Below are 57,671 nucleotides of genomic sequence, written 5' to 3' on the forward strand. Positions count from 1 at the left end.
CATCACTGCATTGCCGCACCTTTCGCGCACCTTCCGCGCACCGTTCGCGGGCCTTCCGCGGCGCCGATATTGGGTACGCCGTTCGGGCATCCACCACTACGGTGTCGGCCCATGAGAACCCCCGGTGCGGATCCGTCACTCTGGCGCGACCGCCGGTTCGTGCTGCTGTTCTCGGCCCGTACGGTCTCGGTGCTGGGGAACGCCTTCGCGCGGGTGGCGCTGGCGTTCGCGGTCCTGGCGCTGCCGGGGGCCGGTCCCGGCCGGCTGTCGCTGGTGCTGGCCTGTCAGGCGCTGCCGCAGCTGGTGTTCATCCTGGTCGGGGGTGTGATCGCGGACCGGGTGTCGCGTTCGCGGCTCATGGTGGTGTCCGACCTCCTCGGGGCCGCCTCCTACGCGGGCCTGGCCGTGATGGTGCTGACCGGGCACGCGCCGCTGACGGCGATGTGCCTCCTTGCCGTCGTGGCGGGGACGGCGACCGCCCTGTTCGCACCGGCGATGACGGGTGTGGTGCCGCTGATCGTGCCCGCGTCGCGGCTCCAACAGGCCAACGGCGTACTGCAGATGGGGACCAACACCTCCATGCTGCTGGGCCTCGCGCTGTCGGGCGTGACCGTCGCGTTCGCCGGCGCAGGCTGGGCACTGGCCCTCAACGCGGCCTCCTTCGCCCTCAGCGCGCTCCTCATCAGGGGGCTGAGGGTGACGGCCCGCCCGAGGAAGGCGTCCTCCGGCTGGGCCGATCTGCGGGACGGCTGGCGGGAGTTCGCCTCCCGGCAGTGGCTGTGGGCCGTGGTCGTCCAGTACGCGTTCGTAGTGGCGGCCCTCAACGCCAACGTCGGCGTGCTCGGTCCCCTGGTGGCCGAGGAGCACTTCGGCGGGGCGCGCGCCTGGTCACTGATCGTCGCCGCGCAGGCGCTGGGCACGATCGCGGGGGCGGGCCTGGCCGCCCGGGTCCGCGTCTCCCGGCCCGTACTCGTGGCGGTCCTGGCCACGTTCCCGGCCGCCGCACCGATCGCCCTGCTCGCGCTGCGTGCGCCTCTCTGGACGGTGGCCCTGGCGATGTTCTGCGCGGGCGTCTCCTCGGACGTCTTCAGCGTCCTGTGGACCACGACCCTCCACCGCGAGATCCCCGAACAGATCATCTCCCGCGTCAGCTCGTACGAATGGCTCGGCTCCCTCGCCTTCGCCCCGCTTGGCCTCCTGGCCGCGGGGCCGCTTGCTTCGGCGGTGGGCACGGGGGTGGCTCTGGCGGGGTGTTCGGCGATTGTGGTGGGGGCTACGGCGCTGGCGCTGCTGTCACCTCAGGTCCGGTCGCTGCGTGCGCCGGAGAGCCACGGGGGTACGGAGGCGGGGGCATCGGCCTCGCCTCGGGAGGCGCCCAGCGCGGCGTCGGAGGGATGAGTTCCCTCGGGAGGGGCCAGGCATTCTGAACACCTCGGCGGGCGCAGGAATCACTTCAGGGACACGCTCAGGGCGTACAGCCTGGTGACCTGTTTCGGGTTGCTGTTGTTGTCGCTGATCAGATAGAGCAGGCGGCGGCCACGGTGTTCCCCCTCGGTGAGGCGGCCGCCGAGGGCCATGCCCTCCACGTTGTCGAGGAGCGGGTTCGGCTGGGTCTGCCCCTCGGGTGCCTTCAGGTCTCCGGAGGGGCAGTCGGCCAGGTCGAGTACGAGCCGCTTGTTCTCGGTGGCGAAGGTGTCGGGGAGTTCGTCGGTCAGGTACTTGACCTTCGTGACGTCCTTCATGCCGGTGAGTGTGACGTCGTAGACGCGGATCGTGTTGCCCATTCCCGCGGCGTACGTGCGCTCCAGTGCGAGCAGCCGGTCGGTGTCGACCGCGACGAGTTCCGCCAGATAGGCGCCCGCGTCGGCCTCGTACGCGTACTGGCCGTCGAGGGCGTACGAGCGGCCCGGTGAGCCTGCGTAGCGCTGGATGCGCAACAGGTTGCGGCCCGCCGAGTCGCCGTCGCCGGCGAGCGGCCCTTCGAGGCCCGTGTAGAGGTGGCGGCCGTCCGACGTGGCGGTCAGGGACTCGACGTTGCGGTTTCCGTCGGCCCGCCCTCCGGACGGGATGCTCCGCCAGGGGCCGGGGACGGGCAGGGTGCCCAGTTCCTTGCCGTCCGCGATCCGGAACCGATGGATCGCCGAGTCCCGCTCCGCGCTGATCAGCACGGTGTCGGTGCCCTTCTCGACGACCAGGCCCTCACCGTCGAAGCCTCGCTTGTACGGGGTGCCGTCCTTGCGTTTGAGGGTCCGGATCCCCTTGCCGCTCTCGGGATCGGGATCAAGGTGGTCGGGTGTGCCGAGCGCGACGTGGAACATCCGGCCCGGGTCGTTGTCGGCCAGCACCCACGCGTGGGCCGGTCCGTCGAGCGTGATCGCGGACAGGCCGTCCAGGCGGGCACGCTGGTACTTCGGGTCGCCGAACTTGCCCAGGGCGTCGGAGACGCTCAGCAGCGACGCGGTCTCCGAGCAGGGCCCGACCGCCTTGTCGGCCGGCCACCAGATCAGGGCCCCCGCCGTCGTGAGAGCCGCGACCACCGCCACCGCGGCGGCCACGAGGTAGCCGCGCCGCCTGCGCCTGGGTGCGGTCGGTGCCCCTTCGGACGGCGGCGGGACGGCCTGCGCGACGTGCTGCCGGTTCTTGACGAAGAGCAGCGAGCCGATCCCGTTGCGGTCCTGCAGTTCGGGCTGCGGCCGCCTCTTGCGCTGCAGACTGGTGCGGACATGGTGGAAGACCCTGCCCAGGGGCAGCACCTCCGGATCGCCCGGGATGCCGTGCCCCAGGATGTTCACGAGTTCACCCGTGAAGGCCGTGCACTCCTCGCCCCGGGGGGACAGCGCCAGTCGGTTCGCGGCGGAGGCCGCCACCACGTACGACCCCTCGACGTCGTTCATGAGGGCCGTGACCTGCAGGGTCCCCACGGCGGACATTCCGTCGAGCGCCCTGCCGCTGTAGCAGCAGTCCAGCACCACGATGCGACGCTTGGCTGAGCCGTTGTCGCGAATGGCGCGGCGCAGCCATTCGTAGGGCACCGCCCCGTCGATCTCCCCGGGTTCCGTTCCGGGAAGCGTCAGATAGAGACCACCGTCCGAGTGGTCGATGAAGCCGTGGCCCGCGTAGTAGACGATCAGTGTGTCCTGCGCGGCTGCGGCTGCCTTGCGGACCGGGCCGATCAGCTCCTGCTGCGTCGCCGGATTGGACACGACCTGGCACGACTCCCGGGGTACGCCCCAGATGCCCGGGTCCGTCAACGCCTCTTCGAGCCGTGTGAGGTTGTTCCGTACGGCCCGCAGCGGATCCAGGGCGGTGTACGCGTCGACCCCGATCAGCACGCAGGCCGAACGCGCTGGATCGATCCGGGAGTTGGTCTCTCCGGTCATCGGTCCCCGTCCCGGTCCTCCAAGGCACGCAGGAGTGCCTCGGCGTCGTCGAGACGGCCGTCGGGGAGAGTGATCTTTACTCCATCGCGCTCGATGACCATCGTCGAACGGGGTGCGTGGCCATGCCGCCATGCCGCGATCGCCACTGCAAGACTGCCGAGCTGCAGCGCGGTGTCCAGGACGACCGCGATGGCCTCGAAGCCGGCCCCCATCGTGTCGGTGTCCGGCTCCTCGGGTCCCGAGCCGACCATCGCGACCTCGACGACCCCCCTCAACTCCCGCTCGTCGCACAGCCACTTGTAGAGGGAACGCCGCTCGGTGTCGTGCCGAGTCCCGCCCATCGTGATCCGGATCTCCATGACGCCCAAGCATCACGTCAGAGGCGGTACGACGGGCCGGAAACATGGCGCGGATACCTCGTCCGGATGGCAGATCGGGCGAGTTGGGGTCCGGCCCGGGGCCACGACCTAGAGTGCGCCCGAACCGCTCACGACTCGGTGATGAGGGCGAGGAAGGCGGACCATGTCATGGGGGTGACCGCGAGGGTGGAGGCGGTGGGGGTTTTGGAGTCGCGGATGTGGATGGTGGTGGGGGTGGCGGGGGCGGTCTGGGCTATGGCTATCTCGACGCATTCGCCCTGGTTACCGCTGTAGCTGCTCTTGGTCCACTGCACAGCGAGCTCTACGCATTCGCCCTCGCTGCCGCTGTAGCTGCTCTTGAACCAGTCGAGGTCTGTGCTCATAGCTCCCGCGCCACCTCTTCGATCAGCTTCGCGGACTCCTCGGGAGTGAGGGCCTGCGCCCGCAGAATGCCATATTTGCCGAACAGGTCTCCCAGGTCGGGCTGTTCGCTCACGAAGTAGCCGCCCCGGTGCCCTTCGAGGTAGGCGAGCTGGAGACGCTCGGTTGTCTCCAGCAGGATCATGGGGCCGTTCAGTCCGGCGTGCGTCTGCCGGTCGTGCGGCATGACCTGAACTTCGACGTGGCGGAGTCGGCCGATGGCGAGGACGTGGTGCAGTTGCTCCTTCAGCGTCGCCGGGCCGCCCAACGGCCGTGTGAGCGTGTTCTGTTCGAGTACGTAGCTGACGCTCGGCGAGGGCTTGCGCTCGAAGAGCTGCTGCCGCTCCAACCGGGATGCGACCCGCTTCTCGATTTCGTCGTCGTCCAGGGTCGGGTAGCGATTGCAGGTGTAGACAGCCCGTGCGTACGCCTCGGTCTGGAGCGAACCCGGGATCAGATGGGTCTGGTACACGTGCAGCGCGGAGGCTTTCCTCTCCTCCGCCAGGTAGTCCTCGGTCCAGGGCCGGAGTCCGCTGTCTCCGAACTCCTTCTCCGCCAACACCAGTAGTGCACCTTGTGCACCCAACACCTGGTCCGCGGTCTCGACCAGCTTGCCCTTGGGCGGTCGCTCGCCACGCTCCACCATGGCCACTTGTGACTTGGAATACCCGACGTGACCGCCGAGCCCTTCCTGCGTCATCCCGGCCCGTTCGCGGTGGAACCGCAGCAGCACACCGAAGGACTCCGACCCGCGTTCACTGGAGTGCACAACGACCTCCCCAAGTGCACAGAGGTGCACGGACCTTGCGTAACCCTGGTCACAGTATGTGACGGCCCGTAAGCATTTGCTCCATGAACCCGAAAACTTCCCCCGGTACCGTCCACGCCTGGATCCCCGCCTCCGGTCACGGACTCCGTCACGCCGGTATCCACTTCGACGCCGTACGCATCGCGGGCGTACTCGCAGAGCAAGTGGCGTACGAGCTGATGCAGTTCACGGACTTTCAGGCGGGCCCGATCGTCCGGGAGGCGACGGGGCACCGGTACATGTACTTCCTGTTGCCCCCGCAAAGTGTCACCGGCTACCGCTGGCCCGCCGGGGCGCGCGCCCTGGGCCGGGACGCGCGGGGATGGGCGTACGTGGGGGTGCCCGCGTTGGGTGGGCTGACCTGGCCGTTGGAGTGGCGGTCGGAGCCGACGGCCGAAGTGCCGTTCGTGGAGGCGGGGTTGCTGCATGAAGTGGTGGGTCGCTTGATCGGTGTTGTACGGTGACCGCGACATCACACTCCGTACGCGTCCGTGTACGGAGCGGTCCCCGGAGGTGCTACCAACACCGACCGAGGACCTTCACTCCTAGTGGATGGACGTCCACCAGAGATGCTTCGGCATGCTATCGCGCCGGTTCGGCGTTACACGAAGGCCTCGCACGACGTCGTACGGCACTCGCGGCTCAACAGTGACGCGAAGGTACTGCTGCTGTACGTACAGGGGCTCCCCGAGTCCGAGGCCGCCGCCCCCAAGCCGCTCAGCGAACACGCGGCCAGGCTGGGGCTGAAGGGCCGGGCCTATCAGAAGGCCAAGCAACTCCTCGCCGACTGCGGTTACTTGCACGAGTGGCGTGAGCAGGGAGCGCGGGGCCGCTGGGTCACGGAACAACTCCTCGCCAATGTCACCCTCACGCGTGACGAGGCGTCCCGGGCCAGAGAGGGAGGGGCGGGCGCGGACGGCGACGACTGCGTACCGAGTGGGCGTCCGCCGACGGTCGGTCGGCCGGGGGAGCGGACGGTCGGTGACTCTCCCCAGACAGAAGACTCGGGAGAGAAAGACCTTCCCCACCCACCACCCCAAGACCGCCGGGCTCCGGATGCCGACGAAGCCGCTGTCGCTATCGGCGAGGAACCCGAACCCGAGGCGGAATCCAGGTCCGAGGCGGGACCCGGGTCCGCCCCCGCTTCTGCCCCCGAACTCGCGGAGGCAGAAGGGGTGTTGCTGTCACTGCGCCACGCGCACCGTGACCTGCTCCTCGGCGTTCGCGAAGCCCGTCTCCTCGCCGACGCGGCAGCGGAGTGGCTGCGACGGGGCGTCTCGGCACCGGACCTCCGCCGCGCCCTGACGACCGGCCTCCCGGCGGACGGCATCCGCTCGGCGGTCGGCTTCCTGCGCCACCGCCTGATCCAGAAGCTCCCGGCGGCGAGGCGTCAGGTGACTCCCACCCCACCGCCCGAGCGGACGGCGATCCCGGCCCGGCGGAGCCTGGTGACCTGCCCCGGCCCCGGCGCCGAACACGTCTTCCGCCCCCGCAACGACGAAACCCACTGCCTCCGTTGCCGCACGGCCGCCGCGTTCGAGGCGACACTCCGACTTCAGCCGCTCTCGGAGCCGTGGCGGACGCGCGTACAGGAGTGTGCGGCCGGTGCGTAGCGCGTCATACGCTGCTGCCGCAGCCCGGAAGGCGGCCTCGGAGAGGAGCAGGGACATGGCGGCATGGAGCGAGATCCTTCAGGAGGCCCGCGAGGCCGTCGGTTTCACCGGGCCCGTGGTTCCGCGCAACCTTGAGGGGATCCGCGCGGCCCTCCGCTCCGACCGGCTGCCGGACCTCGACACCGAGCTGGCGACCCTCTCGGAAGGATCCGCCTTCGAGGCGTTCCTCGACCACTGGTGGACGCAGTCTCTCGCCGACAGGGCCACCGACGCGGACGCCAAGGCCCTTGCCATCGACTTCGCCGACCTGGCGATCGCGCTGCGAGCCAAAGCCGCAGGGGGCAGCGGTACATACACACAGGCCGAAGTCGAGGACATGCTGAAGGGCAAGGCCTCATGAGGCTCACCATCATCTGGGAACCCGCCGCGGCGGCCGGCCTGCGACGCCTCAAGTCGCGCGACGGAGATGCCGTCAAGCCGCTGGTCCAGGCGATCAACTCCCTCGCTCTCCAACCCGAGCCGCCCGAGAGCAGCAAGCTGGGCGGCACCATCTGCGGCGGCTACGGGTGGGTGCGTACCGAGTCACGTACGAGATCGATGGCGCACGAGTGGCGATCAAGGTGCTGATGGTGGGGCGGACGCAGGTGTGACGGTTGCGGGAGCGGCACGTCAGGCCGCCGGACCTACTCCGGCAGGTCGCTGTCCCCGCCCAGGTTCGCTATCACCCGGCGCAGAACGTCGAGCGTGGCCACGTACTCGTCCTCGGTGATCCCGGCATGTGTCTGCTCGTGGGCCCGGAGGTTGCGCTCCTTGGCGCGGATGCGGCCGGCCTCTCCCGCCTCGGTGAGGGTGAGGGCGCCTGCGGTGTCCTCCGTCGTCCAGCCGCGGTCCGCCAGGTCGGCGAAGACCTCGGTGAAGTCGATGCCCTGCTCGTCGTAGCGGGTGAGCTTGGCGGTGAGTTCGGCGCGGGTCCAGTGGGCTGGGGACGCGGCGACGTGGTTGAGGATCCACCAGTGGGGCTGGGTGAGCGACTCCGTCGCCAGCTCCTTGCGGATCCGGCCCACCACCTCACGATGGGCGGCGCCCGTCCAGTAACCGATGGGCTGGGCGGCGAGCTGCTGACGGGGGTACGGGGTGAGCTGCTGTGTGGTCATGGGCCGACCGTAGGAGCTCAAGTTTGGTTGAGGTCAAGAGTGCGCCGAGGTGTCAGCCCCGGGGGAACTCGTCCGTCTTGAGGGTGAGGTCGAGGACCGTGCCTGTCATGTCGACGTCCGCGCCGTAGGCGAGGGAGAGCTTGCTGATGTACTCCCCGTCCCTGGGCTGCGTGAAGAGGTGGCACTTGCCCTGGTACGGATCGGCGATGAGGTAGGCGGGGATCTCGGCGAGGGCGTACGCGGTCCTCTTGGGGCCGTAGTCGTTCTTGGCCCTGTGGGGATCGACGACTTCCGCGATGAACTCGACGTCCTGGTGGTGCCAACGGCCCTCGGCATCCGCTTCGGACCCATCGCGCAGCTTTGCCACGTCCGGGGCGAAGCCGTTCAGATGGCCGGGGAAGTCGATGCGTACGTCCGAGAAGAGCTGGACGCCGTCGCCGAACCTGGCTGTGAGTGTCCTGAGAATGGCGAGAGTGGTTTCCCAGTGGATGTCGAGATGTGGCGCGATATAGATCGCTCCCTCGACGATCTCGCCCTTGTACCCCTCGGGGACGGGCACCTGGTCGAACAGCTTGTCCAGGGTCCGGGCGTTGGCGTCCGACATCGTGGGGCTCCTCCCCGGCCGCCCTCGGGCGAGTTCGGCCATGCAGCCAACGACACGCACGGTGACCAGGCCACGCCCCGATTCGGTCAGTCGCTTTCGGTCTCGTACGACGCGCCCACGTCCCACGCCTGATGCATCGCCTCGGCGAAGGAGGCCGCCAGTTTGTGTTCGCCGGAGGCGTTGGGGTGGGTGCCGTCGTATGTGTCGTGCGTGATGTCGTACGAGGGCGGGACCGAGGCCAGGAGGAGGGGGGACGCGGGCTCGTCCAGGTCCGCGACCGTCTTGGCGAGGAGCTCATTGAAGAGGCCGACCTCGCGGGCGAAGGGCGCGTCCGTCTCCGCCCTGGTGTTCGGGATCACCGGGAGGAGGACCATCGCCACGCGGGGGTTCGCCGAGCGGGCCTCGGCGATGAAGGTGCGGGCGTTCTCCGCCGTCTGGGCGGCGTTCGTGTAGAAGCCCAGGTCGATCAGGCCGAGGGAGACGAGAAGGACGTCCGCGCGTGACTTGCGGACCGCGTCCGCGATCAGCGGGGTCAGGTGGTGCCAGCCCTCGCCCCACCCCGCCAGATGCGCGAGGGGAAAGTCCCGGTCGGCGTACTCGTACGAGTCGGCGGTCTCCGTGGCCTTGTCGTAGAGCGTCTCGCGAGGGCCGACGATCTTGAAGGGGCCGCCGTACGTCGCGCGCAGGTGCTGCCACATCCGGTAACGCCAAGTGTGTTCACCCGCGCTTCCGATGGTCATGGAATCGCCGACGGGCATGAACCTGAGCATCCGCTCATCATGGACGATCAGCGGAAGAGGCAGGGTGTGAGGCTGGACACGCCCGCTGAACCGGCGGCGGGGATGGCAGGCTTGGGGCATGCGTCGCTCGCTTGCGTTCCTTTTCGGGGCCCTCCTCGCCGGGGTGCTCGTCGCGCCCGCCGTTGCCGCCGACAGCGCCGGTTCGGAGGGGGCGGACGGGTTCACGATCAAGGACCCCCGCATCACCGAGTCCAGCGGGCTCGTCGCGTCCCGCGCCCACCCCGGCATCTACTGGACCCACAACGACAGCGACGACGGCGCCTTCCTCTACGCCGTCGACAGCAAGACCGGCGAGACCGTCGCCACGGTCACCATGACGGGCGTCGGCCGGCCCCGGGACGTCGAGGCCATCTCCATGGGCCCGAACGGCCATCTCTACGTCGGCGACATCGGCGACAACCTCGGCGGCACCTGGGACCACGTCTGGATCTACGAGCTGCCCGAGCCGAAGCAGCTCAAGAACCAGACCGTCCGCGCCACGCAGTACGACGTGAAGTACGCCGACGGGGCGCGGGACGCCGAGGCGCTGATGGTCCACCCGAAGACCGGGCGCGTCTACATCGTCTCGAAGAACGAGGACGGGGGAGGGCTGTACGAGGGACCCGCCAAGCTCACCCCCTCCGGCACCAACACCTTCAAGCGCATCGGTGCCATCGACCTCTGGGTCACCGACGGCGCCTTCTCCCCCGACGGCAAGCAGCTCGCCGTACGCGGCTACTTCGGCGGCCTCGCCTACGACTGGAACGGCGGCAAGGTGAAGAAGGAGGGGCGGCTGAGCGTGCCGCTCCAGGGCCAGGGCGAGTCGATGGCGTACACCCCCGACGGATCCACACTGCTGTACGGGAGCGAGGGCTCGGGCAGTTCGGTGGAGCCGGGGAACGTGCCGGGCGGGGGCGGCGGAGACGGCAAGTCGCCTTCCGGGGAAGGCGGTTCGGCCGACGGGGGCGGGGGCGGCGACGGGATGAATGCCGATATCAAGATGGGGGCCGTTGCGTTGGTGGTCGCCCTGGCCGTCATCTACGGGCTCAAGCGGTTGCTGCGGCGCGACTAGCGCTCCTCGGGCCGCAGGGTGGGCGAGGGCCGCCGGACAGTGCGGGCCGGGCCGGTTGTGGCTGGTCGTGCAGTTCTCCGCGCCCACTGAAGGGAGCGCCCTCAGCGGGCGCCCCTGTGCTCCACCAGTGCCTCCAGGCCGTCCAGGATCCGCTCCAGGCCGAAGGTGAAGTGGTCGAAGTCGGGGCCGAAGGCCTCCGCGGAGAGCGCGGCCATCACGGGGTAGCGGCCACCGGCCATGACCTTCTCCAGGACGGGGCCCTGGGCGGCCCAGAACTCGGCGTCGGTCAGGCCCGTCCGGCGTTCCGCCTCCTGCGTGTACAGCTGGGAGCGGGCGGCTCCGATGACGTACGCGTCGATCATGATGACCACCGAGACCAGCTCCGGGTCGCTCAGGCCCATGGGTTTGATCTGGGAGATCACCTTCTCCATGCCGTCGATGGCGCTCGGGCCGAGGACCGGGCGGGACTGGTTGACCTGCAGCAGCCAGGGGTGGCGCTGGTAGAGGGCGAGGCTCTCGCGGCCGAGCGCCTCCAGGGCCGAGCGCCAGTCGTCGCCGAAGGCCGACGTGTCGTCGCCCGGGCGCTGGACGCGGTCCAGCATGAGGTCGAGCAGCTCGCCCTTGCCGGGGACGTACCGGTAGAGGGACATCGTGCCGGTGCCGAGCTCCGTGGAGAGCCGGCGCATCGAGACGGCCTCCAGGCCCTCCGTGTCCGCGATCCGGACCGCCGCTTCCACGATCCGGTCGAGCGTGAGGCCCGGCTTGGGCCCGCGACTGCGGCGGGGGCCCGTGTCCCACAGCAGGTGGAGGGTGCGGACGATGTCTCCGCTCCCGCTGGTCTCCGTGCCGCCCGAGCCGCTTGTCATGGACCCCAGAATAATCCCTTGGACCAAAACTGGGTACGGTGTACTCTCAATGGGGTACGGCGTACTCAGTTTCAGGGATGAGCTTCGGGAATGGGCCTCGGGAATGGGCTTCAGGGGACGGGTTTCAGGGATGGGGGAGTGCTGTGAGCGGATACGCGGTGCGGGCCGAGGGGCTTGAGAAGAGGTACGGGGAGAAGCGGGCCCTCGACGGGTTCGACCTGGCCGTGCGGGAGGGCACGGTGCACGGCCTGCTCGGGCCGAACGGCGCGGGCAAGACGACCGCCGTCCGCATCCTCTCCACGCTGGTGAAGCTGGACGGGGGAAGCGCCCGGGTGGCGGGCCTGGATGTCGCACGGCAGCCGCGTGAGGTCCGGGCCCGGATCGGGCTCACCGGTCAGTACGCGGCGGTGGACGAGGTGCTGACCGGCCGGCAGAACCTGGAGATGTTCGGGCGGCTCTTCCACCTGGGCGGGCGCCGGGCGCGGCTGCGGGCGGGCGAGCTGCTGGAGCAGTTCGACCTGACCGACGCCGCGGACAAGGGAGTCGGGAAGTACAGCGGCGGCATGCGGCGGCGCCTCGACCTCGCCGCGTCGATGATCCTCACCCCGCGCGTGCTGTTCCTGGACGAGCCGACGACCGGCCTCGACCCGCGCGGCCGGGGTGAAGTCTGGGACTCCGTACGGGCGTTGGTCACCGGCGGCACCACCGTGCTGCTGACCACGCAGTATCTGGAGGAGGCCGACAAGCTCGCCTCGCACATCACCGTGATCGACCAGGGGCGGTCCATCGCCGACGACACCCCGGACGGGCTGAAGAGCACGGTGGGCGGCGACCGGATCGAGGTCGTCGTCGCCGAGCGGGCCGACATCGCGCGGGCGGTGAAGGTCGTCGCCCGCGTCTCGGACGGTGAACCGGAGTCGGACGAGACCGAGTTGAGGGTGCACGCGCCCGTGACCGACCGGGTCGCGGCCCTCACCGAGGTGGCCCGCACCCTCCAGGACGAGGGCGTGCGCGTGGAGGACATCGGCCTGCGCAGGCCGAGCCTCGACGACGTGTTCCTGCGCCTGACGGGCCACCGCACGGACGTGCCGAACGAGAAGGAGGCGGCGTGACCACCCTCGACCCGACCGCACAGGTCACCCCCGACTCGTCCACGCAGAGCGACCACGGCCGCGCGTACTGGGCGCTCGCCGACTGCTGGAACGTCGTCCGGCGCGGGCTCACCCACTACCAGCGCCAACCCATCAACATCGCCTGGCAGTTGGGCTTCCCGATCCTGTCCGTGCTGCTGTACGGGTACGTGTTCGGCAGTGCGATGCAGGTGCCGGGCGGCGGCGACTACCGGGACTTCCTGATGCCCGGCATGTTCGTGATGACGATGGCCTTCGGGTTCATCAACACAGCGACACTCGTCGTGTACGACTCCACCAAGGGCGTCATCGACCGGTTCCGCTCCATGCCGATGGCGCCGTCCGCGGTCGTCGCCGGGCGCGGGGTCACCGATCTCATCGTCGCCTGCGCGGAGTTGACGATCCTGATGCTCACCGCGGTCGCCATGGGCTGGCGGCCCGACGGTGGCTTCGGCTTCCTGGGGGCCTTCGCGCTGCTGCTGTGGCTGCGGTTCGCGCTGATCTGGCTCGGGGTGTGGCTCGGGCTGCTCGTACCCAACCCGGAGGCGGCCGGCGGCCTGTTCGCGGTCGCGTTCCCGCTGACGATGATCTCCAGCATCTTCGTCGCCCCGCAGCTCATGCCGGACTGGCTCGGCCATGTGGCGGCCTGGAACCCGATCTCGTCGACGGCCGCGGCGACCCGCGAACTGTTCGGCACACCGGTGGGCAGCGGCGACTCGTGGGTCGAGCAGCACGCACTGCTGATGGCGGGCGTGTGGCCGCTGGTCCTCACGCTGATCTTCGTTCCGCTGGCGGTACGGAGGTTCCAGAAGCTCAGCAAGTAGTGGTTGGTCGCGGTCGGCCTAAGTCTGCGCCAGACGGTCGCAGTTGTGCGGCTACGGGGGGCGCGGCGACGGGGCTTGCGGTGTTCGGGACTCAAGTGTCCCGAACACCGCACACCTCCTTGACGTGTCCACGCAGGATCCCTTCCATGGGGATGTGCGGTGTGGTGGGAGCGCTCCCACCCGTTCCGGGCCCGCGCCTCCCGAGAGGAAGCAGCGACATGTTCCGCAGCTTGCGAAGAGCGCTGTGTGCTGCCGCCGCGGCGCTCCTGTTGATCCTGGCCGGTGTCGGTGCGCAGACGGTCCACGCGGACCCGGCGGCTCCCGAGGACCGGGCGGCCAGGGCGGCGGCCCCCGGAGCGGGCTACTGGCACACCAGCGGCCGGCAGATGATGGACGCGGCCGGCCAGCCCGTACGGATCGCCGGCATCAACTGGTTCGGCTTCGAGACCGCCAACTACACCCCCCACGGCCTCTGGGCGCGCGACTACAAGAGCATGATCGACCAGATGAAGTCGCTGGGCTACAACACCATCCGGCTGCCGTACAGCGACGACCTCTTCAAGAGCGGCACCGTCCCCAACAGCATCGACTTCTCCGGCGGCAAGAACGCCGACCTCCAGGGCCTCGGCTCCCTCCAGATCATGGACAGGATCGTGGCGTACGCGGGTCAGGGCGGCCTCAAGGTCGTACTGGACCGGCATCGTCCGGACGCGGCCGGCCAGTCGGCGCTCTGGTACACCTCCGCGGTCCCGGAGTCGACGTGGATCGCCAACCTCAAGGCGCTGGCGACTCGCTACAAGGGCAACTCCACGGTGGTCGGCATCGACCTCCACAACGAGCCGCACGATCCGGCCTGTTGGGGCTGCGGCGACACGACGAGGGACTGGCGTCTGGCCGCCCAGCGTGCCGGCAACGCGGTCCTCTCCGTCAACCCCGATCTGCTGATCTTCGTGGAGGGCGTGCAGACGTTCAACGGCGTGTCGGGCTGGTGGGGCGGCAACCTGATGGGCGTCGCCCAGTACCCCGTCCAGCTGGACGTCCCGAACCGGGTCGTCTACTCGGCCCACGACTACGCCACGAGCGTCGCCCAGCAGAGCTGGTTCAGCGATCCGTCCTTCCCCGCCAACATGCCCGGCATCTGGGACAAGTACTGGGGCTACATCTTCAAGCAGAACATCGCACCGGTGTGGGTGGGCGAGTTCGGCACGACACTCCAGTCGACGATCGACCAGAAGTGGCTTGCCGCGCTGGTGAGTTACCTCCGGCCGACCGGAACGTATGGCGCCGACAGCATCTCCTGGACCTTCTGGTCCTGGAACCCCAACTCCGGCGACACGGGCGGGATCCTGAAGGACGACTGGACGACCGTGGACACGGTGAAGGACGGATACCTGGCGAGCGTGAAGGCGCCGGGTTTTCCGAGCGGCGGGGGCGATCCGGGTGACCCCGGCGACCCGGGAGGGGGTACGGCGGCCTGCACCGCCGCCTACACCGTCAGCAGCGACTGGGGCGGCGGCTTCAACGCCGAGGTGAAGGTGACCAATTCGGGCACCGTGGCCCTCAAGTCCTGGAAGACCACGTGGACTTGGCCCGGCGCCCAGAAGGTCACCAGCATGTGGAACGCGTCGTACACGCAGAGCGGTTCGACGGTGATCGCGTCGAACGCCGACCACAACGGGGCGCTGGCGGTGGGCGGTTCGGCGAGCTTCGGGTTCGGGGGCGCGCCGGGAGGCGGGGGTGCGCCGACGGTGAGCTGCACGGCGACGTGAGAGGGGCGGGGTGACATAGGCAGGGGCGCCCGGCACGATTGCCGTGCCGGGCGCCCCAGTTGCCGTAAGAACGACGGTTGCAGCGTGTCGCTTAAGGCTTCTCGCTTACAGCTTCTCGATCACGTAGTCGATGCACTTCGTGAGGGACTCGATGTCCGCCGGGTCGATCGCGGGGAACATGGCGACGCGGAGCTGGTTGCGGCCGAGCTTGCGGTAGGGCTCGGTGTCGACGATGCCGTTGGCACGCAGGACCTTGGCGACGGCGGACGCGTCGACGTCGTCGGTGAAGTCGATCGTGCCGATGACCTGCGAGCGCTTGGCCGGGTCGGTGACGAACGGGTTCGCGTACTTGACGTCCTCGGCCCAGCCGTACAGCGTCCGCGCGGAGGTCGCCGTGCGGCGGACCGACCAGTCGAGGCCGCCCTGGCCGTTGATCCACTCCAGCTGGTCGTTCAGCAGGAAGAGGGTCGCGAGGGCCGGGGTGTTGTACGTCTGGTTCTTGCGGGAGTTGTCGATCGCCGTGGGCAGGCTGAAGAACTCCGGGACGTGGCGCCCGCTCGCGTGGACGCGCTCGGCGCGCTCGATGGCGGCCGGGGAGAAGATTGCGATCCACAGGCCGCCGTCCGCGGCGAAGGACTTCTGCGGGGCGAAGTAGTAGACGTCCGTCTCGGCGATGTCGACGGGCAGGCCGCCCGCGCCGCTCGTCGCGTCCACGAGGACGAGGGAGCCCTCGTCGGCGCCCGCGACGCGCTTGACCGGGGCCGCGACACCCGTGGAGGTCTCGTTGTGCGTGAGGGCGTAGACGTCCACGCCCGACTGGGCGAGCGGCTCCGGGTGGGTGCCCGGCTCGGAGGTGATGACGTCCGGGTCGGCGAGCCAGGGGGCGAGCTTGGCGGCCTTCGCGAACTTCGAGCTGAACTCACCGAAGGTGAGGTGCTGCGACTTGTTCTCGATCAGGCCGTGCGTCGCGACGTCCCAGAACGCGGTGGAGCCGCCGTTGCCGAGGACGACCTCGTAGCCCTCGGGGAGCTGGAACAGGTCGCGCACTCCCTCGCGGACCTTCCCCACGAGGTTCTTCACCGGGGCCTGGCGGTGGGACGTCCCCATCAGGGACGTGCCGGTCGCGGCGAGCGCGGTGAGCGACTCCGTACGCACCTTGGAGGGGCCCGCGCCGAAACGGCCGTCGGCGGGCTTGAGGTCAGCGGGGATCTGGATATCAGCCACGACGGGAGCGTATCCGTTTCCGGAAACGTGGGTGAAACGTCGTCCGGCCGGTGAGACGAGGTGTCCATGAGTGTCATGTCAGGGTGCCGGCCACCAGCGCCAGCACGGCGATGAGCAGGGTGAGGGCGCCGCCGAAGGCGATTCCGGCGCGGAGCAGCGCGGCGGGCGCGGAGGCTCCGTCCCAGCGGGCGAGCAGGCCGGCGGTGACAGCGGCCAGCAGGGCGAGCAGGAAGACGGCGAGCAGGGCCAGGGTCAGTAGAGCCAGGTGCGTGGGCGAGGTGGTCATGAGGGCCTCTTCCGTTCCGTGAGCGGGGCGATGGAAGGAAGGTGGCCGAAGTCGCGTACGGCGGCGTTCGGATGGACAAAGATGAACGGGCTTGAACAACGGGGGCGGCGCTGTCCGTGGAGGGGGCCGGAGTGGCGGCGAGTGAGAGCCGACAGGAAGCGCTGGCGGAGCTGAAGGAGCGGCTGCGGACTCTGCGGGTGCGGCGACGGTTGTCGATGACCGCCTTGCCGCTGCGGGCGGGGCTGGGACGCACCACGGTCAGCCAGGCACTGAACGGCACCGGCATGCCCAGCGAGGCGACCGTCGTGGCACTCGCGGCGGCTCTGAAGACGGATGCCGAACCGCTGCTGCGGCTGAGGGCCCGCGCGCTGCCTCCCACCGCGCGTGTCGCGACGGCGGACGACTCGGATTCGTCTGTGGATTCGGCTTCGGTTTCGGATCCGCAGACGCGGTTCGAGAACTGGTACCGGCACTATCTGGAACAGCGCTATGGGCAGCTGTCGGTGATCGGACTGGATCTGTCCCGGCCGGAGCGTGCCTGCTGGCCGCTGGACGCCGCCTATCTCAGCCTGGAACTCGCCACCTCTGTCCGCGGAGTCGAGCCCACCGACAGCCGGGGCGGAATGGGCGCCGGAGGCCGAGGGCTGGAGGTGCGGGTGGAGCGGGCCGAGCAGGCCCTGGCCGGACAGCGGCGAACCCTTGTTCGGGGGCTGGCCGGAAGCGGTAAGACCACCCTGCTGCAGTGGCTCGCCGTGTCCACCGCACGCCGCAGCCTGCCGCCCGAGTTGGCCCACCTGGAGGGGTGCCTGCCGTTCGTCCTGCCGCTGCGGACCCTCGTACGCCGTGGCGAGTTGCCCGCCCCGCACGAATACCTGACCGCGGTCGGCTGCCCGCGCGACAGCGCCCAGCCGTCGAACTGGGCCGACCGCGCGCTGATCGACGGCCGAGCCCTGCTGCTCATCGACGGCCTCGACGAAGTCCCCCAGGCCCAGCGGGCCAAGACCCGGCAGTGGCTGCGCGAACTGCTCGCCGCCTACCCGCAGGCCGCCTATCTGGTGACCACCCGGCCTTCCGCCGTACCCGAGGGCTGGCTCGCAGACAGCGGATTCACCGAACTGACCGTACGGCCCATGAGCACCCGGGACGTGTCGGTGTTCGTCACCCGCTGGCACACCGCGGCCGCCTCCAACGCCACCACCGATCAGGAACGGGCCCACCTGGCCACCCTGGAGGAGACGCTCAAGGACACGGTGCGCTCCCAGCGGGACCTGGCACGCCTGACCACCACACCGCTGCTGTGCGCGCTGGTCTGTGCCCTGCATCGCGACCGGCGGGGCCACCTGCCGCACGGCCGGATGGCGCTGTACGAAGCCGCCCTGTCCATGCTGATGCACCGCCGTGACCGCGAGCGCGACATCGAGGCGCCCGAGGGGCTCAGCCTCACCGAGCACCAGAGCGTCCAGCTCCTACAGCGCCTGGCCTACTGGCTCATCCGCAACGGCCAGACCGAACTCGACCACGACACGGCACGCGCGCTCGTCGACGACGCCCTGCCCGCCATGCCGCACATCGCACAGCAGGCCGATGCCGACGGTGTCCTCACGCACCTGCTCGCCCGCTCCGGGCTGTTACGGCAGCCCACCGCCGAAACCATCGACTTCGTCCACCGCACCTTCCAGGACTACCTCGGCGCCAAAGCCGCCATCGAGGCACGCGACATCCCTCTGCTGGTCCGTCACGCCCATGACGATCAGTGGGAGGACGTCCTGCGTATGGCCGTGGCCCACGCACGTCCCCATGAACGCGCAAGCCTGCTGCGCCGCTTGGTCACCCGCGGCGACCGCACCCCCAAGCACCGCACCCGCTTGCACCTGCTGGCCACGGCCTGCCTGGAACACGCGACCGAGCTCGACCCGGCCGTCCGCGAGGATGTTCAGCAGCGCACGGCTGCTCTCCTGCCTCCGCGGAGCCATGATGAAGCCCTCACCCTGGCCGCGGTCGGCCCGGTCATCCTCGATCTGCTCCCTGGCCCTGAAGGTCTGGAGGACGACGAGGCCGAAGCCGTTGTCACTACGGCCGGCCGCATCGGCGGCGACGCGGCTCTCACGGTCATGAAGAAGTTCCGCGCCAGCGCAGACGTCGGCGTTCAGTCCAGGCTGCATGCCGACTGGAGCCACTTTGACACCGAGGACTACGCCCGCGAAGTCCTTGCCCACATACCAGGCTTCCGCAATATGTCGGTTCGTTCAGCCGAACAACTTGCGGCGCTCCATCACCTGCGCACTCCCCAGGCTGTCACCTTCACCGGAAACTTCACGGGCAGCGAGATTGCCGGCGCGATCAGGCCGGAGGAACTTCAGGTGCTGAGTGTCATTGAGAACTCTGTGCTGGACAACCTGGACTTCCTCCACGCGTACACGTCTCTGACCGACATCTCCTTTCACCAGTGCCCGAACGTCGTGGACCTGACACCACTGGCCGGTACGCCCGTCAGCACCCTCAATCTCTTCGAGTGTGACGTGGCAGGCATTGACGACCTACGGGGCCTGACCCACCTGACAAGCTTGGGCCTCGAATTGGAGCTCCCGCACCGGAACCTCGAAGCACTGCCGGTCGGCGCAGATCTCACGAACCTGTGGCTCGGCGTCAACTCCTGCGAACATCTCCGCACGCTTGAGGGCATCACCCGCTGGCCCCACCTGACCACCCTGAACCTGTGTGGCCCCGTGGACGGCTTCTCCCAGATATCGGCATTGCCCGAGCTCAACTACCTCATGCTGCAGGTCAGCGCCGGCCTGTCCATGCTTGCCGATCTCCCGCCTACCCAACAGATCGAGGAGTTCTGGCTGGGATACTGGAACGCAGACGACGACCTTGCCATCGTGGCCAGGGCGCTTCCCAATCTCAAAAAGCTGACGATCAGCTGCTACAAGCACCGGCAGGTAGACCTCACTCCGCTGCGCGGCATGGCCGACCTCTCCATAACCATCAACCGGGCAGACGAAGTCCTCGGCACCGAGCACTTCCCACTCGGCGCCGTCATCCGAAAGCCCCGCCCGCGTAACTGAACTGCTCGTGCCCGTCCGGCGTTCGCGAAGGCCTCAACTCCCCAGCCGTACCGGCACCATCCCCCGCCCCTGGCGATCGGTGCCGTCGACCGTGAGCATAGGCCGGCCGGGGTTCGCGAACCCGATCAGCGGCCGGTCGACGGCGATCTCACCGCGCCGCCAGGCACCCCACACGTCGACGCCCTTCACCAGCCGGGGTCCGTGAGTAGCGCGGGCCTCGGCGTGCTGGGTGACCGCCTACACGGGGGCGCCGCCCGCCGCTCCACCGTGGCCGGCGGCTTCTCCACGCCCAGCTGGCCGCGAAATCTTCAGCCCCTCCGGCGTTTGAGGAGCGGGGGTTCGGGGGCAGCGCCCCCGAAAAGGGACGGGAATGGGTAGGGGCGGCGGGGGCGAGAAAAGGCTGTGGTCAGGCGCGCGTGCCGCCCACCGGTGGGGCCGGGGTGAAGCGGACCGGGAGGGATGTGAGGCCCCGCAGCCAAGGGGAGGGGCGGCGGGTCAGTGAGGCGGCGGGGACCGCCAGGTCGATGTCCGGGAGGCGGTCCAGGACTACCTCGATGGCTGTGCGGGCGATTACCTCCGCGACCTCCTGGGCCGGGAACGGGCAGCGGTGCTCGCCGTGGCCGAAGGAGAAGTGCGCGCTGTTGCCACCGGTGAGGGCGGAGCTGTGGGTGCGGACCTGTGGATCGTGGTTGGCCGCCTGGAGGCCGAGCAGGAGGAGGTCACCGGCGCGTACGGCCCGGCCCCCGAGCCGTGTGTCGCGGGCGGCCCAGCGTCCGGCCACGTTCTGAGTGGGCGTGTCCTCCCAGAGCACCTCGTTCATGGCCTCGGCGACACTGCGGCGTCCGCCGAAGAGCGAGGCCGCGAATCGCTCGTCCGTGAGCATCAGCCGCAGTGAGTTGCCGATCCAGTCGGCGGTCGGCTGGTGCCCCGCGGCCATCATGACCATCAGGTCCTGGGTGATCTCCTCGTGTGTGAAGCCGCCCGCGGCCCCTCCACCGTGGCCTCCCGCATGCCCCCTTGCCAGCATCCGGCTCACCACGTCGTCCGCGGGCCGCGCCGCCCGGTCCGCCACCAGGTGGGCCATCGCGGCGGCCACGTGCAACTGACCGGCGATGGCGTCCTCGTGGCCGTCGACCATGTCGTTCAGGGCGGCGACGAGCCCGGGGCCCTGTTCGTCGGCGAAGCCGTAGAGGGTGGCGAGGACGCGTACGGGGAGCAGGGCCGCGTAGTCCGCGACCAGGTCCGTCGCGCCCTTGGCGCACACCGCGTCGATCAGTTCGTCGGCGAACCGCTCGGCGAGGGTACGCAGTTCGAAGGCGTCGACGGCCTCCAGGGCGTCGCTGACCATCGCCGCCCGCTCGCGATGGCGTTCGCCGACGGTGTAGAGGATGGACGGCTGGCCGCGGCCGATCAGCGGCAGCAGTGGCCAGTCGTCGGGGACCCGGTCCCACTGGTTCCAGAGGCCGGAGTCGCGGCTGAACAGCACGGGATCCCCGGTGACTTGATGCAGCTCGCGGTAGCCGAGCACGAGCCACGCCGGGATGTCCCCGTCGAGCAGCACCGACGCCACGGCACCGTGCTCGCGCCTCAACTCCCGGTACAGCTCGGTGGGTTCGGCCAGGAACCGGGGCCCGTTGAGGCGCACGGGGGCGGGGTTCACTGGGTCAGCTCCGGCGCCGGAGCGGTGACCGCGGGTGCGGTGACCTGGTCCTGCGGCGTACCGGCGGCGGCGCCCTCGGCCGCGTACGGACTCCTCGCGGACCGCACCCTCTCGATGACCCGCGGGTCCTCGGCGAGGTACAGGCTCTTGATGTGCTCGATGAGGGTGATCAGGACACGCTTGCCGGAGTCGCGGGAGCGTGCGTCGCAGTCGACGAGCGGGATGTGCGGGGCGAGGTCGAGGGCGTCGCGGACCTGTTCGAGCGGGTGGGCGGGGCCGCCGAAGTCGTTGCGGGCGACGATGAACGGCGTACCGAGGCGTTCGAGCCGGTCGATGGCGTACCAGGAGTCGTCGATACGCCGGGTGTCGACGAGGACGACCGCGCCGAGCGCGCCGGTGAAGAGCCGGTCCCAGAGGTACCAGAACCGCTCCTGGCCCGGCGCGCCGAAGAGGTACAGCACGGTGCGGGCGCTGAGCGTGATGCGGCCGAAGTCGAAGGCCACGGTGGTCTGGGACTTGCCGGGCACCGCGCTGACGTCGTCCATCGTCCCGCCGGCCCCCGTGAGCGTCTCCTCGGTACTGAGGGGGCGGATCTCGCTCACCGAGTGGATCATCGTCGTCTTCCCGACGCCGAAACCGCCGACGACCACGATCTTCAGCCCGTTGTCGGCGGACGCCTCCAGGGGCGTACGAGTCTCGGGCGCCTGGTCTTCGGGCGTACGCGTGTCGGACGTACCGGTGTCCGGAGTTCGGACGACGGCGGCGGTCGGTTCAGAGGTTGCGGAGTCCAACGAGCACCTGCTCCAGGATGTCGGGATCGGGGCGGCCGGCGATTTCGGCCCTGCGCGGGTGGCGCGCGCTGACGCGGCCCTCGGCGAGGAGGTCGGAGAGCAGGATCTTCGTGATGCTGACCGGCAGCCGCAGCTCCGCGGCGACCTCCGCGACGGCGGTGGGCCGTTCGGCCAGGCGCAGGATCGCCGCGTGCTCCGACTGCATGCCGGGGACCGCGGCGCTCTCGGCGACGACCAGGGTCACCAGGTCGAACGGGGTTCCGGGCGTGGACCGGCTGCGTCCCTGCGTGACGGTGTAGAGCCGGTCGGGCGCGTCGTCCCTGCCCGGCCGGCTCATGACGTACGTGGCTGCGCGCTCAGTGACGTATGGGGCTGTGAACTCAGTGACGTACGAGGTTGTGAACTCAGGTGTTCGCCCAGCTGTTCCACGAGTTCGGCCATGTTGTGCCCGACGAGCCCCGGGTCCGCCTCCTCGGCCGTGACCAGGGCCAGATGCGCGCCCTCGCCCGCCTCCACGATGAACAGGACCCCGCCGTAGAACTCGGCCATCGCCGACCGTACGCCCCCGGTGCCGTCCCCGAACTCCATGGACGCCCCGTGGGACAGCGACTGGATACCGGCGGCGATGGCGGCGAGCTGGTCGGCCTGGTCGACGGAGAGTTCCGGCGTACGGCACAGCTTCAGGCCGTCCCGCGAGAGCACGAGCGCGTGCCGGGCGCCGGGGGTGCGCGCCAGCATGCCCTGCATGAGCCAGGTCAGCTTCTCCTCGGTGGAGGCGGAGGAGTAGGCGGTGGGGGACGCGGATGCGGCGACGGCGGCCGTTGCCGTGCTGCCGATGGGGCCGGTGGGGCCGGTCATGAAGTGGGGTCGCTTTCCGGGTGGGAGGTGGCAGGGCTCGTACGGGCTTGTACGGGCTCCTCCGCCGACGTCCCTCGGACGGCCTGGCGGAAACTGCTGAAGCGGGCGGCGCGGGTCATCACGTCGTCGGGCGAGGGGCCGGGGGCCTCGCCGGGGACCTCGCCGGGGACCTCCGGGGAGTAGGGAGTGCCGGAGCGGTCGGCACCGTCGGAACCGTCGGAGTCGGCACGGCTGTTGAGCGCGGCCGGGGGTCTGTTGCGGGAGCGCTGGGCCTCCACTTCGGCCTCCGCCTCGGCGAGGGTGCGGCCCCGGTGGCGCTTCGGGAGGCTGACCAGGGGGTCGGCGACCACGGGCTGGAGCGGGGAACCGTGGGCCGGTACGGGTTCCGGGTCCAGGTCGGAGAGGGCGTGCGCGGCGGCGTACGACTGCTGGGGGCGTGGCCAGGGCTGGGGCTGGGGCCAGGACTGCGATGCCGCCGGGTCGGACGCCTCGGGCTCGCGGGCGTGGCGAGCGTCGGGGGCGCGATGAGCACCATGCCCCCCATGGGTTCTGTTGGTCCCATTGGTCTCAGGGGCGTCATGCGTGGCCGGAATCGGGACCCAGGCCACGGCCGGGCCGGGTGCCGAGGCCGAGGCAGAGGCCGGGTGGTTCGTGGTCGGTGCCTGGGGCGTGGCCGGGACGGGAGTGGCGGAAGTGAAGGCCGACGCGGATTCGGATGCGGAAGCCGGTGCGGAAGCCGAAGCGGTGGCCGCAGTCGACGCCGGGTCGGAAGCCGCGTCCGACGCCGACGCAGAGGACGAGGCCCAAGTCGGCGTCGGGGCCACGCCATTATTTGTCGAGGCCGCCGTCGGAGTCGCGGTGGAGGCCCAGGTCGGCGTCGGAGCAGCCTCCGGAGCCGAGCCGGCCGTCGACGTCGGCTTCGTAGCCGACGTCGAGGCCGAAGCAGGCATCGAAGCCGACGTCGAAGAGGAGGCCGACGCCGAGGTCGACGCCGAGGCCGACGTAGGCGTCCAAGCCGGAGCCTGTGTCGCCCTCTCCCTCGGCGTCCCCCTCGGTGTCGCCCTCGGCGTCGGCGTCACGGTCGAGCCCGGGCTCGCGAGGATGTCCTGAGGTATGAGCATCAGGACGCCCGTGCCGCCGCGCGCGGAGGGGCGGAAGGAGACCTTCAGGCCGTACTTGCGGGAGAGGCGGCCGACGACCGCGAGGCCGAGCCGGGTGCCGCTGAGGCCGCCGAGCTCCGCCTCCTCGCCGGAGACGGCGCGTTCGGCGCGGCGCAGCTGCACCTCGCCCATCACCAGCCCGCTGTCCTCCACGGAGACGATGACTCCGGCCGGAACCTCCTCTACGTAGACGTGCACTTCGGCCGTCGGCGGCGAGAAGTTCGCGGCGTTGTCGAGGATTTCGGCGAGTGCGTGCATCACGCCCTCGGCGGCGTGCCCGGCGACGGCGGCCTCGCTCGACGAGTGGACACGTACGCGCTGGTAGCCGCTGATACGGCCCATCGCGCCGCGCAGGATCGATTCCATGACGATGGGCCGCGCCCAGCGGCGGCCCGAGCGCGCGCCCGCGAGGACGGCGACGGAGTCGGCGAGACGGCCCGCCTGTGCGGTGCGGTGGTCGAGGTGGAGGAGGTCGGTGAGGACGTCCTCGTCGGCGTGCCGCTCCTCCATGGCGCGCAGGTCGGCCAGCATGCTCGTGGCCAGGGCCTGCAGTCGGCCCGCGGTGTTGGCGGCTGCCGAGATCGCGGCGGAGCGGTCGGTCCGGGCCTGCCGCAGTTCGTCGGCCACGCGCGCGTGCTCGGCGCCGAGGCGGACGCGCTCCCGGTCGAGTTCGGCGGCCAGGCGGACCTTCTGGTGGGTGTTCTGCTCGGCGAGACGGGCGCGTTCGCGGGTGTGCTCGTCCGTCAGACGCGCGCGTTCACGGGCGGACTCCTCGGTGAGGCGGGCGTGCTCCTGGAGCAGCCGGCCGGCCTCCTGGGACACCGCTTCGAGGCGGCGGACGAGTAATCGCGAGGTCGCCGTGGCACGGCTCGCCAGGGCGACGGCCGCACAGAGCAGTACGACGCCCGCGCTGCCGCCCCAGGCGAGGGGCACACGCACCGACGCGGGGGCCAGGGCGACCGCGGCGCCGACGGCGAGCGCGGCCGGTACGGCGGCCAGGAGCGGGGCGAGCACGACGGCACGCAGGCGTGGTCGTTCGCCTCCGAGGTGCGCTGGGGACGGCCGATCTGGGGTGGGGCGCGCTTGCGGGGTGGGCGCGGTCATGAATCGTGTCCTCGGTCGTGTCCTGGGCGGGATGCGACACCTGGTGCTCAACTGGCGGTCACTATATGGGAGTTCGTGATCGGACCGGGCAGGATTCGTGCCCGCTTTCACAAGTCGTCCCCAATCCGGGGGTCGGCCCTCCTTCGCCTGCCGGGGGTCACTGTCAGTGACGGGGGGCATTCTTGGAGGCATGACGGAAATGGATCTCGGGGAGCTGCGGTCGGAGCTGCGGAAAGCCGTGCGCGGAGAGGTCGCCTTCGACGTGACGGCGAGGGCGCTGACCACCATGGACGCGTCGAACTACCGGCGGGTGCCGCTCGGCGTGGTCGCCCCGAGAGACGCCGACGACGTGGCGGCGGCGCTGTCCGTCTGCTCCCGTCTCCGCGTCCCGGTCGTCGCGCGCGGTGGTGGTACGTCGATCGCGGGACAGGCGACCGGCACGGGTGTGGTGCTGGACTTCACCCGGCACATGAACCGCATCGTGTCCCTGGACGCGCAGGCGCGCACGGCCGTGGTCCAGCCGGGGGTCGTCCTGGACCGCCTCCAGGAGGCCGCCGCGCCGCACGGCCTGCGCTTCGGGCCCGACCCGTCGACCCACAGCCGCTGCACGCTCGGCGGGATGATCGGCAACAACTCGTGCGGGTCGCACTCGGTGGCCTGGGGCACGACGGCCGACAGCCTGCGCGAGCTGTCCGTGGTGACGGCGAGGGGCGAGTTCCTGTCACCGGGCAGGTCCTGGTCGGGCGCTCCGGAGGGGCTGCGGGCCCTGGTGGAGGGCGAGCTGGGGCGGCTGCGCACCGGTTTCCCGGACCTGCCCCGCCGGATCTCGGGGTACGCGCTGGACGCGCTGCTTCCCGAGAAGGGCGCCGACGTCGCCCGCTCCTTCTGCGGCTCCGAGGGCACCCTCGGCGTGCTGACGGAGGCGGTCGTCGCGCTGGTCGAGGCCCCCCGCGCGCGTGCGCTGGCCGTACTGGCCTACGCCGACGAGAGCGCGGCGGCCGAGGCAGCCGCGGGCCTGCTGCCGCACCGGCCGCTGACGGTGGAGGGCATGGCGGCCGATCTCGTACGGGCGGACGCGGGCCTGCCCAGGGGCGGCGCCTGGCTGTTCGTGGAGACGGGCGGCGGGACGGCGGCGGAGGCACGCGCGCGTGCGGACGCGATCGTGCGCGCCGCGGACGTCGTCGACTCCCTCGTGGTCACCGACCCGGCCGGCCAGCGGGCCCTGTGGCGCGTCCGCGAGGACGCGAGCGGCACGGCGACCCGGATGCCGGACGGCACCGAGGCCTGGCCCGGCTGGGAGGACTGCGCGGTGCCCCCGGCCCGACTCGGCCCGTACCTGCGGGACTTCAGAGGGCTGCTGACCTCCCACGGCCTGCGCGGCACGCCGTACGGGCACTTCGGGGACGGCTGCATCCACGTACGTATCGACTTCGATCTCCTCTCCCGCGAGGGCATCGGCCGCTTCCGTCGCTTCTCGGAGGAGCTGGCGGAGCTGGTCGTCGCCCACGGCGGCTCGCTCTCCGGAGAGCACGGCGACGGACAGGCCCGGGCCGAGCTGCTCCCGAAGATGTACGGGGAGGAGATGGTCGCCCTCTTCGAGCGCGCGAAGTCCGTGTGGGACCCGGACGGTCTGCTCAACCCGGGAATGCTGGTCCGGCCCGCCGCCCTGGACGAGAACCTGAGATTCGCCGTGCTCCCGCGCGAGCCGGTGGACGTGGCCTTCGGCTATCCGCACGACGGCGGGGACTTCTCGGCGGCGGTCCGCAGATGCGTGGGCGTCGCCAAGTGCCGCACGGAGACGGCCGGTCCGGGCTCCGGCGTCATGTGCCCCTCCTTCCGTGCGACCGGCGAGGAGGAGCACTCCACACGCGGGCGGGCCCGGCTGCTGCACGAGATGCTCGCGGGCGAGGTCGTCACCGACGGCTGGGCCTCCACGGAGGTCCGGGACGCGCTGGACCTGTGCCTGTCCTGCAAGGGCTGCCGCTCCGACTGCCCGGTCGGCGTCGACATGGCCACGTACAAGGCGGAGTTCCTGCACCACCACTACGAAGGCCGTCGGCGACCGGCCGCGCACTACACGATGGGCTGGCTGCCGGTCTGGCTCGCGACGGTGTCCCGCCTGCGCCTGGCCGGCCCGGTCAACTTCCTCGCTTCGGTACGCCCGTTGGCGGCCCTCGCCAAGCGGCTGGGCGGGATCGCGCCCGAGCGGGAGATTCCGCGGGTGGCGGGGGAGACGTTCACCCGGTGGTGGGGCCGCAGGGCCAGGGCGCAGGCACGGCGAGAGACGCGCGAGCGCGTCGAGTACGAAGAGCATCCGGACGGCGGCCTGCCCAAGACGGTCGTCCTGTGGCCGGACACCTTTACGGAGTACCTGTCGCCGTCCGTCGGAAAGGCGGCGGCTCGGGTCCTGGAGGCGGCGGGGCTGAGAGTGCTGCCGTGGCCGCCGAGGGAGGGGCTGCTGCGGGTGCCAGTCGTGGGCAGGTGGCTTCGGCGGAGGCCGACCGTGGGATTGCGGCCGCTACCGGGCGGGACGCCGGACGACGGAGTGCCGACCGTTCCGAACCCGTCGGCCGTCCCGCGGGCGGCTCCCCATGGCCGGGTCTGCTGCGGCCTGACCTATGTCTCTACGGGCCAACTGGACCGCGCCCGCAAGGTGATGCGCCGCACCCTCGACCTGCTGTATCCGCTCGGGGACCCGGCCTTCCCCGGGGAAGGGCCGCCCATCGTCGTCCTCGAACCGAGCTGTGCAGCCGCCCTGCGTACGGACCTGCCCGAGCTGCTGCCCGACGATCCGCGTGCCCAGCGCGTGGCGTCGGCGGTCCTGACCTTCGCGGAGGCACTCGAACGCCATGCCCCGAACTGGACCCCGCCCCGCCTGGACCGCCCGGTCGTCGGCCAGACCCACTGCCACCAGCACGCGATCCTCGGCGACGCCCCGGACCGCCGCCTGCGCACGGCAGCGGGCCTGACCGGCGAACTCTCCGGCGGCTGCTGCGGGTTGGCCGGCAACTTCGGCTTCGAGAAGGGGCACTACGAAGTGTCGGTGGCCTGCGCGGAGGAACAGCTGCTGCCCGCGGTCCGGGCGGCGGGGGAGGGGCCGGTGGTCCTGGCGGACGGCTTCTCGTGCCGTACCCAACTGGAACAGTTGGAACAGCTCGGAGGCCGCAAGGGCAGACACCTGGCGGAGGTGTTGGCGGAGGGTCTGGACGGCCCTGAGACGTAGGGACCTCGAAACGTAGGGATCGAGACACAAGCGTGTGACACGACGCCGTCAGCGGTCCCGTGGGGGCCGGGAGGGCTGTGCGGCCGTGGCCCGGGACGTGAGTCGGAGTCGGAGGCTGAGGGCGATGCCAACCGCCGCGCAAGCGCAGGTCATCCACCAGGTGGAGTGCCAGCCGCCGGGTGTGGCCCGGAACACCGTTCACGCCCGGCTGCGGAGGATGGCTGCCGAGGACGCGCTCAAGCCCTTCAGTCGGCGCGTCGACCCTGCCGCCCTCGGATACGGGCTGGTGGCGTTCATGTCGCTGACGATGAGCCAGGCCGAGCCCGAGAGCGTCCATGAGGGACTGCTCGCCCTCCCCGAGGTCGTCGAGGTCCACTACACGACCGGCGACGCCGACCTCCTCGCGCACGTCGTCGCCAAGGACACCACCGACCTGCACCGCATCACCAAGGCGATCCTCGCCATCGACGGAGTCGACCGCACCAGCACCGCCATCTCCCTGGCCGAGGTCATCCCCTACCGGCCCCGGTCCCTCCTGCACCGCCTGGCCAACGGATGAAAAGGGTTGGACCGGACGATGCTCGGGCTTGTAGCTTCCAGGCGACCGTGACACCGCCCGAGGAGGTGAGACCCATGAACGCTGTATCGACGTGGGTGCTCCCCCTTCCTGTCACGGCCGGCGATTGACGTAGGTGTCGCCGGGAGCGCCTCAACAAGGCACTCCCGAAAGGCAACACCTATGAACTCTCCACAGTTCACCGCCGAGCCGTCGCCGTCGCCGTCGCCGTCGCCGTCGCCGTCGCCGTCGGATGCGGATCCGTATCCGCATCCGGTCCCGTACGACGTGATCGTCGCCGGATGCGGGCCGACCGGCGCGATGCTGGCCGCCGAACTGCGGCTGCACGATGTGCGGGTACTCGTTCTGGAGAAGGAGACCGAGCCCGCGCCGTTCGTCCGCATCGTCGGTCTGCACATTCGCAGTCTTGAGCTGATGGCGATGCGCGGACTGCTGGACCGCGTTCTCGAACACGGAAGGCGGCGTCCGGCCGCCGGATTCTTCGCCGGCATCAGCAAACCCGCTCCCGAGGGCCTGGACTCCGCGCACGCCTATCTGCTGGGCATCCCGCACCCGGTCATCGTCCGCCTGCTCGAGGAGCATGCGGTCCAACTGGGCGCGCAGGTCCGGCGCGGTTGTGCGGTGGCCAGTTTCGAGCAGGACGACGAGGGCGTGACCGTCGACCTGGCTGACGGCGAGCAACTGCGTGCGCGCTATCTCGTCGGCTGTGACGGCGGGCGCAGTGCGGTGCGCAAACTGCTCGGTGTCGGCTTCCCCGGCGAGCCCTCGCGGACCGAGACGCTGATGGGCGAGATGGAAGTGGGTGTGCCGCAGGAGGAGGTCGCCGCGAAGGTGGCCGAGATCGGCGAGACCAACAAGCGATTCTGGCTGAGGCCCTTCGGCGGAGGGGCGTACAGCGTCGTGGTCCCCGCCGCGGGAGTGGCCGATCGCGCGGAACCGCCCACTCTCCAGGATTTCAAGCAACAGCTGCGGGCCATCGCCGGAACCGATTTCGGCGTGCACTCCCCGCGCTGGTTGTCCCGCTTCGGGGACGCCACGCGGCTGGCCGAGCTCTATCGGGTCGGGCGGGTGCTGCTGGCCGGCGATGCGGCCCACATCCATCCGCCCACCGGCGGACAGGGCCTCAACCTGGGCGTCCAGGACGCGTTCAACCTCGGCTGGAAACTGGCCGCACAGATCCGCGGCTGGGCACCGGAAGCACTGCTGGACACCTACCAGACCGAACGTCGTCCGGTCGCCGAGGACGTACTGGACAACACCCGCGCCCAGATGGAACTGCATTCCACCGAACCGGGCCCGCAGGCCCTGCGCAGGCTGCTCACCGAACTGATGGACATCGACGAGGTGAACCGCCGTCTGATCGAGAAGATCGCCGCGATCGACATCCGCTACGACTTCGGCGACGGACCCGACCTGCTCGGCCGCCGCCTGCGCGACATCGAGGTGAAACAGGGCCACCTCTACGGTCTGCTGCATCGAGGCCGCGGCCTCCTGCTGGACCGCACCGCACGTCTGACCGTCGGCGGCTGGTCGGACCGGGTCGACCACCTCGCGGATCCCACCGCGGTACTGGATGTTCCGTGCGTCCTGCTGCGCCCCGACGGCCACGTCGCCTGGATCGGCGACGACCAACAGGACCTGGACGCGCATCTCTCCCGCTGGTTCGGCAAACCAGCCAACTGATTCCGGCGCCAGGTCACTCAGGACATTTCACAGCAGCGTAAGCCGCAAAACTGTTGTACAGCCCTGACTGGGTCCATTACCCTGGACCGGCAAGTCCATCACGATGCACTGCAACGTACAACAGCTCTCGACCCGAACCTCCCTGGACGGCCCCGTGAACATCCCCAGCGCTGACCGGTCCCCGTCGGTCACCGACCCCACGGCCGCCGTTGCCGGACCGGCCCCCGTATCCGACCCGGGGGCCGGCCCGACGGACAGTTCGACGGGCGCTCCGACGAGTGGCTCGACGGGCGGCCCGCGCGGAATCCGGGCCCTCGGCCCCGTAGGACTCGTGCTCGCCGGAGGCATCTCCGTCCAGTTCGGCGGCGCCCTCGCCGTGACGCTCATGCCGCGCACCGGAGCGCTCGGCGTGGTCACGCTCCGCCTCGTGGTCGCCGCGATCGTGATGCTCGTGGTCTGCCGCCCCAAGCTGCGCGGGCACTTGCGCACCGACTGGGGAACCGTCGTCGTCTTCGGCATCACGATGGCCGCGATGAACGGCCTCTTCTACCAGTCGGTCGCCCGCATCCCACTCGGCCCCGCCGTCACGCTGGAAGTGCTCGGCCCCCTCGTGCTCTCGGTGGTGGCCTCCCGCCGCGCCCTCAACTTCGTCTGGGCCGGCCTCGCCCTCGGCGGCGTCTTCCTCCTCGGCGGCGGAGGCTTCGACAGCCTCGACCCGGTCGGCGTCGCGTTCGCCCTGTCGGCCGGCGCCATGTGGGCCGCGTACATCGTCTTCAGTGCCCGTACGGGCCGTCGCTTCCCGCAGGCCGACGGGCTGGCGCTCGCCATGGCGGTCGCGGCCGTGCTGTTCCTGCCGCTCGGGCTCGTCGAGTCGGGCACGAAGCTGCTGGACCCGACCACGATCGCCCTTGGCTCCGCCGTCGCCGTCCTCTCCTCCGTGCTCCCCTACACCCTCGAACTCCTCGCGCTGCGCCGCCTGCCCGCCTCCACCTTCGCCGTCCTCATGAGCCTCGAACCGGCCGTCGCCTCCATCGCCGGCTTCCTCGTCCTGAGCCAGACCCTCTCCATGACGGAGGCCCTGGCGATCACCCTCGTCATCGCGGCGAGCATGGGGGCCGTACGCACCCAGGTGGGCCGGGGCAGGGCCAAGGGGCTGGACTCCTAGGCACCGCTCGGGCGTCGAGAACCCAGGGCGACACCGGCCGACGGGCTTCTCCCACCTCCCCTCCCAGGCACGCAGGCTTCTCCCGCCTCCCCCCCAGGCACGCATCCGCCATCCCGGTTTCAATAATGCAAGCACGCTTGCTTGTTTCTGTGACCACTGTCATGCTCCTGGGCACACCGCGCCGCACACCGCCGTGCCCGAGGGGAGCGCATCGTGACCGATCCGACGCCCGTGTTCGACGACCTGCGCGACGAGAGCGAGGAACTCGACCGGCTGGTGGGGGAGTTGAGCGAGGACGCCTGGGCGCTCGCGACCCCGGCGGCCGGCTGGACCGTCGCCCATCAGATCGCGCATCTCGCCTGGACCGACCGGTCGGCGCTGCTCGCCGCGACCGACCTGGAGGCCTTCGGGGCGGAGGTGGAGAAGGCGCTCGCCGCCCCGGACCGGTTCGTCGACGAGGGTGCCGAGGAGGGCTCCGGGCTGCCGCCCGCACGGCTGCTCGCCGAGTGGCGCGCGGGGCGTGACGCCCTGCACAAGGTGCTGAGTTCGGCACCCAGGGGAGTGCGCTTCCCCTGGTACGGGCCGCCCATGTCCGGCGCCTCCATGGCGACCGCTCGGCTCATGGAGACCTGGGCCCACGGGCAGGACATCGCCGACGCGTTGCATGTGATGAGGCCACCCACCGACCGGCTGCGGCATGTGGCCCGCATCGGGGTGCGGGCCCGGGACTTCGCCTTCGGGGTACGGGGACTCACCCCACCCGAGGAGGAGTTCCGGGTCGAGCTGACGGCACCCTCGGGCGACGGCGAGCTGTGGACGTACGGCCCCGAGGACGCCGCCCAGCGCGTCACCGGCCCCGCCCTCGACTTCTGCCTGCTGGTCACCCGGCGGGCCCACCGCGCCGACCTCGCCGTACGGGCGCAGGGGGCCGACGCCGACCGCTGGCTCGACATCGCGCAGGCCTTCGCGGGTCCGCCGGGTGGGGGACGCCCCCCGAAGGGAGCCACGGAATGACCGAGGCAGCCCCCAGTCCCAGCCCCCGCCCCAGCCCCGGTGCAAGCCCCCACCCCCACGCCCGCCCCCTCCGCATCGGTAACGCCTCCGGCTTCTACGGCGACCGGTTCGACGCGATGCGCGAGATGCTCACCGGCGGCCCCCTGGACGTGCTGACCGGCGACTATCTCGCCGAGCTGACCATGCTCATCCTCGGCCGCGACCGCCTCAAGAACCCGGCCGGCGGCTACGCGCGCACCTTCCTGCGGCAGTTGGAGGAGTGTCTCGGGCTCGCACACGAGAAGGGCGTACGGATCGTCGCCAACGCCGGCGGCCTCAACCCGGCCGGACTCGCCGACGCCGTGCGGGAGTTGGCCCAGCGGCTCGGCATCCCGGCGCGGGTCGCGCACGTCGAGGGCGACGACCTCACCGCCCGCCACCCCAAGAGCCTCGCCGCGCACGCCTACCTGGGCGGCGAAGGCATCGCCACCTGCCTCCGCGAGGGCGCGGACATCGTCGTCACCGGCCGTGTCACCGACGCCGCCCTGGTCACGGGGCCGGCCGCCGCCCATTTCGGCTGGGCACCGGACGCGTACGACCGGCTCGCGGGTGCCGTCGTCGCCGGGCACGTGCTGGAGTGCGGCACGCAGGCCACCGGCGGCAACTACGCCTTCTTCGCCGAGCACGACCCGGAGCGCCTGCACCACCCGGGCTTCCCCGTCGCCGAGATCCACGAGGACGGCACGAGCGTCATCACCAAGCACGACGGCACCGGCGGCGTCGTCGACCTCGGCACGGTCACCGCCCAGCTCCTGTACGAGACGTCCGGCGCCCGGTACGCGGGCCCCGACGTCACCGCGCGCCTCGACTCGGTCCGGCTCACCCAGGAGGGCCCGGACCGGGTACGCATCGACGGTGTGCGCGGCGAGGCCCCGCCGCCCACCCTCAAGGTCGGGCTCAACCGGCTCGGCGGCTTCCGCAACGAGGTCGTCTTCGTCCTGACCGGGCTCGAGATCGAGAAGAAGGCCGCGCTTGTACGGGCCCAGCTGGAGACCGCGCTCATGGCGGCCAAGTCCCGCCCCGACGACGTCCGTTGGGACCTCGCCCGCACCGACCACACCGACGCCCCCACCGAGGAGACGGCCAGCGCCCTCCTTCGGCTCGTCGTGCGCGACCCCGACCAGGACACCGTGGGCCGGACCCTCAGCGGAGCCGCCGTCGAGCTGGCGCTCGGCAGCTACCCCGGATTCCATGTGTTGGCGCCACCTGGAAAGGGCGCGCCCTATGGGGTCTTCGAGGATGTGTACGTCCCCCATGGCGACGTGGACCATATGGCCGTCCTCCACGACGGCCACCGGATCCATGTGATGCCGGCCCAGGACACCCGCGTACTGGAGCCGCTGGAGGAACCCCCGCTGCCCGACGCGCTACCCGAACCCGCACCCCCGGGACCGACCCGCCGCGCCCCCCTCGGCCTCGTTGCCGGAGCCCGCAGCGGTGACAAGGGCGGCAACGCGAACGTCGGCGTCTGGGCCCGCTCGGACGAGGCCTGGCGCTGGCTGGCGCACACCCTCACCACCGACCGGTTCCGCGAACTCCTTCCGGAAACGGCCGACTTGACCGTCGTACGCCATGTGCTGCCGAACCTGCGCGCCCTCAACTTCGTAGTAGAGGGAGTTCTCGGCGAGGGTGTCGCCGCCCAGCACCGTTTCGATCCGCAGGCCAAGGCGCTCGGCGAATGGCTGCGCTCCCGCCACCTCGACATCCCGGAGGTACTGCTGTGACGGTCCTGGCGTCCGCGCTGGACACCGGCTCCCCGGACTACGCCGCCCACCGCGAGGCCATGCTCGCCAAGCTCACCGAGCTCGGCACGGAGCACGCGAAGGCCCTCGCGGGCGGCGGCGAGAAGTACGTCGCCCGGCACCGCAAGCGCGGCAAACTGCTCGCCCGTGAGCGCATCGAGCTGCTCCTCGACCCCGACACACCGTTCCTGGAGCTGTCGCCGCTCGCCGCCTGGGGGAGCGACTACGCGGTCGGCGCCTCGCTCGTCACCGGCATCGGGGTCGTCGAGGGCGTGGAGTGCCTGATCACGGCGAACGACCCGACCGTGCGCGGCGGCGCCAGCAACCCCTGGAGCCTGAAGAAGGCCCTGAGGGCGAACGACATCGCGCTCGCCAACCGTCTGCCCTGCATCAGCCTCGTCGAGTCCGGCGGCGCGGACCTGCCCTCGCAGAAGGAGATCTTCATCCCCGGGGGTGCCATCTTCCGTGACATCACCCGGCTCTCGGCGGCCGGCATCCCGACCGTCGCCGTCGTCTTCGGGAACTCCACGGCCGGTGGCGCGTACATCCCCGGCATGTCCGACCACGTGATCATGGTCAAGGAGCGGGCGAAGGTCTTCCTCGGCGGTCCGCCGCTGGTCAAGATGGCCACCGGCGAGGAGAGCGACGACGAGTCGCTGGGCGGCGCCGAGATGCACGCGCGCGTGTCGGGCCTCGCCGACTACTTCGCCGTCGACGAGCAGGACGCCCTCAGGCAGGCGCGCCGCGTCGTCGCCCGCCTCAACCACCGCAAGGCGTACGGCGATCCGGGCCCGGCCGTCCCTCCCAAGTACGACGAGGACGAGCTGCTGGGCATCGTGCCCGGGGATCTGCGCACGCCCTTCGACCCGCGGGAGGTCGTCGCGCGCCTCGTCGACGGCTCCGACTTCGACGAGTTCAAGCCGCTGTACGGGAGCAGCCTGGTCACCGGCTGGGCGGCGCTCCACGGCTATCCCGTCGGGGTGCTGGCGAACGCCCAAGGAGTCCTCTTCAGCGAGGAGTCCCAGAAGGCCGCCCAGTTCATCCAGTTGGCCAACCAGCGCGACATCCCGCTCCTCTTCCTGCACAACACCACCGGCTACATGGTCGGCAAGGAGTACGAGCAGGGCGGCATCATCAAGCACGGCGCGATGATGATCAACGCGGTGAGCAACAGCCGCGTACCGCACCTCTCCGTGCTCATGGGCGCGTCGTACGGAGCCGGGCACTACGGCATGTGCGGGCGGGCGTACGACCCGCGCTTCCTCTTCGCCTGGCCCAGCGCCAAGTCCGCCGTCATGGGCCCCCAGCAGCTCGCGGGCGTCCTGTCGATCGTCGCCCGGCAGTCCGCCGCCGCGAAGGGGCAGCCCTACGACGAGGACGCCGACGCCGCCCTGCGTGCCATGGTCGAGCAGCAGATCGAGTCCGAGTCCCTGCCGATGTTCCTGTCCGGGCGGCTGTACGACGACGGGGTCATCGACCCCCGTGACACCCGCACCGTCCTCGGCCTGTGCCTGTCCGCGATCCACACGGCGCCCTACGAGGGCGCACGCGGCGGCTTCGGCGTCTTCCGGATGTGAGAGGTCCCATGATTTCGAGTGTGCTCGTCGCCAACCGGGGCGAGATCGCCTGCCGAGTCTTCCGAACCTGCCGTGAGTTGGACATCCGAACTGTCGCCGTCTACTCGGACGCCGACGAGAACGCCCTCCACACGCGCGTGGCCGACACCGCGGTACGCCTGCCGGGCGCGACGCCCACCGAGACGTATCTGCGCGGCGAACTGATCGTGAAGGCCGCGCTGACGGCCGGCGCGGAGGCCGTGCACCCCGGGTACGGCTTCCTGTCCGAGAACGCCGACTTCGCGCGGGCCGTCCTCGACGCGGGCCTGGTCTGGATCGGCCCGCCGCCCGAGGCGATCGAGGCGATGGCCTCCAAGACCCGCGCCAAGGAGCTGATGGCGGCCGCCGGGGTGCCGTTGCTCGCTCCCCTCGACCCGGACGCGGTGACCGAGGCCGATCTGCCGGTCCTGGTGAAGGCGGCGTCGGGCGGCGGCGGCCGCGGCATGAGGATCGTCCGCGAACTGGCCGACCTGGAAAGCGAGTTGAAGGCCGCGTCCATCGAGGCCCGGAGCGCCTTCGGGGACGGCACGGTCTTCGTCGAGCCCTACGTCGAGCACGGACGCCATGTCGAGGTGCAGATCGTCGCCGACACCCACGGCACCGTGTGGGCGTACGGCACCCGCGACTGCTCCCTCCAGCGCCGCCACCAGAAGGTGATCGAGGAGGCCCCCGCGCCAAGCCTCGCCCCCGGCGTCGAGGAGCGCCTGCACTCCGCGGCGACGGCCGCCGCCCGCACGATCACCTACGCGGGCGCGGGCACCGTCGAGTTCCTCGTCTCCGGGGACGACGTCCACTTCCTGGAGATGAACACCCGCCTCCAGGTCGAACACCCCGTCACCGAGGCCGTGTTCGGCATCGACCTGGTCGCCCTGCAGCTGAGCGTCGCCGAGGGGGAGCGCCTGGACGGCGAACCGCCGCGGCCGTCCGGCCACGCCGTCGAGGCCCGCCTCTACGCCGAGGACCCCGCCCAGAACTGGGCCCCGCAGACCGGCACCCTGCACCGCCTCTCCGTACCCGGCATCCGCCTGGACACCGGCTACGAGGACGGCGACACGATCGGCGTCCACTACGACGCCATGCTCGCCAAGGCCGTCGCGCACGCCCCCACGCGCGCGGAGGCCGTCCGCCGCCTCGCCGGCGCCCTGGAGCGCGCCACGATCCACGGCCCGGTCACCAACCGCGACCTCCTCGTACGCTCCCTGCGCCACGAGGAGTTCACGACGGCCCGCATGGACACGGCCTTCTACGAACGCCACCTGGCCGACCTCACCACGACCGCCCCGGACCCGTACGCACCCTTGGCCGCCGCCCTCGCGGACGCCCACGGCCGCTCCCGGTTCGGCGGCTGGCGCAACCTGCCCTCCCAGCCGCAGACCAAGCGCTACGCCTCGGCGCACGGCGAACACGAGGTCCACTACCGGCACACCCGCGAGGGCCTGACGGCCGACGGCGTCCGCGTGCTGAGCGCCGCCGCGGATCTCGTCGTACTCGAAATCGACGGCGTACGACGGAAGTTCGACGTCACCCGCCACGGCGACCGCGTGTACGTGAACGCCACCGCGCTCACCGCCCTGCCCCGCTTCCCGGACCCCGCCGCCCAGCAGGCCCCCGGCTCCCTCCTCGCCCCCATGCCCGGCACGGTCGCCCGCATCGCCGACGGCCTGACCACCGGCTCCGCCGTGAAGGCCGGAGACCCCCTCATCTGGCTGGAGGCGATGAAGATGGAACACAAGATCACCGCCCCGGCGACAGGCACGCTCACGGCCTTGCACGCGGCTCCGGGCCAGCAGGTCGAGGTGGGCGCGCTGCTGGCGGTCGTCCAACAAGAGGCGCCCCTCTAGGGGCGTCGAGACCGGCCGCTTTCAGGGGCGCGGGGAACTGCGCACCCAGCCACGACGAACCCGCACCCTCCAAACGCCACGACCCCCCTCCCCCTGAGGAGCCCCCAATGACAACGGTCCTCGAAACAGACGAACACAAGGCCCTCCGAGCAGCCGTAGCCGCCCTCGGCACCCGCTACGGCCGCGAATACCTCACCAAGGTCATCGCGGCAGGCGCCCACCCCGACGAACTCTGGTCAGAGGCAGCCAAGCTCGGCTACCTGGGCGTCAACCTCCCCGAGGAATACGGAGGCGGAGGCGGCGGCATCGCCGAACTCTCCATCGTCCTGGAGGAGTTGGGCGCCGCAGGCTGCCCCCTCCTCATGATGGTCGTCTCCCCGGCCATCTGCGGCACGGTGATCGCCCGCTTCGGCACGGACACCCAAAAGCAAGAGTGGCTCCCGGCCCTGGCCGACGGAACCCGCACCATGGCGTTCGGCATCACCGAACCCGACGCCGGCTCCAACAGCCACCGCATCACCACGACGGCCCGCCGGGACGGAACCGACTGGATCCTCAAGGGCCGCAAGGTCTTCATCTCGGGCGTGGACATCGCGGACGCCACCCTCATCGTTGGCCGCGCGGAGGACGCCCGTACGGGCAAGCTCAAGCCCTGCCTGTTCATCGTCCCGCGCGACGCCCCCGGCTTCGAACGCCGCCAGATCGACATGGAACTGCACGGCGCGGAGAAGCAGTTCGAGCTCACCCTCGACGACGTACGCCTGCCCGCCGAGGCTCTCGTCGGAGACGAGGACGCGGGCCTGCTCCAGCTCTTCGCGGGCCTCAACCCCGAGCGCATCATGACCGCCGCCTTCGCGATCGGCATGGGCCGCTACGCCCTCTCCAGGGCCATCACCTACGCCCGCGAACGCACCGTCTGGCGGGACCCGATCGGCGCCCACCAGGCCATCGCGCACCCCCTGGCGCAGGCGCACATCGACCTGGAACTCGCCCGTCTGATGATGCAGAAGGCGGCCTTCCTCTACGACTCCGGGGACGACGCGGGAGCCGGAGAGGCCGCCAACATGGCCAAGTACGCGGCCGGCGAAGCCTGTGTGAAAGCGGTCGACCAGTCCGTGCACACCCTCGGCGGCAACGGCCTGACCGGCGAGTTCGGCCTCGCGTCCCTCATCACCGCGTCCCGCGTGGCCCGGATCGCGCCCGTCAGCCGGGAGATGATCCTCAACTACGTCTCGCACCAGACCCTGGGCCTGCCGAAGTCCTACTAGCACTATCTCCCCTACAGCTTCCGGCCGAGCCTCCGGTTCGACTCCTGAAAGGGCCCGCCATGGTGTTCCGCAGCGAGTACGAAGACGTCCCCGCCGTCGAAGAACCCATCCACGAGGCGGTGCTGGGCCGCGCCGCCTCCCGGGGCGACACGCCCGCGCTGATCGACGGCGTGGACGGGATGACCCTCACCTACGCCCAACTCGACACGTTCCACCGGCGGATCGCCGCCGAGCTCGCCGACCTCGGGGTCGCCAAGGGGGACGTGCTGGCGCTGCACAGCCCCAACACCGTCGCCTTCCCCGTGGCGTTCTTCGCCGCCACGCGCGCGGGGGCGTCGGTCACCACCGTGCATCCGCTCGCCACGGCCGAGGAGTTCGCCAAGCAGCTGCGGGACTGCAAGGCCGAGTGGATCGTCACCGTGTCACCGCTCCTCGACACGGCCCGTACGGCGGCCGAACTCGCGGGCGGCGTACGGGAGATTTTTGTCTGCGACCAGGCACCAGGACACCGCTCGCTGCTCGACATGCTGGGCTCCACGGCCCCCGAGCCGCAGATCGACATCGACCCGGTGGAGGACGTGGCGGCCCTCCCGTACTCCTCCGGGACGACCGGCATCCCCAAGGGCGTGATGCTCACCCACCGGAACATCGCCACCAACCTCGCCCAGCTGTCGCCCACCATGCCGATGGGCCCCGGCGACCGCATCCTCGCGGTCCTGCCGTTCTTCCACATCTACGGGCTCACCGCCCTCATGAACGCGCCCCTCAGGCAGGGCGCCACCGTCGTCGTACTGCCGCGCTTCGACCTGGAGACGTTCCTCGCGGCCATCGAGAAACACCGCATCACCGGCCTGTACGTGGCCCCGCCGATCGTCCTCGCCCTCGCCAAGCACCCGGCCGTCGAGGGCTACGACCTGTCGTCCCTGGAGTACATCATCAGCGCCGCCGCGCCCCTGGACGCCGAGCTGGCGGAGGCCTGTTCGCGCAGGCTGGGACTGCCGCCCGTCGGCCAGGCGTACGGCATGACGGAACTCTCGCCCGGCACGCACGTCGTACCCCGGGACTCCGTGAACCCGCCCCCCGGAAGCGTCGGAAAACTCATCCCCGGCACCGAGATGCGCATCGTTTCCCTCGACGACCCCGGCAAGGACGTCGGCGTCGACGAGCGCGGCGAGATCGTCATCCGCGGACCACAGGTCATGAAGGGCTACCTCGGCCGCCCCGAGGCGACCGCCGCGATGATCGACGAGAACGGCTGGCTGCACACCGGGGACGTCGGGCACGTCGACACGGGCGGCTGGCTGTACGTCGTCGACCGCGTCAAGGAACTCATCAAGTACAAGGGCTTCCAGGTGGCCCCCGCCGAACTGGAGGCCCTCCTGCTCACGCACCCCGGCATCGCCGACGCCGCCGTCATCGGCGTCTACGACAGCGACAACAACGAACGGCCGCACGCGTACGTGGTGCGCCAGCCGGCCGCCGACGGCCTCACCGAGGACGACGTCATGGGGTACGTCGCCGAGCGCGTCGCCCCGTACAAGAAGATCAGGCAGGTCGTCTTCATCGAAGGCGTGCCCAGGGCGGCCTCCGGCAAGATCCTGCGCCGGGAACTGCGAGAACTGCGGGAGCCACGGGAACTGAAGGAGCGCGCATGACGGTGGTACGGCGGGCGCACGAGCGCGGGATCACCACCCTCGCGCTCGACGCGCCCGAGCGGCGCAACGCCCTCTCCGCCCGGCTGGTGGGCGAGCTGGCGGACGCGCTCACGGAGTGCGGCAAGGACGCCGACGTACGCGCCGTCGTCCTCACCCACACCGGCAACACCTTCAGCGCGGGCGCGGACCTGCGCGATCCGCCCGACCCCGACGTCCTGGTCGCCCTGCTCCGCCAGATCGTCGAACTGCCCAGACCCGTCGTCGCCCGCGTCACCGGCCATGTGCGCGCGGGCGGCCTCGGACTGCTCGGCGCCTGTGACATCGCCGTCGCCTCCCAGGAGGCCACGTTCGCCTTCACGGAGGTACGCATCGGGGTCGCCCCCGCCGTGATCTCGCTGCCCCTGCTGCCACGGCTCGACCCGCGCGCGGTGGCCCGCTACTACCTCACGGGGGAGAAGTTCGACGCGGCCGAGGCCGCCCGGATCGGCCTGGTCACGGCGGCGGGCGAGGACGCCGACGACGTACTCGCGCCCGTGCTCGACGGGCTGCGGCGATCCTCCCCACAAGGGCTCGCCGAGACGAAACGGCTGCTCACGGCTAAGGTGCTGGACACCTTCGACCGGGACGCGGCCGACCTCACCGCGCTCTCGGCCCGGCTGTTCTCCTCCGCGCAGGCCCGCGAGGGAATGACCGCCTTCCTCGAACGACGGGATCCTCCATGGGTGCGGTGAACAGTGGCGCCACGACCGGCGGCGTGGTGAACGGCACGCCGCCGGCCGAGCGCGTACCCAAGCAGGACCGCAGCCGGGCCACCCGGCAGCGCCTCCTCGAAGCCGCGGTCGCCTGCCTCGCCGAACACGGCTGGGCCGGCTCCACGGTCTCCGTCGTCGCCGAACGCGCCGGCGTCTCCCGGGGCGCCGCCCAGCACCACTTCCCGACCCGCGAGGACCTCTTCACCGCAGCCGTCGAGTACGTCGCCGAAGAACGCTCCACCGCCCTGCGCGACCTGTTCCCCGACGGCCCCACCAACCGCCACGCGGTCGTCGCCGCCCTCGTCGACCTCTACACGGGCCCGTTGTTCCGAGCCGCCCTCCACCTCTGGGTGGCCGCCTCCAACGAAGAGCAACTCCGCCCCCGCGTAACGGAGTTGGAGTCCCGCGTGGGCCGCGAGACCCACCGCATAGCCATCGAACTCCTCAACGCCGACGAATCCCGCCCCGGCGCCCGGGAAACCGTCCAGGGCTTCCTCGACATGTCCCGAGGCCTGGGCCTCGCCAACCTCCTCACGGACGACGGGGCCCGCCGGGAGGGCGTGGTACGCCAGTGGTCGAAGATTTTGGACGGGGCGCTGGGCTGAGGGCCCTCTCCCTCACGGACTGAGCCGCTCCACCCGCCACGACCCGTCCTCCTGGGTCACATAGCGCAGGCGGTCGTGGAGGCGGTTCTCGCGGCCCTGCCAGAACTCGACCGTCTGGGGCGCGACGCGGAAGCCGCCCCAGTTCGGGGGGACCGGGACCTGCTCGCCCTCGGGGTAGCGGGCGGCCAGTTCGGCGTACGCGGTGTCCAGGTCGGCGCGGGAGGAGATCACCGCGGACTGGGTGCTCGTCCAGGCACCGAGCTGGGAGCCGTGCGGACGGGTGCGGAAGTACGCGGCCGTCTCGTCGCGGCCCGTGCGCCGGGCCGTACCGCTGACGATGACCTGCCGGGCCATCGCATGCCACGGGAAGAGCAGGGAGACGTACGGGTTGGCGGCGAGGTCGCGCGCCTTGCGGGACTCGTAGTTGGTGAAGAAGACGAAACCCTGCTCGTCGTACTGCTTCAGCAGGACCGTGCGGGAGCTGGGCCGCCCCTCGGCGTCCGCGGTGGAGACGACCATGGCGTTCGGCTCGTACAGCAGGCCGTCCCTCGCGGCCAGGGCGAACCAGCGCCCGAACTGCTCCATCGGGTGGTCGGCCAGCTCGGTCTCGTCGATTCCCTCGGCCCGGTAGTGCTTGCGCATCAACGCCGGGTCGAGGACGGGTTCACGGTCGGTCACGCGGTCATCCTGCCGTATTCCGAAAGGCGGCAGAGGAGCTCCCGGCGGGCGTGGCCTTCATCACGCCCTGGCACTCAGTGCCGCGTACTCTCCCCAAAGGTGACACCAAGGGATATCGTCCTGCTTCCGAAACGGTTGGGTGACCGCCATCCGGACGGGGCATCACCGGGGAGACGTACGGACCGCGAGTCCACGAGGCGACCGCGGAACCGGACGGCCACACCCGTCACAGACATATGGTCACGAGCACCCTCGCACACCCCACAAACCATCTGTCGCACACATCATGAGGAGCCGCCTGATGTCCGACTTCGTACCCGGGCTCGAAGGAGTCGTCGCTTTCGAGACGGAGATCGCCGAACCGGACAAGGAGGGCGGCGCCCTGCGGTACCGGGGCGTCGACATCGAGGATCTGGTCGGCCACGTCTCCTTCGGCAACGTCTGGGGACTGCTCGTCGACGGAGCCTTCAACCCCGGCCTGCCGCCCGCCGAGCCGTTCCCGATCCCCGTCCACTCCGGTGACATCCGCGTGGACGTCCAGTCCGCGCTCGCCATGCTGGCGCCCGTGTGGGGCCTGCGCCCCCTCCTCGACATCGACGAGCAGCAGGCCCGCGCGGACCTCGCCCGCGCCGCCGTCATGGCCCTCTCGTACGTCGCCCAGTCCGCCCGCGGCCAGGGCCTGGCCATGGTCCCGCAGCGCGAGATCGACAAGGCCCAGTCCGTCGTCGAACGCTTCATGATCCGCTGGCGCGGCGAGCCCGACCCCAAGCACGTCGCGGCCGTCGACGCCTACTGGACGTCCGCCGCCGAACACGGCATGAACGCGTCCACCTTCACGGCCCGCGTCATCGCCTCCACCGGCGCCGACGTGGCGGCGGCCCTCTCGGGCGCCGTCGGCGCCATGTCCGGCCCCCTGCACGGCGGCGCCCCCTCCCGCGTCCTCGGCATGATCGAGGAGATCGAGCGCACCGGCGACGCCGACGCCTACGTCCGGCAGGCCCTCGACAAGGGCGAGCGGCTGATGGGCTTCGGCCACCGCGTGTACCGCGCCGAGGACCCCCGCGCCCGCGTCCTGCGCCGCACCGCCCGCGAACTCGGCGCCCCCCGCTTCGAGGTCGCCGAGGCCCTGGAGAAGGCGGCCCTGGCGGAACTCCACGCCCGCCGCCCGGACCGCGTCCTCGCCACGAACGTCGAGTTCTGGGCCGCCATCGTCCTCGACTTCGCCGAGGTCCCGGCCCACATGTTCACCTCGATGTTCACCTGTGCCCGCACCGCCGGCTGGTCCGCGCACATCCTGGAACAGAAGCGCACGGGCCGCCTCGTACGGCCCTCCGCCCGCTACGTCGGCCCGGGCACCCGCAACCCGCGCGAGATCGAGGGCTACGAGGACATCGCCCACTGATTTCTCATGTGTACGGGGTCCATGTGCGCACGGCCCATGTGGCGGCTCTCCATGGGGAGCCGCCACACCCGTCTCACGCGGGGACCAGCAGCTCCGCGTGGTGGCGGGCCGCGACCAGCGGATGGGCCCGCAGCTTGCCCTTCAGCTCGTTCCGCCCGTACTCCGCGAAGAGCGGATTCGCCGGGTCGCTCGTCACACCGGGCGCGGCGGACGCGTACGGGAAGGGCAGCGGCTCGATCCGGGCGTCGAGCCGGGGGTTGTAGAAGAAGGGAACGGAGAACCGCTCGGTGGCACCGGCCGGACTGACCACCCGGTGGTTGGTGGCGACGAGATACCCGTCGGTGGCCACCTCCAGCAGCTCACCCAGATTCACCACGAACGCCCCCGGAATCGGCGGCACGTCATGGAACATCCCGTCCTCGCGCTGCACCTGCAACCCGCCGACCTGGTCCTGCAGCAACAGCGTCAGGAACCCGTAGTCCTTGTGCGCCCCGACGCCCTGACCTGCGCCGTCCCCCGCACTGCCCGGATACCGGACCAGCTTCAGATGGGGATGGGCACGCTCACCGAACACGGGCTCGTAGAAACTGGCGGGCGCCCCGATCGCGGTGAGCAGCTCACGCAGGAGCCGCGCCGCGACGGAGCTGAGCCGGTCGATCCACGCCAGGGCGGCGGTCCGCAGCTCCGGCAGCGCGGCGGGCCACTGGTTGGGCCCCTCCAGCCACCAGTACGCGGGCTCACCGGGACCGGGCGTCCGCGCGGGCCGCTCCGCCCCTATGTCGAGCTGGTCACGCCAGTCCCGGCTGCCGCCGGTGCGCTCGTCGCCGGTCCGCGTATAGCCGCGGAAATGGGGCGAGTTGACGTTGTCGATGGCGAGCCGGTCCGCCTCGGGAAGCGCGAAGAACCGACGCATCGCGTCGAGCAGAGCGGCTGTCTCGCCTTCCCCCACCCCGTGCCCCACGAGCTGGAAGAACCCCACGTCGTGCGCGGCGCTGTGCAACTGCGCGTGCAGCAGCGCACGCGCCTGAGGCCCGCGATCGGCCGCGGAAAGATCAATGATCGGAAGCTGCTGATACGCCTGATTCAACGAGTTCGTCTGATGACTCAACGGGCTCGTCTGATTCAACGGGTTCGTCATGGTGTGCGTCCGCATGGGTTACGGGCCCGGGCCGGCCGCCGAGGGTGGGGCGAGGGGCCACAGGTGCCAAGTGAAAGAGCTGAAGGGGGCTGAGGTCAGGCGGAAGGCCGACAGCCCATGCTCGTGACGCGCACGAAGTCCACGTGACGGCGTCGAACGAGCATCGGAAGCATGGCGTAAGAGTACTCCCGCTCGCCCAATACGCCAGTGCCCCACCTCACACACCTGCGAAACGCAGACGACCCGCGAACTCTGGTCCCCTCCGAGGAGGGAGCCGGCCGGACTTACCGGCGAGCTCGCGGGTCGGGTGACTGCTTGAGATTGGGCCGGCTGCACGCTCATCTCACGCGCTGGCGCGGCACCGCACTGAATGTGGTGACGGGCCGCTAGCCCGCAGCCACCTCGCTGGTCCGGGTTTCAGACATGTACCCGATCACCTCCTTTCGGCGTGCGACACACATTAGGAACCGGATCCGCATCCCTCAACCGGTTTTCTGGACGGCGACGGTCCGGAGTCGTACGACCACTGTTGTCGACCCGGCGGCGGTCCAGGCAGCGGCCCGGGCAGTGGTCCCGCCGCAAGACGGACCCGCTGATCGATCCGTACGCCGACGTGCCCGCACACAACGATTTCCTCAATCTTGTGGGAACCAGATGTGGGCTGCGTCACGTTCGAGTTGAATGATTCCTAGTGAGTGATTCGTAATGAGTGAAGTGAGTGATCAGACGCGCGGGCACACCGCGCAGGACACGCCGACACGGCCTGCAGGGGGTGCCAGGTGAGTGCTTCCCGGCGTAGTGGGACCACGGACGAGCTCGGGCCGCAGGAGCCCGAGCGGGACGGGGCCGATCTGCTCGCCGCTCTGCTCGACGGGATGGACGCGGCGCTGTGCGCGTTCGACGCCGACGGAGTGGTGACGCACTGGAACCGGGAGGCGGAGCGGATCCTCGGCTGGACGGCGGCCGAGGCGGTCGGACGGCAGGGGTTCGCCGGCTGGGCCGTACGGCCCGCGGACGCCGAGGAGGTCGAGGGCCGGCTGCTCTCCGCGATGCAGGCGCCCGGACGGCAGGTCCACGAGTTCGCGCTGCTCACCAAGGACGGCGGCCGGGTGCTCGTACGGACCCAGTCGGCCGCGGTGCCGGGTCCCGACGGGAAGCCGGCCGGGGTGTACTGCGCCTTCAGCGAGGTGCATGCGCAGATCGATCTGGAGCGGTCGATCGCGCTGAGCGAGGCGCTGTTCGACGACGCCTCCTGGGGCGTCGTGCTCGTCGACGCCGATCTGCGGCCCGCCGTCGTCAACGCGCACGCGGCGCGTGCGTTCGGCGCGGGGCGTACGGCCGTACTGGGGCGCCCCCTGGGTGAGCTGCTCGCGCAGGGCGTGGAGGAGCTGGAGAGCGCCCTCACGCACGTCCTCGCGGAGGGTGCTCCGCCCGCGCCCGCCGAGATGTGGGTGGCCGTGCGGACCGCCGAGGGCGAGCAGCGGCGGTGCTGGCGCAGCGGCTTCCTGCGGCTCGCCTCCCCGCTCGCGGAGGAACCGGTTCCGCTCGGGGTGGGCTGGCTCTTCCAGGACGTGACCGAGGCCAAGCAGACCGAGCAGGAGGCGGCTCTCCTGCGGTTCAGGACCAACCAGCTGCACCGGGCCGCGCGCGCCGCCGCCGAGTGCGAGGACCCGGCCGAGGCCGCGAGCGTCCACCTCGACTTCGCGCTGGCCGGCTTCGCCGATCACGCGCTGATCGACCGGGTGGCCGGTGGCTCCGTGCCCGACGGCGAGGGTCCGGTGCGGCTCGTACGGGCCGCCGCCACGCCCTCCGGGGCGCCGGGGCCGAGCCTTCCCGCGGGGCGGGCGGGGCTGCCCGTGCGGTATGCCGACGGGCATCCGGCGCTTCAGTGTGTGGAGCGGATCGGGTCCGTGCGGGCCAGTGCGGGGGCTGCGCGGGCGGGGGCCGGGGGGAGTGAGCCGGAGCGGGCGCGTGAGTGGGCCGTTGCGCGGCAGTGGCCCGCGGACTCCGTCCATGCCCTGTGTGCGGTGTTGCGCAGTCGGGGGCGGACGTTGGGTGTCGTCACGTTTCTGCGTGGGGCCAGTCGTACGCAGTTCGAGCGGCTCGATGCCACGTATGCGGAGGATGTCGCGGTTCGGATCGCGACGGTGCTGGATCTTGGGGAGGCGTTGAGGGGGTGACGGGGTTTCTTCGCCCCCGCCGCCCTTACCCATTCCCGTCCCTGACTCAGGGGCTCCGCCCCCGAACCCCCGCATCGCGCTGAACGCGCTCGTCCTCAAACGCCGGACGGGCTGAGTGGGTGGGCGGGGCTGATGGGGGTGGGTGGGGAGATCGGCCTGAACGGCCTCGTCCTCAAACGCCGGACGGGCTGAAAGAAGGTGGCTGGGCGGGCTGGCAGGGGGGCTTTTAGGGGCGCGGGGAACTGCGCGTTCAACCACAGGCGGCCCGCACTCTCCGTACCGCCCTCCCCACGGAACCCCCTCCCACGGAACCCCTCCCGCTCAGGCCGCGCAGCGTTCAGCGGTGGTAGAAGATCCGGTCCCCGTACTCCTCGAACACGCGGCCGTTCCACTCGTGGCCGCCGTCGACGTTGCCCGAGCGCAGGAGCGGGGGCTCGATGCCGCGGTCGGCGAGGGTGCCCGCCGCGGTGGCCATGACCGCCTGGAGAAGGGCGGAGGTCACGACCGTGGAGGCCGGCGCGAACGGTGCCGGGACGGATTCGAGCGTGAGCTCCGCGTCGCCGATCGCGATCTTCGAGTCGAGGACGACGTCGCAGTGGTCCTTGAGATACGTACCCGAGGCGTTCCGGGGCTTCGTCTCTGAGGCGTACGCGACCGACGTGACCCCGATGACCTTGAGGCCCAGCGCGCGGGCGTGCATCGCCATCTCCACGGGGAGGGCGTTGCGCCCGGAGAGGGAGATGATCACGAGTACGTCGCCGGAGCGGGCCGGGCTGGTGTCGAGGACGGCGCTCGCCAGGCCGTCGACCCGTTCCAGCGCGGAGCCCAGCGTCGCCGGCACGACGTCCACCCCGACGGCACCCGGCACGGCGAGCAGGTTCATCAGCGCGAGGCCGCCCGCCCGGTACACCAGGTCCTGCGCGGCCAGCGACGAGTGCCCGGCGCCGAACGCGAAGAGCCGCCCGCCGTCGGCGACCGTGTCGGCGATCAGCGTCCCGGCGGCCTCGACGGCCCCGGCCTCCTCGTCCCGCACCCGCTGCAGCAGGCCGATCGCGGCGTCGAAGAACTGCCCGGCCAGCTTGCTGTCGCCCATGCGCGAAGCCCTCTCTCCCCGTCCACACCGGTCGTGTCGCGGATCACGTTGCGGTCTGGACCAGTGCTGTGTCAATACGGTCGGCAGGGGCGACACTGGGTGCTGAGGGCCCCCGTTCCCGCCCGGCCGAGCTCATGATCCGGCCGTTCGCGCCGGCACTCGTCACCACGCGGTTTCACCTGCGCGGCACGGTTGTCAGTGGGATGCGTCAGAATTGGTGCCAGGGCCAGCGCACACGCCGGTGAGCCACTCAGCCTCCGGCAGAGCTAATCGAGGGGCACGTATGTCCGGACTGATCGACACCACGGAGATGTATCTCCGCACCATCCTCGAGCTGGAGGAGGAAGGTGTGGTCCCCATGCGCGCCCGGATCGCCGAGCGGCTCGACCAGAGCGGGCCGACGGTCAGCCAGACCGTGGCACGCATGGAGCGCGACGGCCTGGTGTCCGTCGCCAGCGACCGGCACCTGGAGCTCACGGACGAGGGCCGCCGCCTCGCGACGCGCGTGATGCGCAAGCACCGCCTCGCCGAGTGTCTGCTCGTCGACGTGATCGGTCTGGAGTGGGAGCAGGTGCACGCCGAGGCCTGCCGCTGGGAGCACGTGATGAGCGAGGCGGTCGAGCGGCGCGTGCTCGAACTGCTGCGCCACCCCACCGAGTCGCCGTACGGCAACCCGATCCCGGGCCTGGAGGAGCTGGGCGAGAAGGACGGGGCGGACCCGTTCCTGGACGCGGGCATGGTCTCGCTGGCCGATCTCGACCCCGGGATCGACGGCAAGACGGTCGTCGTCCGTCGCATCGGTGAGCCGATCCAGACGGACGCGCAGCTGATGTACACGCTGCGGAGGGCGGGCGTGCAGCCCGGGTCCGTCGTCAGCGTGACGGAGTCCGCGGGTGGGGTCCTGGTCGGCAGTGGCGGTGAGGCGGCGGAGCTGGAGTCGGACGTCGCGTCGCACGTTTTCGTCGCCAAGCGGTAGCGCTCCGCTCCGCTTGGGGCGCGTTGTTCGGCCGCGGGGCGGTGAGGGCTTGTCCCGCCCACGCGGCGGAGCCGTCTGTGGAGTCGTTTGCGGAGTCGTGCGCGGAGTCGTGTGGCGATACAGCCCGCGGCGCCTGCCAGGGGCACCGCTCGTGTGCCCTGCCCGTTTGGTGAACCCACCGTCAACTCCCGTAACACACAACCCAGTTGTCCCACCTCGGTGTTCGCTCAGAAATGAAGATTCAGTGTGCGGAATCGCAGCGGTCGGGCCGTTTGCGTGCGAGGCTGTCGCGAGAGGCATATGACCTGAGGGCTCTTGACCGTGGCGGCAGCGGCGCCGGTGCGCGGTCGGGGAGGGGGCGGGAGGATGTGCCGCGGACGTAAGGAGGGCCCCGGCGCCCTGAGGCGCCGGGGCCTGTCCTCCCCTGTGCTGACCCGGAGCCCCGAGCTCCCAGGGTCATTCCCCACGGACCGTTTTCCCCGAGCGGCCCGCCTCCCGTTGAAGATCTCCCCTCGGCGGCGGCGGTCAATCCTTGAGCGAGGTCACTCGAAGGAGGGGTGTTGCCGCCAAGACCCCCATCTTCGAATGCGCATTCGATAGCGTATGGGTGACGGAACCACTACGGATTACGCAGGAAGAACCAGCAGGAGCACCGGTACGACCAGCGGTACGAGTGGACCGGCCGGTTCGTGCGGGACGACCCGGCCGAGCGGATCAAGGGGGGTGCCAACGGATGGTGCGGCGCATCGACGTGAGCGGTGCGGGTGGCGTACGCCTCGCCGCCTGGGAGTTCGCCGACTCTCCCAAGATCGACCCTCCGAGGGGCGACCCCTCCGGGACCGGCACCCCGTCCGGTGAAGCCGGGACCGGGATCACGCCCGGGGAGATCGAGCGTGCGCCCGGCGTGCTGTTACTGCACGGCCTCATGGGCCGTGCATCCCACTGGGCGCCCACCGCCCGCTGGCTCTCCGAGCGGCATCGCGCCGTCGCGCTCGACCAGCGGGGCCACGGCCAGAGCGAAAAGCCGCCCGAGGCCGCCTACACCCGCGGGGCGTACGTCGAGGACGCCGAGGCCGCCCTCGAACAGCTGGACCTCGGCCCGGCCGTCCTCATCGGCCACGCCATGGGCGCCCTGACCGCCTGGCAGCTCGCCGCCAAGCGACCCGACCTCGTGCGCGGCCTGGTCATCTGCGACATGCGGGCCTCGGCGCTGGGAGCCGCCTCGCAGCGCGAGTGGGAGAACTGGTTCAAGGCCTGGCCGGTCCCGTTCGCCACACTCGCCGACGTACGGAAGTGGTTCGGCGAGGACGACCCCTGGGTGGAGCGCCCGAACCCCTCGCGCGGTGAGTTCTACGCCGAGGTGATGGCCGAGTCGCCGGACGGCTGGCGGCCCGTCTTCGAGCCCGAGCAGATGCTCAAGTCCCGCGAGACGTGGGTGTACGACGCGCACTGGGAGGAGCTGACACAGGTCCAGTGCCCCGCTCTCGTCGTCCGCGGCCTCGACGGCGAGCTCGGCCGGGCCGAGTCCCAGGAGATGGTCCGCGTCCTGCCGAACGGGCAGTACGCGGAGGTGGCCGACGCGGGGCATCTCGTCCACTACGACCAGCCGGAGGCGTGGCGCGCGGCCGTCGAGCCCTTCCTGGACGAGGCGCTCCGCTAGGCCGCCTGGATATAGATGGCGCCGTCGTGCCGCGGGTTGTTCGTTCGCCCGCGGCTCGGTGGGGGCTGGTCGCGCAGTTCCCCGCGCCCCCAAAAGACTGCGCAGTTCCCCGCGCCCCTTAAAAGCCAAAAGATTGCGCAGTTCCCCGCGCCCCTAAGGAACGGGGCGCGGGCCCATGTCCAGGTCGGTCAGCCCTTGCTCACCGCCGCCAGGATCTCCGGCAGTTGCCGTGCCGTTCGTGGGGCGGAGAGGTGGAGGCCCGCCAGGGCGATCGCCGCTCCGTAGGCGGTGCCGATCGGGAGGAGCAGCCACGTCCAGCTGTCGCCGTCCGACGAGACGTTCAGCCAGATGGTGAGGGTGATGACGGGCGCGCACAGCAGGGCCGCCGCGATCATGCCGCCGAAGATCGAGAATCCGGCGAGGCTCGCCTGGCCGGGAGCGACGCTCTTGTAGCTCTCCTGCGGGATCGAGTACGGGAAGCGGGCGGAGGACCAGGCGCCGGTCGCCAGCATCGCGCCGAGCAGTGCGAAGGACAGGCCGAACACCTCGGGCAGCGAGCGCCAGTCGCCGAGCAGCGCCGTCGTCAGGACGCACACGAGGGCCGCGTACGGAAGAGTGATCACCAGGAGCGCCAACGCCCGTGCCCGCAGCTCGACATACGCGTCCCGGGTCGACGAGATCGTCATCGCGACCGTCCAGAACGCGGACGTGTCCTGCCCGAACTGGTTGTACATCTGGATGCCGAGCATGCCCGCCGCGAAGCACGCGAAGTAGATCGAGCCGGTGCCCTGCAGCGCGTTGAACACCGGCACGATCAGACCGATCGCGAGCGAGGTCACCCACGCGGCCTTGGTCTTCGGATCCCGCCACACGTACCGCAGGCTGCGCTCCATGACCGTGCCCGTGCGCCCCTCGGGCAGCAGCCGGCCGAGCCCGGAGGAGCGGCCCGCCTTGTCCCGGGAGGGCTCGGCGGCCTGCAGTGTCGAGCCGTCGGGCGAGGTCATCAGCCGGGTCAGACTCCGCTGCCAGAAGGCCAGCAGCACCGCCAGCGCCACCCCGCTCAGGGCGAGCTGGGCGAGACCGACGGCGTACGAGCCCTCGCTGACGGAGTCCACCGCGCCGAGCGCCGACGCGGGCGGTACCCAGCGGATCACGTCGGCGGCCGGGTCCAGCGTGGACATGCCCGACGAATTGAGCTTCTGCGCCCCGAAGTTGACGACCTGCGCGCCCACCGCGATCACCAGACCGCTCAGCACGGCCAGGTCACGGCCCTTGCGGCTGGTCAGCAGCCGGGTGTTGGCGGCCGCGACGGTCCGCGCGAGGGCCACGCACACCAGGAGCGCGAGGACGACCGCGACGACTCCGGTGACGTACGCCGCGGCCCCGTGCGCCATCGCGATCACCGAACCGACGAGCAGGCACAGTGTGAACAGCGGGCCTATGCCGACGAGCGAGGCCACCAGCAACGCCCGTACGAGCGGCTGCGGGCGCAGCGGCAGCATCACCAGGCGGGTCGGGTCGAGGGTCTCGTCGCCGCCGGAGAAGAAGAGCGGCATCACGGCCCAGCCGAGCGCCAGCACGGTGGTGAGCAGCACCGTCACGGTCATCGCGTAGGTGTTGCCGCGCAGCGCGATCAGCCCGATGAGCTGGAGCGCGGCGAACAGCAGCACGATGACGAGCGACGCCACGTACACGGCCCGCCGCCCCGCCGACTGCCGCAGCCCGTTGCGCAGCAGCGACAGCTTGAGGCGTACGACGACGGGGGTGATGGAGGCGGTCGAGGTGGCGGGGGCCTTCGTGGCGGTCGCGGCGCTCATCGGGCGCCGCCGCCCAGCCAGTCGAGGTCGGAGCCGGTGTCGCGGGCGTTCGCCCCGACGAGTTCGAGGAAGGCCTGCTGGAGGGAGGGCGCCTCGCCGCGCACCTCGGTGAGCGGGCCGTGGGCGCGGATGCGGCCCGCGGCCATCACGGCGACCCAGTCGCACAGCGACTCGACGAGCTCCATCACGTGGGAGGAGAAGACGACGGTCGCGCCGGAGGCGGTGTAGCGCTCCAGGACTCCGCGGATCGTCTGCGCGGAGACCGGGTCGACGCCCTCGAACGGCTCGTCCAGGAACAGCACTTCCGGGTTGTGCAGCAGGGCCGCCGCGAGCCCGATCTTCTTGCGCATGCCGGTCGAGTAGTCGACGACGAGTTTGTGCTGGGCGCCGGCGAGGTCGAGCACGTCGAGCAGCTGGGTGGCCCGCTTGTCGACCTCGGCACCGGGCAGTCCGCGCAGCCGCCCCGTGTACGCGAGGAGTTCCCGCCCGGAGAGCCGTTCGAAGAGCCGCAGTCCCTCGGGCAGGACCCCGATCCGGGCCTTGACCTCCACGGGGTCGCGCCACACGTCGTGTCCTACGACCTCAACGGACCCCTGATCGGGCCGCAGCAGCCCGGTCACCATCGACAGAGTCGTGGTCTTGCCCGCCCCGTTGGGCCCGACCAGCCCGATGAACTGCCCCGCGGGCAACTCCAGATCGATCCCCGCGACGGCGACCTGCTCCCCGAACCGCTTCCAAAGCCCCCGCACCCGCACGGCCACCGCGTCGTTCACCCGCACTCCCTCCGTCATGCAGGGCACGATACGGGGGCCGGTGCCCCTTTAGGGGCGCGGGGAACTGCGCAGTCCTTCAGTAGCCAAAACGCCGCCCTACCGACGAGCATCCCGCCCGCAGGCGTAGGCCAAGGGCGAGATCAGCTCCTCCGCGTCCGGCAGCCACCGATTCGCGGGAGTCGGCCGGCAGGCCCACTGCACGGCCCCCCGCGCCCCGAACCGCGTGGGCGGCGCGGCCACATACGTACCTTCGCCCAGCACGTTCAGATCAAGAGAGGCGAGCGGCCACCCGAGCTTGCGCACAAGATCGGGCACCTTCGCGGCGGCACCCGGCAACACGAAGAACTGCATCCGCCGATCCGGCGTACACGTCACAGGGCCGAGCGTCAGCTCCATCCGCCTCATCCGGGCGAGCGCGAGAAAACCCGAGGTCTCGGGGACGTCGATCGCGTCGAACGTCCGCCCCGTGGGCAGCAGGATCGACGCCGAGGGCTGCTTCGCCCACAGCCGACGCGCGACGGTCGCACTGCCCGTGGCCTGCGTCGCCCAGTCCTCGCGCGCCGGATGCGCGCCGGGCAGGGCGCACGAGGGGTCGCCGCACGAGCAGCGCTGCACCCCGTCGGCGGCTTCCAGCCAAGTGCCTGGGAACACGTCCCAATGGCGCTCTTCGGCATAGCGCACGGCGATGTCCTGCAGCGACTCGCCTCGCTGCTTGGGGATCTGGGCGGTCTCGGTGCCTGCGATCGTCTCTTCCACGCTGAACTCAACTCCCCCACCCACCAGGGGTTACGGCTCACCCGCGCGCGGGGGAGGAGCACCGATTCCACACGTGGGGCGCATGGATGCATCTGTGGGGGCGCGCATGGGAGGCGGCAGCGGGTGGTGGGTAGCCACCGGAGGGGCGGGCAGCAGCCTTTACCCCGGCAATCCTCACATGTCTCGCATCTTCGGTATGTCCGCGGGGCATTGATCTTCGAGGCCGGATCTTTTCGCTCCCCGACAGGGGTGCGGGAGGTCCCGGTCACTGAGGACCGTCAACTCGGTGCGTGGGCAGGCACCGCAGCCACAGGGGGTACGCCAATGGCCGCAAGGCCTCTCGTCGCGCGGCAGCCGAACGAACGACTGCAGGCGCTCATCCAGGAAGCGGGCTGTTCCAACGCCGGGCTGGCCCGCCGGGTCAACATGTGCGGCGCGGAGCACGGTCTCGATCTGCGCTACGACAAGACGTCCGTGGCGCGCTGGCTGCGGGGACAGCAGCCGCGTGGCCGGGCGCCCGCGATCATCGCCGAGGCGCTCGGCCGCAAGCTGGGCCGGACCGTCACGATCGACGAGATCGGCATGGCGAACGGCAAGAACCTCGCCTCCGGTGTGGGGCTGCAGTTCTCGCCGACCGTCCTCGGGGCCATCGAGCAGGTCTGCGAGCTGTGGCGCAGCGACGTGGGGCGGCGGGACTTCCTGTCGGGCTCGTCCGTCGCTGCCTCCGCGCTCGTCGAGCCGAGCCGGGACTGGCTGATCTCCTCGCCGGACGCGCAGGTGTCGCGTGCGGCCGGGCCACGGGTCGGGCAGTCCGACGTGGCGGCGGTGAGCGCGATGACCCAGGCGCTGGTCGACCTCGACCACCAGTACGGCAGCGGGCACGTACGCCCGGTCGTCGTGCACTACCTGAACAGCGTCGTCTCCGGACTGCTCGCGGGCTCGTACCGGGAAGCGGTCGGGCGTGAACTCTTCGCGGCGGTCGCACGGTTGACGGAGCTGGCCGGCTACATGGCGGTCGACACCGGGCAGCCGGGGCTCGCGCAGCGGTACTACATCCAGGCGCTGCGGCTCGCGCAGGCGGCGGGCGACCGTGGGTACGGCGGGTACGTGCTCGCCGCGTCCATGAGCCACCTGGCCGCGCAGCTCGGGAATCCGCGGGAGATCGCGCAGTTGGCGCGGGCGGCGCAGGAGGGGGCGCGCGGGCGGGTCACACCGCGCGCGGAGTCGATGTTCCACGCCGCGGAGGCGCGGGGGCACGCGTTGATGGGTGACGCGCGCTCGGCCCAGGCGGCGTCCGGGCGGGCCGTGGCGGCGCTGGAGCAGGCCGATCCGGATTCCGGCGACGACCCGCGGTGGATCGCGCACTTCGACGAGGCGTATCTGGCCGACGAGTTGGCGCATTGTCACCGGGACCTCGGACAGTCGGAGGCAGCCGCGCGATGCGCTCAGGAATCCCTCGCCGGGCACCCCGAGACGCGCGCGAGGCGCCGCGCCATCGGGTACGTACTGCTGGCCACCGCACAGGTCCAGCAGCGCGAGATCGAGCAGGCCTGCCACACGGGTCTACGCGCGGTCGAACTGCTCGGCACGCTGCGCTCCAACCGCGGGGCGGAGTATCTGGACGACCTCCAACAGCGCCTGGAGCCCTACCGGGACGAGCCGGTGGTACGGGAGTTCGGGGCGCGCATGGAGTTGCAGGCGGCGGCCTGATCCGCCGGACGGGCGCGAGGTCTACGCGGGAGTGAACGCGGGGTGAACGGAGGGCTGTGAGGCGAAAGGAGGCATAAACAGCGTCTTGGGGGGCGGATTCGTTACTGCCGCCCCCGGAGACGGCTGTCACGACCTGTGCTGCGTGGCATCGGGTTGTGGGGACCCGGTAGCGTGAACCGACGATTCCGAAGGTCCCCCATTCGTAGGAGTCCCGGTGACGCACAACGGACAGGGCGACGAGCCCTCGGCGCGGCCCGCGCACGAAGGCATCGTGCTGCCGTCCGACGGCGGCGAGCCCCTCCTGCCGGGCCAGACGGGCGACCGCGCCGTTCCGGCGGGCGGTCAGGCCTGGGACCAGCCGTGGGGTCCGGGACCCGCCCAGGGGGCCTCTCCGGAGCCCGGACAGGGTTGGACGCCGACCGGTGAATGGGGTAATGCGGGCCAGGACCAGGGTCAGGGCGCGCAGGCGCCCGGCTGGGGCACGCAGCACACGGGCCAGGGCGGGGCCGCGCCGGCCTCGGACGCGCCCCCGCAGATATCGAGTTGGACCGCCCCTCAGACGCCGGACCCGGGAGCCCAGGCTCCGGCCTGGGACGGGTCGGCCCCAGGCGCAGGTACCGGCGCCGGTGCGCAGGGCGGATACGCCGGGCAGCCGTCGCAGTACGCCGATCCGACGGCCCAGTACGGGGCGCAGGGCACGGCGGGCGGCCCCTGGGGCGGCCCGCAGGCGCCGAACAGTGGCGGCGGCCAGCTTCCGCCGCAGACCGCCGGAGCGGGCTCCGTGCCCCAGCAGGGGTCGGGCGCCGGTGCGCCCCTCCCGCACGAGGGTGCGCCGACGAACGGGTACGGCGCCCCGCAGACTCCGGGTGCGTACGCTCCCGGGAACCCGCAGGCACACGCTCAAGGCCCTGCCGGAGCGCAGGCTCAGGGCCCGTACGCTCCCGGGAACGCGCAGGCACACGGGCAGGGCCCCGCCGGGGCGCAGGCTCCGGGTGGTTACGGCTATCCGCAGGCCCACGGTGGCCAGGCGGCGCCCCAGCCGCAGCCGCAGGGCGGTTCCGCCGAGTCGGGGGCTCCCGGTGGCTACGGCTACCCGCAGGCTCCCGGTGGTCAGACGCCCGCGTCGTACGCCCCCGGTGGTCAGACTGCCGCGCCGCTGCCGCCAGTTGGTGCCGGTGGGGGTGCCGGTGCGATGCCGCCCGTCGCCGCCATGGACGAGGGCGCGACCCAGTACCTGCCGCCGGTTCCCGCCGCGCCGTCCGTCGACGAGGGCGCCACACAGCTCCTTCCCCCGGTGGGTCCCGGTGCGCTGCCGCCCGAGATGCCTCCCGCGGGGGCTGCCCCCGCGGGGATGTCCTCCGACTCCACGCGGTACCTCG

49 protein-coding genes and 1 pseudogene (1 of these 50 cut by a window edge) are annotated in these 57,671 nt (G+C 71.0%); 28 read left to right on the forward strand and 22 right to left on the reverse strand.

Features of this window, described 5'->3' with window-relative positions:
- Positions 1–111 precede the first annotated feature (111 nt).
- The gene (locus ACN20J_RS27920) at positions 112–1,398 is read left to right on the forward strand and encodes an MFS transporter (protein ID WP_419667049.1); all 1,287 of its coding nucleotides are present in this window, start codon (positions 112–114) and stop codon (positions 1,396–1,398) included.
- 50 nt (positions 1,399–1,448) lie between these two features.
- Here ACN20J_RS27920 and ACN20J_RS27925 read toward each other — a convergent pair whose 3' ends face one another.
- From ACN20J_RS27925 to ACN20J_RS27940, 4 genes are all read right to left on the reverse strand, one after another.
- Positions 1,449–3,380, reverse strand: a complete 1,932-nt coding sequence (locus tag ACN20J_RS27925; RefSeq protein WP_419667050.1) for a caspase, EACC1-associated type — start codon at positions 3,378–3,380, stop codon at positions 1,449–1,451.
- Positions 3,377–3,739, reverse strand: coding sequence for an effector-associated constant component EACC1 (locus tag ACN20J_RS27930; protein WP_419667051.1), 363 nt, complete (start codon positions 3,737–3,739; stop codon positions 3,377–3,379). Before ACN20J_RS27930 ends, ACN20J_RS27925 begins: the two co-directional genes overlap by 4 nt.
- Before the next feature lie 128 nt (positions 3,740–3,867).
- Entirely contained in the window at positions 3,868–4,122 is a 255-nt protein-coding gene (locus ACN20J_RS27935; RefSeq protein WP_361997974.1) for a DUF397 domain-containing protein, read from the reverse strand.
- Entirely contained in the window at positions 4,119–4,928 is an 810-nt protein-coding gene (locus ACN20J_RS27940; RefSeq protein WP_190228968.1) for a helix-turn-helix domain-containing protein, read from the reverse strand. The genes ACN20J_RS27935 and ACN20J_RS27940 overlap by 4 nt, the downstream gene beginning before the upstream one ends.
- Positions 4,929–5,011: 83 nt before the next feature.
- Between ACN20J_RS27940 and ACN20J_RS27945 the strand changes: the two genes are divergently transcribed.
- The 4 genes from ACN20J_RS27945 to ACN20J_RS27960 all read left to right on the forward strand — a co-directional run bounded on the left by ACN20J_RS27945 (position 5,012) and on the right by ACN20J_RS27960 (position 7,207).
- A complete protein-coding gene (locus tag ACN20J_RS27945) occupies positions 5,012–5,431 on the forward strand; it encodes a hypothetical protein (protein ID WP_419667052.1) in 420 nt (139 codons plus the stop codon).
- 105 nt (positions 5,432–5,536) lie between these two features.
- Entirely contained in the window at positions 5,537–6,580 is a 1,044-nt protein-coding gene (locus ACN20J_RS27950) for a hypothetical protein (RefSeq protein ID WP_419667053.1), read from the forward strand.
- 55 nt (positions 6,581–6,635) lie between these two features.
- Positions 6,636–6,980, forward strand: coding sequence for a hypothetical protein (locus ACN20J_RS27955; RefSeq protein ID WP_190228970.1), 345 nt, complete (start codon positions 6,636–6,638; stop codon positions 6,978–6,980).
- On the forward strand, positions 6,977–7,207 hold the full coding sequence (locus ACN20J_RS27960; protein WP_361918372.1) for a hypothetical protein: 231 nt from the start codon (positions 6,977–6,979) through the stop codon (positions 7,205–7,207). Before ACN20J_RS27955 ends, ACN20J_RS27960 begins: the two co-directional genes overlap by 4 nt.
- A 56-nt stretch (positions 7,208–7,263) precedes the next feature.
- On the opposite strand, the gene ACN20J_RS27965 is transcribed toward ACN20J_RS27960, so the two are convergent.
- From ACN20J_RS27965 to ACN20J_RS27975, 3 genes are all read right to left on the reverse strand, one after another.
- Complete coding sequence (locus ACN20J_RS27965; RefSeq protein ID WP_419667054.1) at positions 7,264–7,734, reverse strand: MarR family transcriptional regulator; 471 nt, start codon at positions 7,732–7,734, stop codon at positions 7,264–7,266.
- A 52-nt stretch (positions 7,735–7,786) separates the two neighbouring features.
- Entirely contained in the window at positions 7,787–8,338 is a 552-nt protein-coding gene (locus tag ACN20J_RS27970; RefSeq protein WP_419667055.1) for a Uma2 family endonuclease, read from the reverse strand.
- Between the two features lie 86 nt (positions 8,339–8,424).
- Positions 8,425–9,108: an SGNH/GDSL hydrolase family protein gene (locus ACN20J_RS27975; RefSeq protein ID WP_190228974.1), complete on the reverse strand. Its 684-nt coding sequence runs from the start codon at positions 9,106–9,108 to the stop codon at positions 8,425–8,427.
- Positions 9,109–9,196: 88 nt separating this feature from the next.
- Between ACN20J_RS27975 and ACN20J_RS27980 the strand changes: the two genes are divergently transcribed.
- Positions 9,197–10,189, forward strand: coding sequence for a WD40 repeat domain-containing protein (locus tag ACN20J_RS27980; protein WP_189836883.1), 993 nt, complete (start codon positions 9,197–9,199; stop codon positions 10,187–10,189).
- 101 nt (positions 10,190–10,290) lie between these two features.
- Here the strand turns inward: ACN20J_RS27980 and ACN20J_RS27985 are convergent, their stop codons facing one another.
- A complete protein-coding gene (locus ACN20J_RS27985) occupies positions 10,291–11,055 on the reverse strand; it encodes a TetR/AcrR family transcriptional regulator (RefSeq protein ID WP_361892801.1) in 765 nt (254 codons plus the stop codon).
- Positions 11,056–11,198: 143 nt separating this feature from the next.
- Here ACN20J_RS27985 and ACN20J_RS27990 point away from each other — a divergent pair, with 143 nt between their 5' ends.
- From ACN20J_RS27990 to ACN20J_RS28000, 3 genes are all read left to right on the forward strand, one after another.
- On the forward strand, positions 11,199–12,167 hold the full coding sequence (locus ACN20J_RS27990) for an ATP-binding cassette domain-containing protein (protein ID WP_419667056.1): 969 nt from the start codon (positions 11,199–11,201) through the stop codon (positions 12,165–12,167).
- Entirely contained in the window at positions 12,164–13,009 is an 846-nt protein-coding gene (locus tag ACN20J_RS27995; protein WP_419667057.1) for an ABC transporter permease, read from the forward strand. Before ACN20J_RS27990 ends, ACN20J_RS27995 begins: the two co-directional genes overlap by 4 nt.
- A gap of 218 nt (positions 13,010–13,227) precedes the next feature.
- Positions 13,228–14,778 (forward strand): cellulase family glycosylhydrolase, encoded by a 1,551-nt coding sequence (locus ACN20J_RS28000; protein WP_419667058.1) that lies wholly within the window; start codon positions 13,228–13,230, stop codon positions 14,776–14,778.
- Positions 14,779–14,883: 105 nt separating this feature from the next.
- On the opposite strand, the gene serC is transcribed toward ACN20J_RS28000, so the two are convergent.
- Complete coding sequence (serC, locus tag ACN20J_RS28005; protein ID WP_189836888.1) at positions 14,884–16,002, reverse strand: phosphoserine transaminase; 1,119 nt, start codon at positions 16,000–16,002, stop codon at positions 14,884–14,886.
- Positions 16,003–16,075: 73 nt separating this feature from the next.
- Positions 16,076–16,288, reverse strand: coding sequence for a hypothetical protein (locus ACN20J_RS28010; RefSeq protein ID WP_419667059.1), 213 nt, complete (start codon positions 16,286–16,288; stop codon positions 16,076–16,078).
- A 131-nt stretch (positions 16,289–16,419) separates the two neighbouring features.
- On the opposite strand from ACN20J_RS28010, the gene ACN20J_RS28015 reads away from it, so the two are divergent.
- Entirely contained in the window at positions 16,420–19,356 is a 2,937-nt protein-coding gene (locus ACN20J_RS28015; protein WP_419667060.1) for an NACHT domain-containing protein, read from the forward strand.
- A gap of 33 nt (positions 19,357–19,389) precedes the next feature.
- Here the strand turns inward: ACN20J_RS28015 and ACN20J_RS28020 are convergent, their stop codons facing one another.
- The 6 genes and pseudogenes from ACN20J_RS28020 to ACN20J_RS28045 form a co-directional block, all read right to left on the reverse strand.
- The gene (locus ACN20J_RS28020; protein ID WP_419667061.1) at positions 19,390–19,545 is read right to left on the reverse strand and encodes a hypothetical protein; all 156 of its coding nucleotides are present in this window, start codon (positions 19,543–19,545) and stop codon (positions 19,390–19,392) included.
- 217 nt (positions 19,546–19,762) lie between these two features.
- On the reverse strand, positions 19,763–21,016 hold the full coding sequence (locus tag ACN20J_RS28025; protein WP_419667062.1) for a cytochrome P450: 1,254 nt from the start codon (positions 21,014–21,016) through the stop codon (positions 19,763–19,765).
- Positions 21,013–21,699, reverse strand: a complete 687-nt coding sequence (locus ACN20J_RS28030; RefSeq protein ID WP_419668968.1) for a GTP-binding protein — start codon at positions 21,697–21,699, stop codon at positions 21,013–21,015. The genes ACN20J_RS28025 and ACN20J_RS28030 overlap by 4 nt, the downstream gene beginning before the upstream one ends.
- Before the next feature lie 88 nt (positions 21,700–21,787).
- Positions 21,788–22,144: a DUF742 domain-containing protein gene (locus ACN20J_RS28035; protein ID WP_055614071.1), complete on the reverse strand. Its 357-nt coding sequence runs from the start codon at positions 22,142–22,144 to the stop codon at positions 21,788–21,790.
- Complete coding sequence (locus ACN20J_RS28040) at positions 22,141–22,554, reverse strand: roadblock/LC7 domain-containing protein (RefSeq protein WP_055614074.1); 414 nt, start codon at positions 22,552–22,554, stop codon at positions 22,141–22,143. Before ACN20J_RS28040 ends, ACN20J_RS28035 begins: the two co-directional genes overlap by 4 nt.
- A gap of 1,204 nt (positions 22,555–23,758) precedes the next feature.
- Positions 23,759–24,929: pseudogene (locus ACN20J_RS28045) on the reverse strand (sensor histidine kinase); the annotation flags it as partial.
- Between the two features lie 190 nt (positions 24,930–25,119).
- Between ACN20J_RS28045 and ACN20J_RS28050 the strand changes: the two are divergent.
- The 12 genes from ACN20J_RS28050 to ACN20J_RS28105 all read left to right on the forward strand — a co-directional run bounded on the left by ACN20J_RS28050 (position 25,120) and on the right by ACN20J_RS28105 (position 42,109).
- Complete coding sequence (locus tag ACN20J_RS28050) at positions 25,120–28,152, forward strand: FAD-binding and (Fe-S)-binding domain-containing protein (protein ID WP_419667063.1); 3,033 nt, start codon at positions 25,120–25,122, stop codon at positions 28,150–28,152.
- Positions 28,153–28,276: 124 nt separating this feature from the next.
- On the forward strand, positions 28,277–28,711 hold the full coding sequence (locus tag ACN20J_RS28055; protein ID WP_419667064.1) for an Lrp/AsnC family transcriptional regulator: 435 nt from the start codon (positions 28,277–28,279) through the stop codon (positions 28,709–28,711).
- 180 nt (positions 28,712–28,891) lie between these two features.
- Positions 28,892–30,412 (forward strand): rifampin monooxygenase, encoded by a 1,521-nt coding sequence (rox, locus tag ACN20J_RS28060; RefSeq protein WP_419667065.1) that lies wholly within the window; start codon positions 28,892–28,894, stop codon positions 30,410–30,412.
- Between the two features lie 160 nt (positions 30,413–30,572).
- Positions 30,573–31,577, forward strand: a complete 1,005-nt coding sequence (locus ACN20J_RS28065) for an EamA family transporter (protein ID WP_419668969.1) — start codon at positions 30,573–30,575, stop codon at positions 31,575–31,577.
- Between the two features lie 213 nt (positions 31,578–31,790).
- Complete coding sequence (locus ACN20J_RS28070) at positions 31,791–32,591, forward strand: TIGR03084 family metal-binding protein (protein WP_419667066.1); 801 nt, start codon at positions 31,791–31,793, stop codon at positions 32,589–32,591.
- Positions 32,592–32,707: 116 nt separating this feature from the next.
- Positions 32,708–34,354 carry an acyclic terpene utilization AtuA family protein gene (locus ACN20J_RS28075; protein ID WP_419668970.1) on the forward strand — a complete coding sequence of 549 codons (1,647 nt, stop codon included), beginning with the start codon at positions 32,708–32,710 and terminating at the stop codon, positions 34,352–34,354.
- The gene (locus ACN20J_RS28080) at positions 34,351–35,949 is read left to right on the forward strand and encodes an acyl-CoA carboxylase subunit beta (RefSeq protein ID WP_419667067.1); all 1,599 of its coding nucleotides are present in this window, start codon (positions 34,351–34,353) and stop codon (positions 35,947–35,949) included. The genes ACN20J_RS28075 and ACN20J_RS28080 overlap by 4 nt, the downstream gene beginning before the upstream one ends.
- Before the next feature lie 8 nt (positions 35,950–35,957).
- Positions 35,958–37,829, forward strand: a complete 1,872-nt coding sequence (locus ACN20J_RS28085) for an acetyl/propionyl/methylcrotonyl-CoA carboxylase subunit alpha (RefSeq protein WP_419667068.1) — start codon at positions 35,958–35,960, stop codon at positions 37,827–37,829.
- Positions 37,830–37,936: 107 nt separating this feature from the next.
- Positions 37,937–39,097: an acyl-CoA dehydrogenase family protein gene (locus ACN20J_RS28090; RefSeq protein ID WP_190228987.1), complete on the forward strand. Its 1,161-nt coding sequence runs from the start codon at positions 37,937–37,939 to the stop codon at positions 39,095–39,097.
- A gap of 62 nt (positions 39,098–39,159) precedes the next feature.
- On the forward strand, positions 39,160–40,752 hold the full coding sequence (locus tag ACN20J_RS28095; RefSeq protein WP_419668971.1) for a 4-coumarate--CoA ligase family protein: 1,593 nt from the start codon (positions 39,160–39,162) through the stop codon (positions 40,750–40,752).
- Entirely contained in the window at positions 40,749–41,483 is a 735-nt protein-coding gene (locus tag ACN20J_RS28100; protein WP_362001554.1) for an enoyl-CoA hydratase family protein, read from the forward strand. Before ACN20J_RS28095 ends, ACN20J_RS28100 begins: the two co-directional genes overlap by 4 nt.
- On the forward strand, positions 41,471–42,109 hold the full coding sequence (locus ACN20J_RS28105; protein WP_189836901.1) for a TetR/AcrR family transcriptional regulator: 639 nt from the start codon (positions 41,471–41,473) through the stop codon (positions 42,107–42,109). The genes ACN20J_RS28100 and ACN20J_RS28105 overlap by 13 nt, the downstream gene beginning before the upstream one ends.
- Positions 42,110–42,121: 12 nt before the next feature.
- Here ACN20J_RS28105 and pdxH read toward each other — a convergent pair whose 3' ends face one another.
- Positions 42,122–42,787: a pyridoxamine 5'-phosphate oxidase gene (gene pdxH, locus ACN20J_RS28110; RefSeq protein WP_259333290.1), complete on the reverse strand. Its 666-nt coding sequence runs from the start codon at positions 42,785–42,787 to the stop codon at positions 42,122–42,124.
- A 301-nt stretch (positions 42,788–43,088) separates the two neighbouring features.
- Between pdxH and ACN20J_RS28115 the strand changes: the two genes are divergently transcribed.
- Entirely contained in the window at positions 43,089–44,189 is a 1,101-nt protein-coding gene (locus tag ACN20J_RS28115; protein WP_189836902.1) for a citrate synthase 2, read from the forward strand.
- Between the two features lie 73 nt (positions 44,190–44,262).
- On the opposite strand, the gene ACN20J_RS28120 is transcribed toward ACN20J_RS28115, so the two are convergent.
- On the reverse strand, positions 44,263–45,327 hold the full coding sequence (locus tag ACN20J_RS28120) for an isopenicillin N synthase family dioxygenase (RefSeq protein WP_419667069.1): 1,065 nt from the start codon (positions 45,325–45,327) through the stop codon (positions 44,263–44,265).
- Between the two features lie 779 nt (positions 45,328–46,106).
- On the opposite strand from ACN20J_RS28120, the gene ACN20J_RS28125 reads away from it, so the two are divergent.
- A complete protein-coding gene (locus ACN20J_RS28125; protein ID WP_419667070.1) occupies positions 46,107–47,507 on the forward strand; it encodes a PAS domain-containing protein in 1,401 nt (466 codons plus the stop codon).
- Between the two features lie 337 nt (positions 47,508–47,844).
- Here ACN20J_RS28125 and ACN20J_RS28130 read toward each other — a convergent pair whose 3' ends face one another.
- Positions 47,845–48,600 (reverse strand): SIS domain-containing protein, encoded by a 756-nt coding sequence (locus tag ACN20J_RS28130; protein WP_190228992.1) that lies wholly within the window; start codon positions 48,598–48,600, stop codon positions 47,845–47,847.
- Positions 48,601–48,883: 283 nt separating this feature from the next.
- Here ACN20J_RS28130 and ACN20J_RS28135 point away from each other — a divergent pair, with 283 nt between their 5' ends.
- Both ACN20J_RS28135 and ACN20J_RS28140 read left to right on the forward strand, forming a co-directional pair.
- Entirely contained in the window at positions 48,884–49,576 is a 693-nt protein-coding gene (locus tag ACN20J_RS28135; protein ID WP_055617883.1) for a metal-dependent transcriptional regulator, read from the forward strand.
- Between the two features lie 733 nt (positions 49,577–50,309).
- A complete protein-coding gene (locus ACN20J_RS28140) occupies positions 50,310–51,236 on the forward strand; it encodes an alpha/beta fold hydrolase (RefSeq protein ID WP_189836909.1) in 927 nt (308 codons plus the stop codon).
- A gap of 188 nt (positions 51,237–51,424) precedes the next feature.
- Here ACN20J_RS28140 and ACN20J_RS28145 read toward each other — a convergent pair whose 3' ends face one another.
- The 3 genes from ACN20J_RS28145 to ACN20J_RS28155 form a co-directional block, all read right to left on the reverse strand.
- Positions 51,425–53,053 (reverse strand): transporter, encoded by a 1,629-nt coding sequence (locus ACN20J_RS28145; RefSeq protein ID WP_419667071.1) that lies wholly within the window; start codon positions 53,051–53,053, stop codon positions 51,425–51,427.
- Positions 53,050–53,844, reverse strand: a complete 795-nt coding sequence (locus ACN20J_RS28150; RefSeq protein WP_189836911.1) for an ABC transporter ATP-binding protein — start codon at positions 53,842–53,844, stop codon at positions 53,050–53,052. Before ACN20J_RS28150 ends, ACN20J_RS28145 begins: the two co-directional genes overlap by 4 nt.
- 78 nt (positions 53,845–53,922) lie before the next feature.
- Entirely contained in the window at positions 53,923–54,582 is a 660-nt protein-coding gene (locus tag ACN20J_RS28155) for a bifunctional DNA primase/polymerase (RefSeq protein WP_189836912.1), read from the reverse strand.
- Between the two features lie 324 nt (positions 54,583–54,906).
- Between ACN20J_RS28155 and ACN20J_RS28160 the strand changes: the two genes are divergently transcribed.
- Complete coding sequence (locus tag ACN20J_RS28160) at positions 54,907–56,292, forward strand: transcriptional regulator (RefSeq protein WP_189836913.1); 1,386 nt, start codon at positions 54,907–54,909, stop codon at positions 56,290–56,292.
- Positions 56,293–56,506: 214 nt separating this feature from the next.
- Positions 56,507–57,671: the 5' portion of a hypothetical protein gene (locus ACN20J_RS28165; protein WP_419667072.1), read on the forward strand. Its footprint extends 1,016 nt past the window's final position; only the first 1,165 of its 2,181 coding nucleotides appear in the window; the start codon lies at positions 56,507–56,509; the stop codon falls past the right edge of the window.

The organism is Streptomyces sp. 2-1, from assembly GCF_048564895.1.
Taxonomy (GTDB): Bacteria; Actinomycetota; Actinomycetes; order Streptomycetales; family Streptomycetaceae; genus Streptomyces; species Streptomyces phaeochromogenes.

Bases quoted from the DNA above. Each gene is read 5' to 3' on its own strand.
- ACN20J_RS27920 (WP_419667049.1), top strand. From the start codon at position 112: ATGAGAACCCCCGGTGCGGATCCGTCACTCTGGCGCGACCGCCGGTTC.
- ACN20J_RS27925 (WP_419667050.1), bottom strand. From the start codon at position 3,380: ATGACCGGAGAGACCAACTCCCGGATCGATCCAGCGCGTTCGGCCTGC.
- ACN20J_RS27930 (WP_419667051.1), bottom strand. From the start codon at position 3,739: ATGGAGATCCGGATCACGATGGGCGGGACTCGGCACGACACCGAGCGG.
- ACN20J_RS27935 (WP_361997974.1), bottom strand. From the start codon at position 4,122: ATGAGCACAGACCTCGACTGGTTCAAGAGCAGCTACAGCGGCAGCGAG.
- ACN20J_RS27945 (WP_419667052.1), top strand. From the start codon at position 5,012: ATGAACCCGAAAACTTCCCCCGGTACCGTCCACGCCTGGATCCCCGCC.
- ACN20J_RS27950 (WP_419667053.1), top strand. From the start codon at position 5,537: ATGCTTCGGCATGCTATCGCGCCGGTTCGGCGTTACACGAAGGCCTCG.
- ACN20J_RS27955 (WP_190228970.1), top strand. From the start codon at position 6,636: ATGGCGGCATGGAGCGAGATCCTTCAGGAGGCCCGCGAGGCCGTCGGT.
- ACN20J_RS27960 (WP_361918372.1), top strand. From the start codon at position 6,977: ATGAGGCTCACCATCATCTGGGAACCCGCCGCGGCGGCCGGCCTGCGA.
- ACN20J_RS27965 (WP_419667054.1), bottom strand. From the start codon at position 7,734: ATGACCACACAGCAGCTCACCCCGTACCCCCGTCAGCAGCTCGCCGCC.
- ACN20J_RS27970 (WP_419667055.1), bottom strand. From the start codon at position 8,338: ATGTCGGACGCCAACGCCCGGACCCTGGACAAGCTGTTCGACCAGGTG.
- ACN20J_RS27975 (WP_190228974.1), bottom strand. From the start codon at position 9,108: ATGCTCAGGTTCATGCCCGTCGGCGATTCCATGACCATCGGAAGCGCG.
- ACN20J_RS27980 (WP_189836883.1), top strand. From the start codon at position 9,197: ATGCGTCGCTCGCTTGCGTTCCTTTTCGGGGCCCTCCTCGCCGGGGTG.
- ACN20J_RS27985 (WP_361892801.1), bottom strand. From the start codon at position 11,055: ATGACAAGCGGCTCGGGCGGCACGGAGACCAGCGGGAGCGGAGACATC.
- ACN20J_RS28000 (WP_419667058.1), top strand. From the start codon at position 13,228: ATGTTCCGCAGCTTGCGAAGAGCGCTGTGTGCTGCCGCCGCGGCGCTC.
- ACN20J_RS28010 (WP_419667059.1), bottom strand. From the start codon at position 16,288: ATGACCACCTCGCCCACGCACCTGGCTCTACTGACCCTGGCCCTGCTC.
- ACN20J_RS28035 (WP_055614071.1), bottom strand. From the start codon at position 22,144: ATGAGCCGGCCGGGCAGGGACGACGCGCCCGACCGGCTCTACACCGTC.
- ACN20J_RS28040 (WP_055614074.1), bottom strand. From the start codon at position 22,554: ATGCAGGGCATGCTGGCGCGCACCCCCGGCGCCCGGCACGCGCTCGTG.
- ACN20J_RS28050 (WP_419667063.1), top strand. From the start codon at position 25,120: ATGACGGAAATGGATCTCGGGGAGCTGCGGTCGGAGCTGCGGAAAGCC.
- ACN20J_RS28055 (WP_419667064.1), top strand. From the start codon at position 28,277: ATGCCAACCGCCGCGCAAGCGCAGGTCATCCACCAGGTGGAGTGCCAG.
- rox (WP_419667065.1), top strand. From the start codon at position 28,892: ATGAACTCTCCACAGTTCACCGCCGAGCCGTCGCCGTCGCCGTCGCCG.
- ACN20J_RS28075 (WP_419668970.1), top strand. From the start codon at position 32,708: ATGCGCGAGATGCTCACCGGCGGCCCCCTGGACGTGCTGACCGGCGAC.
- ACN20J_RS28085 (WP_419667068.1), top strand. From the start codon at position 35,958: ATGATTTCGAGTGTGCTCGTCGCCAACCGGGGCGAGATCGCCTGCCGA.
- ACN20J_RS28090 (WP_190228987.1), top strand. From the start codon at position 37,937: ATGACAACGGTCCTCGAAACAGACGAACACAAGGCCCTCCGAGCAGCC.
- ACN20J_RS28100 (WP_362001554.1), top strand. From the start codon at position 40,749: ATGACGGTGGTACGGCGGGCGCACGAGCGCGGGATCACCACCCTCGCG.
- ACN20J_RS28105 (WP_189836901.1), top strand. From the start codon at position 41,471: ATGGGTGCGGTGAACAGTGGCGCCACGACCGGCGGCGTGGTGAACGGC.
- ACN20J_RS28115 (WP_189836902.1), top strand. From the start codon at position 43,089: ATGTCCGACTTCGTACCCGGGCTCGAAGGAGTCGTCGCTTTCGAGACG.
- ACN20J_RS28120 (WP_419667069.1), bottom strand. From the start codon at position 45,327: ATGACGAACCCGTTGAATCAGACGAGCCCGTTGAGTCATCAGACGAAC.
- ACN20J_RS28130 (WP_190228992.1), bottom strand. From the start codon at position 48,600: ATGGGCGACAGCAAGCTGGCCGGGCAGTTCTTCGACGCCGCGATCGGC.
- ACN20J_RS28135 (WP_055617883.1), top strand. From the start codon at position 48,884: ATGTCCGGACTGATCGACACCACGGAGATGTATCTCCGCACCATCCTC.
- ACN20J_RS28140 (WP_189836909.1), top strand. From the start codon at position 50,310: ATGGTGCGGCGCATCGACGTGAGCGGTGCGGGTGGCGTACGCCTCGCC.
- ACN20J_RS28145 (WP_419667071.1), bottom strand. From the start codon at position 53,053: ATGAGCGCCGCGACCGCCACGAAGGCCCCCGCCACCTCGACCGCCTCC.
- ACN20J_RS28150 (WP_189836911.1), bottom strand. From the start codon at position 53,844: ATGACGGAGGGAGTGCGGGTGAACGACGCGGTGGCCGTGCGGGTGCGG.
- ACN20J_RS28160 (WP_189836913.1), top strand. From the start codon at position 54,907: ATGGCCGCAAGGCCTCTCGTCGCGCGGCAGCCGAACGAACGACTGCAG.